The sequence below is a fragment of the Nitrospira sp. genome (assembly GCA_029194665.1).
Classification (GTDB): domain Bacteria; phylum Nitrospirota; class Nitrospiria; order Nitrospirales; family Nitrospiraceae; genus Nitrospira_D.
Genome location: JARFXO010000001.1, coordinates 173,015 through 228,887, shown reverse-complemented (window position 1 = coordinate 228,887; position 55,873 = coordinate 173,015). Strand labels below are relative to the sequence as shown.

The window sequence follows — 55,873 nt, the reverse complement described above, 5'->3', positions numbered from 1 at the left end:
CGATATGATGATGGGCGAGAACGGTGCGTCGGCTGCGATCTTTGCGAGGCCGCCTGTCCTTCGCATTGCATCAAGGTGATCAGTGCCGAGGATCCGGCCCGACCGCTCCAGCGCTACGCCAGTGAATTTTATATCGATATCACTAAATGCGTCTTCTGCGGCTATTGTGTCGAAGCATGTCCGGTGAACGCCTTGGCGATGACCAAGATGTACGAATACTCGACCCACGACAAACGCAGTCTCCTGTTCGACAAGAAGCGGCTCTACGACATCGGCGAACGCCATCTTGATGACGGGAAGAAGTATTTGTATGCGCACAACCAAGAAAAGAACGTCGAGCAAAGCCGCGAGTACCGCTACTATTTTCCGCAGTCGGTACAGAAGTCGACCCAACCGCCTCCCAAACATCTGAGCTGAGCCGCACCCATGACCGGACTGTTTTTTGTTTATTTTGCATTGATCAGTATTGCCGCCGGTGTTATGACGGTGTCCTTGCGTCACCCAGTTCACTGCGCGCTCTCTCTCCTCGTGTTGCTCTTGCACGTCTCTGGCCTATTCATTCTTCTGAATGCGGAGTTTTTGTGGGCCGTGCAGGTCATCGTCTACGTTGGGGCGATTCTGGTGCTGTACCTCTTCGTGTTGATGTTGCTGAATCTCAAGACGGATGAACGTTATTTTCACCCCTCAGCTCCGTATATTCTCGGGCCTGCTGTCTTTGGAGCCGGCTACGTTTTGTACCTCCTCCTGCGGTCTCCATTTTCGGGGGTCAAGGGGGATGCTCCGACCACTGCGGTGCTGCAAGACGGCGATACCTATGCCGTGGGCATCAAGATGTTCAGCGACCATCTCTTGCAGTTTGAGATCGTCGGTATCTTTCTGCTCGGAGCTATTATCGGCGCGATCGTCTTGGCCAAGGCTCCGAAGCCCCTGGATAGGAATCGAGAGCGGTTATGATTCCTCTATCTGCCTATACAGCCGTCAGTGCGGTCCTTTTTATGACGGGGCTCTTGGGTGTGCTTGTCAGACGGAACTTCATCATCGTGCTGATGTCGGTTGAAATCATGATGAATGCGGCCAACATCAATTTGGTCGCGTTCTCACATTATTTGGAATCGATGGCGGGACAACTTGTGGCACTATTCATCATCGCCATCGCGGCTGGTGAAGCGGCCGTTGGTTTGGCCATCATCATCGTCGTGTTCAGAGGCAAGATTTCTACGAATGTGGATGAAATGAACCTCTTGAAGTGGTAGCAGGGTGTGGACGATCGGATCCAACGGTGCCGTCGGTGGCTCGTACCTCTCAACGTATCGTCATGCGTACGTTGTACGTTCAAACTCCGTGCAGCATGGTTGGCAGGCTGAGCATCCGCAGAATGGTGTGATACTGTGTCCCGCTTGACTGACCTCCTCATCAAATTGATTCCCGTTTTCCCGTTGCTCGCGGTTCTCGCGAACGGCCTGCTCGGGCACCGCTACTCCCATGGGATGGCCCATCGATTGGCTTGGGGATCAGTCGGCCTATCGTTTCTCTGTACGATCGCCGTCTTCGCCGATGTCATGCGTACGGGAGCTTCCCATGAGGTGGTTGCCTATCATTGGATTTTCGGGGGCGACCTCGCGATCAATTTGGCGTACCTGGTGGATCCTCTGACCTGTGCTTGGTTGCTGGTCGTCACCGGTGTCGGGTTCCTCATTCACGTCTATTCCGTGGGTTATATGCACGGAGAAACCGGATTTACGCGCTTCTTCACCTACATGAATCTCTTCATGGTCTCCATGTTGCTTCTTGTGATGGGGAACAACTATCTCGTGCTCTTTATCGGTTGGGAAGGTGTCGGGCTCTGTTCCTATCTCTTGATCGGTTATTACTATGACAAGATTTCGGCCGCCAAGGCAGCATCCAAAGCCTTCGTCGTCAACAGGATCGGCGACGCGGGATTTCTCGTCGCGATATTTCTTGTCTTCAGCAACTTTAAGACCCTCGACTATACCAAGGTCTTTGCCCAGGTCGGGCAACTGTCTCCAGATATGGCCACGGCCATCGCTCTGTGCCTCTTCATCGGTGCGGTTGGGAAGTCGGCGCAGCTCCCCCTCCATACATGGCTGCCCGATGCGATGGAAGGTCCCACGCCGGTGAGCGCGTTGATCCATGCGGCGACCATGGTGACGGCCGGTGTCTACATGGTCGTCCGTAATCACGCCATCTTTGATCTCTCACCTGTCGCGATGTCGACGGTGGCGCTGGTCGGCGGAGGCACCGCCCTGTTTGCCGCGACCATCGGACTCGTCCAAACCGACATCAAACGCGTCCTGGCCTATTCGACGGTGAGCCAGCTCGGATATATGTTTCTCGGTTGTGGGATCGGCGCCTATACGGCGTCCGTTTTCCACGTCATGACCCATGCGTTCTTCAAAGCGCTGTTGTTCTTGGCGGCAGGATCGGTCATCCATGCATTATCGGGGGAACAGGACATCCGGAAGATGGGCGGACTGAGCAGCCGAATTCCATGGACTCATCGTCTGTTTCTGGTCGGCACCATTGCGATCGCGGGCCTTCCTCCCTTAGCGGGATTCTGGAGCAAAGACGAAATTATGGCTCATGCCTTCACCACTCATCACTATCTCCTGTACAGCATGGCGGCGTTCGGCGCATTGATGACGTCTTTTTATATGTTCCGGTTGACCTATCTGACGTTCTACGGTTCGTCTCGGATGGATCCTCATACGGCTGAGCATGTGCATGAATCTCCGATGGTGATGGTCGCTCCCCTGATAGCCCTTGCCTTCCTTTCGATCGTGGGTGGGGTGATCTTGGGGTTTCCTCCAGAGCATGGCTGGCTGCATGGATTTTTGGGGCCCGTCGTCGGAGTTGGGAGTGCGCATGAGACAAATGCCGGCATGGTGTTGCTGTTGATGAGCATTGCGATCGCCATAGCCTTGGCGGGATGGGGGCTGGCGCATTTTCTCTACGGCCTGAGCCCGGCGACAGCCGACCGATGGGCGAACAAATTCTCCAAGATGTATCGGCTTCTGCTGAACAAGTACTACGTCGACGAACTGTACGACCTGATCTTCGTGGAGCCGCTCAAACGTCTGGGTGCAATCCTTGACTGGTTTGATCGCACGATCATCGACGGCATCGTGCGGGGCGTTGGATGGCTCGCTGATTGGGGTTCTGCCGGATCCACGTGGATCGAGAAGTATATTATCTACGGCGGCCTGAACGTGATCGGATATAGCAACCACCTCGCGGCTCGCGAAGGTCGGAAGATACAGAGCGGAATGGTGCATCATTATGCCGCCATCATCGTCGCGGGGATCTTCCTGCTCGTTCTTGTCGTTCAATTGTTTGCTCAGATGTAGGTCTTAACCCGACTAGGCTACGTCCATGCTCGAAGAACTCACGGCCGGATTTCCGATTCTGTCCTCCATTCTATTTCTCCCGCTGGTCGGGGCTGCTGTGCTCTGGCTGCTCGACGACGAGGATCTGGTCCGGACCTCAACCCTCACGATTGCCCTAGTGGAGTTTGCACTTTCTGTATTCGTCCTGCTGCGCTTCGTGCCCGAGTCAGCCGCTATGCAGTTCACAGAGCGTGTCCAATGGATTCCTGCGCTAGGCATCAGCTATCACCTGGCCGTCGATGGAATCAGCGTCCTGTTCGTGGGACTCACGGCATTTTTGACGGTCTTGGTCGTGGTCTATTCGTGGGATACGATTCGACATCAAGTCAAGCTGTACATGATGTGCCTGTTGGCGCTCGAGACGACGACGATGGGCATCTTCGTGTCGCTGGATTTGATCCTGTTTTTCGTCTTCTGGGAGTTGATGCTGATACCCAGCTATTTTCTGATCAAGCTGTGGGGAGGGGGAGCCGAACGTCATTACGCCGCGTTGAAGTTCGTCGTATATACGCTCTTGGGCAGCGTGTTCATGCTGGTGGGCATCGCGTTGCTGAACATCAATTTTCATGAATGGGCCTCCCTGCATCACCCCGATCAGACCTATTCGTTCGATCTGCTTGAGCTCATGACGGTACCGGTTCCGGTCTCTCAGCAACTCGTCATTTTTTGGCTGATGTTCCTAGGATTTGCGTTCAAGGCTCCGGTGTTTCCTTTCCATACATGGCTGCCTGATGCACTGTTGGAGGGCCCGATCGGGATGGCCGTGGCCTTGGCGGGATTGAAAGTGGGCACGTTTGGTTTTATGCGGTTCAGCATCCCCTTGCTCCCCGATGCGTCGAAAAGCGAGACGGTTGTCATGGTGATGGTCGTGCTTGGCCTCTGCGCAATTCTCTACGGAGCCTGGATGGCCTTGGTTCAGTCCGATTTCCGTCGCCTGCTGGCCTACAGCAGCATCAGTCACTTGGGCTTTATCGTCGTGGGGTTGTTTGCCCTGAACTATCAAGGTCTGCAAGGCAGCTTGCTCACGATGATCAATCTGGGATTCAGCACTGCTGGACTCTTCTTTATCGCCGGCTTTCTCTACTCTCGGCAGCAGACAACTCAGTTGTCTGCGTTCGGTGGAATGGCAAAACAAGTGCCTCGACTCGCAACATTCTTGCTCATTATCGGACTGGCGTCGATCGGACTGCCCGGTACGAACGGCTTTGTCGGGGAGTTTCTCATTCTCTTGGGAGCATTCGAGGCCAAGTGGTGGTTTGGCGGAATCGCCGTGCTCGGGGTCATTTTTGGTGCCGCGTATTTTCTGTGGTACTACGAACGTTCGATGATGGGTCCGCTCGGCAGTGCGGTGAAAGGTGCGATGAGCGACCTGCAGCTTCGTGAGATGGTCATTGCGGTCTCACTTTCGGTCATGATTTTCTGGATCGGGCTCTATCCCTCGCCGTTTTTACGAATCATGAACGGATCTGTTCAAGCGCTCGTCGATCGCCTCCATCACGAAAATGCGGTAGCCCTGGATGGTAGTCAGGTAAGACAGGGGTATTAGGTCAATGGGAGAGTACGCACTACTGTATGTCCTCTTCGCTCCGTTCGCCGGGGCCTTGGGGTTAATTTTTGTGTCAAATCGACAGCCGCTGCTTGTTCGAAGCATAGCGGCAAGCGCAGCCTTTGTGTCGCTGATCGCGTCGCTCTATATTTTTTATGCGTATGATCCAAGCACAGGCGGATTTCAGTTTGTTCAAAAGTTCGAATGGTCGAGGCAACTCGGCATTGCATTGTATCTTGGCGTCGATGGGGTCGGCACTCCTCTCGTGCTGGCCTCTTCCATTTTGCTGTTTGCCGGCATCTTCGTATCGTGGCACATCAAGGATCGTACGAAAGAGTTCTACATCTGGTTGTTGATCCTGGCGGCTGCCACGATCGGTGTGTTCATGTCCCTAGACTTGTTCTTTCTCTATTTCTTCTATGAGATGTCCGTCATCCCGATGTATTTGCTGTTGGGGATGTGGGGCAGCCACACGAAGAAGTATTTGGAAATGACCGATCCCGAAGGTCTGAAACGGCGGGACTCAGTTGGATTTCTCCTGAACTTCGGATCGAACAGCAAAGAATATGCGGCGATGAAACTCGTGCTCTTCCTGTCCGCCTTTGCCGTCGTCGCGCTCATGGGCATCTTACTCATCTATAAATACTCCGGGCTGAACACCTTCGATATCCTGGTGCTCCGGGAGCAGGCCCATCTCATGAATATTCCGGCGCTCGGCACGACGTTGGACAAGATCATCTGGGTCTTGGTGTTCTTCGGCTTTGCGTCGATCGCTCCGCTGTGGCCGTTGCACTCGTGGTCGCCGGTCGGCCATGCGGCTGCGCCGGCCGCAACCAGCATGCTTCATGCCGGTGTCCTCATGAAGCTGGGACACTTCTCCATTATGCGGGTGGCGTTTGAAATTCTCCCGGAGACGACCAGGGAACTGATGCCGATCGCCGCCGTTCTTTGCATGTTCAGCATCATCTATGGCGGTTTCGTGGCGTTTTATGCCAAAGACACCAAGTACGTGATCGGCTATTCCAGTTCCAGTCACATGGGCTATGTGTTCCTTGGGATGGCAGCCTTGAATTACATCAGCCTAAGCGGCGCGGTCATCTACATGTTCGCCCACGCCATGGCGACCGGCATGCTCTTCGCGATGGCTGGGTGGGTGTACGACCAAACCCATTCACGCGACATCCCGTCGTTGGGCGGCCTGGTGAACAAGATGCCCTTCATCTCTGCCTGTTTCATCGTGGCCTGTATGGCATCGGTCGGAATGCCCGGTACGGTGAATTTTATCGCGGAAATTATGATCATCGTCGGAAGCTGGAATAAGTATCCTCTCCAAGTGATCGTGGCCATGCTGGGCATCGTCTTAACCCTAGCGTATCTGTTCAAAATGATGCGCGGCCTTTTCTATGGTCCGATGAACCAAAAGTACAGCCATGCACACGATGCGATCTCGACGGTCGACCGCCTGCCTCTATTGATTATGATTTCGGTCAGTATCGGCTTTGGAATTTTCCCGATGCATTTATACGATGTCGTTCGTTCTGGAGTGGACCCGTTGGTCGCGAGGATTACGCGCGTGGTTCCGGTCGCGGAAACCAGTGAGGGGTTAGGGGTGAATGGGAAGTCGATGCCACTAGAAAGGACTGCTGCCCCGTTGGCTGCGCACAAGGCCATATCCGATCTACCTCAGGTCTCACGAGAGGAGCGCGAATGACGTTTTCGCTCAACATGGCCTTCTCCGATCTTCTGCTCTTACTGCCGGAGATCTTCCTAACCTCCTGGCTTTGTGTGGTGCTCATCGTCGATTTTTCGTTTCCGCGCTTTCCCAAGGAGCGACTGGCTTATCTCAGTGTCGCAGGCCTTGTGATCACACTCGGCTGTTTGGGGTGGTTTGACCTCAATCATATTTCCGGCACGCTCTTCGGCAATATGTTCGTGCTGGATCGCATGGCGATCTTTTTCAAGATCTTTATCCTGGGAGCCACGATACTCGTCATCCTCGCATCAATCGAGTATGTCAATCGTTTCACTCTTTTCAGAGGAGAGTATTATTGTCTGGTCGTCATGGCGGCACTCGGCATGATGTTCATGGCGTCCGCCAACGATCTGCTGTCCCTCTTCGTTAGCTTGGAATTCGCCACGCTTGGTTTCTATATCTTAGTGTCTTATCTCCGAGATGATTTGGCCTCGAACGAAGGCGGACTCAAATTTTTTATCCTCGGTGTCTTTGCCGCCGGCCTGCTTGCCTATGGGATCAGCCTGGTCTATGGTGAAACCGGTAAGCTGGTCTTTTCGGAAATGGCGTCCGCCCAAGCAACACCCGGCTTGGTCATCGGGTTTCTGCTGATCTTCGCCTCTCTTGGATTTAAGATCGGGGCCGTTCCATTCCACTCATGGATTCCCGATACCTATCATGGTGCTCCTACTCCTGTAACGACCTTTTTGTCGATCGCTCCAAAAGCTGCGGCGTTCGCGATCTTGCTCCGCCTTTTCCTTGTGGCGTTGGCAACGTTCAGGCCTCTATGGGTGACCCTTTTGGTGGCGGTATCCATCCTGTCGATGACCTATGGCAATATCGTGGCAATCGCGCAACGCAACATCAAACGGTTGCTCGCGTATTCGGGAATCGCCCAAGTAGGAAATGTGTTGATCGGCCTTGCGGCTGGCACCAAGATGGGAACCGATGCCATTTTGTTTTATCTTCTGGCGTACCTGTTTGCCAATATCGGCGCCTTCGCCGTCGTGATCGCAGTCAGCCAGGCTATTGGAAGAGATGAAATCGAGGATTACCGAGGCTTAAACAGACGATCGCCGTTTCTCGCGTTCGCGATGCTGCTGTTCCTTCTGTCTCTGGCCGGCGTGCCACCGCTCGCGGGGTTCATCGGCAAGCTCTATATTTTCGTGGCGGCCATCCACGAAGGGCTCTATACCTTGATCGCGGTCGGGCTGATCAACATTGTGATCTCGATGTACTATTACCTCATCATTGTGAAGCAGATGTACATCAATGAGCCGGTGGATCCCTCTCCTATCGGGATTTCTGGTCCGATGAGGGTGGTGATCTATGTCGGTTTAGCCGGGACTTTGGTGATCGGCATTTACCCCCAACCATTCACAGACTGGGTGGTCAGCGCAACCGTCATGTTTGCGACTGTTGTCGGTCCTTCGGCTACTGTGATTCCTCCAGGTTCTGCCCTAGGTGGTTAGTTTTCTGCCTCCGCAGCCCGAGTGTTCGCCTACAATTTGTTTCACAGTTTCACTGGATGGCTTCCGAATGATCATCGAAGCGTTGTGATGCAAGTCGTCCTGATCAATGGCATCACTCTCCAACCGCCCCTCACAGGCTCACCTCTTAGCAACCGGGCGAACTAAGCCCTATTTCAAGAGGGCGGCTTCCGAGCCGCCAAGAGAATGACCTTCGAGGGAGCCGGAACTCGCAAGCTCAGCGTGATTCGATACATCATTACGGAAATGGATGTGCCTGAGCGGCAAGCAGTAGGACGGCGTATAGCTGAATCTGCCCCCGAGACAAGGCACACCATCGTACTCCTCGACATCGGTGCATTGCTGCAGCCGGCCCTGCTGACATAGGTGTACTACCTCACTCTGCATGACATCACGGAACGGCGACGTGTCCCCGGTGAGCTACAGTGTCGAGGAGAGCTCTTGGAGGCCGCAAACAAGGAGCTGGAATCATTCCGCTGTTCTCTCACGACCTACGTGCCCCATTGCGTCACATCGATGGCTATGCCGCACTCCTGCGTCAATCGGTCGAGCCCTCGCTGAACGACAAAGCTGCCCGGTATTTGCAAACGATTGTTGACTCCGCAAAGCAGATGGGACAGCTGATCGATACCCTGCTGGTGCTTTCTCGTATGGGCCGACAAGTCATGCTTCACGCTACCGTCAACCTGGACCGGTGATGAGAAACATCGTCGCCGATCTGCACTTGGGCTTGCAAGGACGAGCTATATCATGGACAATCGCTGCACGACCTGAAGTGTAGGGCGATCCGGTCATGCTCCGACAGACATTCATGAACCTGATCACAAACGTCGTCAATGATCTAAAAATGCCCACAGTGAGCGGGCTCGAAGTCTTGCGTGCCATCAAGGGGGACCTCCATCTTCGTCCACTTCCAGTCGTGATGTTGCCATCATTGCGAGAAGAACTCGACCTAGCCGACGGTTGTGCCTTGGGGTCCAACGCCTACGTCGTCAAGCCCGTCGAGTCTCACAAAGTTTTGTCGGCTGTCAAGGAGCTCGGAACATTGTGTGGCATCATCAATGAACCTCCTCCTGAAAACTGCCGTTCCATCACGTGACCCTGCCATGATGACGGTGTTGCGAGTGCTGCATCTAGAGACCAACCCACAAGATACTGATCGCATCGATGAACTGTTGACTGATGCTGGACTTTCCTGTGTGATACGACGCGTAGAATCTCGCCGCACCTTTACCTCGGCTCTGACCGAAGGCCAGATAGATCTCATCCTGGCCGAGTTCTCCATGCCTGAGTTTGAGGAGGGGGCCGCCTTAGAGTTGGCCCAACAATCGGCTCCTGACGTACCGTTTATCTTTCTCTCCACAACAGCTGCTGAGACCCTGTGCATTGAGCACATGCAGCGCGGTTCGATGGATTGTATTTTCAAGGAAGGATTGGATCGTCTTGTCCCATCGGTGCGACAAGTACTGCGCGAGCGAACAGCACGGGTGGCACGAAGGCAGGCGGAGGAGGCACTTGTTCACAGCGAAATGCAAGTTCGGCAGCTACAAAAGCTTGAGGCGGTCGGCCGTCTGGCAGGAGGACTGGCACACGATTTCAATAACTTGCTGACGGTCATCATGGGCATAGTCAGGTTCTGCTCAATGAGATGGGCTCAGATCATCCGCTAAGCAATCGGGTGGAAGAAATGTAGAAGGCGGGTGATCGCTCGAGGGTTCTCATTCGCCAGGTGCTTACGTTCAGCAGAAAACAGCCTTCGGGAGCGAAGGTTCAGAGGCCGAGCGTGGATGCGCTCACAATCAAAGCCGATCCTGCGTTAGTCGAGCAGATTGCGATGAATCTGGTCGTGAACGCCCGGGATGCGATGCCGACCGGCGGCAAGCTCACGATCGAAATCGCCTCGGTAAAGCTCGACCACCGGCCTAGCTACCACGTCAATCCTATGCCGCCCGGGGAATATGTGAGGCTCTCGGTGTCCGACACCGGCTGGGGAGTGTCCTCGGAGGTCCAGGAACATATTTCCAAGCCCTTCCTTACCACCAAGGAAGAAGGAAAGGGAACGGGGCTTGGGCTGTCGACCCTGTTGGGCATCGTCACGGGAAGCGGCGGTGGATTGGATGTAATCAGCGAGAGTGGAGTGGGGGCACGTTTCGATATCTACCTCCCGCGCGTTGTAAGTGAGATCGAGGAGGTGCCGACAGAAGAGAGCGTACCGTTGCAATCGACAGAGGGTCATGAAACCATTCTTCTGGTAGAGGATGAGGAGGATGTTCGCACCCTCATTCGAGATGAACTGATGAAGCTCGGATATGGCATCGTCGAGGCAAGAAATGGCGTGGAGGCTTGTCTGGTGGCCACTCCCCATATTGGGAAGGTCAAACTGCTGCTCACGGATATCGTGATGCCGTGGATGAGTGGAACTGAGCTGGCAAGGCAGCTTCGTGTGATCAAACCGGAATTGAAGCTTCTCTTTATTTCAGGCTATACAGATGATGTGGGTGTTGAGAGCGGTGACCCGGCCAGTGCCTATCTGCCAAAGCCCTTTACACCTGAGGCTTTGGCAAGTTCCGTGCGTGAGCTGTTGGATGTGAAGCCGACAGATCTGATGAGCGTCATTCAGCAACCGGCGGCGATCGGGCAATTGCGGAGCGTCGAGCCATTCTGAACCATGAGTCGCCCTTACCGGTCTACTCGCTACGACTGAGTGTCTGCAGAGGCCGCCATGAATAGGCTCCAGTGGTTCGCAGAAGCCAAGTCTTCCCTACACGTTCTCCTACAGCTACTGAGCCTGGTGCTGTTGCCTGTTCTGTGCCCAGCTCAGGACGGTTCATGGGAGCGGCTTTCTGCTGGCGTCATGGTTTCGGTGTGGAATCCAGGCGACGCTTGTCCTACCGTGCCGAGCATGCTGGCTGTCGATATCGATCCGGAGCGGACGAAATTCTCCGTTCATCATTACGCCCAGGAAGGGTTTTCAGAACCTCTCAGGATCGACGAATGGCAGAAACGAACCGGCCATCATGTGCTCTTCAATGCGGGGTTGTTCCGTGAAAACTTTACGTATCTAGGTCTTCTCTATAAGGATGGACGCCCGTTGGGTAGCAGGCGCCACAGCTCATGGCAGGGGTTGTTTGTCGCAGAACCGTCCGCCTCTGGGTTAAAGAAGGCACGGATCCTTGATCTGGCTGCAGAGAGTTTTGACGAAGAACAGCCTCACTACCGAGAGGCAGCACAGGCATTGATGCTACTGGATCTGACCGGCAAGATTCGTGTTCGCGAGAGCGGAAAACATGCGTATCAGACGATTATCGCCGAAATGGAGACCGGACACATTCTGCTCCTGAAGAGCCTCGGAGCTGTTCGGCTATACGACATCGGTCGCTGTTTCAAGGATGCGCTTCCTGCAGTCCGTCAAGCCATGGCAATGGACGGAGGGTCCTCCTCAGCTGTCCGCATTTTGGAATCGCTGTGGGATAAAGGCCTACGGGTACAAGAGCACAACTCCTGGAAGAGTCTGTTCGGTGGAAGCACAGGTAGTCATATTCCGTTGCCCACAGTGATCGGAGCCAGTCCAAGGTAATGATCAACTCTTGGCTGAAAGCCACCGCTGCAGCGGCATGCCTAGTGGTTGGAGGCTGTGCCGCTGGCGCAAAGATCGTTCAGGAGCACGACGCGGGTGGGGTCGTGATCTATCCGTTTAAGGACGAACAAGGCCCTATGCTCTCCTCCTTGCGCAAGGATGCCCTTGACCTCATGAAGGAGAAATGCAGCGGCAGGTCCTACCGCATCGTTCGTGAGGGAGAAGCCAAAGGACGCAGGCGAATTGTAAGTCCGCTTGATGACGCGCAAGAACTGGTCGAAGAACGGCGGTGGGGGATTCAGTTCGAGTGCAAGTGAACGGATGAGCAACCCGCAAGCATAGCCTGTTGCACTAGCCCTTCTTCTCCATGCTCATAAGGTCCTGAATCGTTAAGAGACTGATGAGCTGAACTTTTTCTCTTTCCACACGCCCTTTCCCATCCTGCTCTTGACGATCCACAATGACGAATGCATGATCCACTTGAAGTCCGGCCTCCCGTGCGACCGCCATCGCCTTCAGCAACGACCCGCCGCTCGTGAGGACATCATCAACGATCAGTGCTCGATCGCCCGGATGGATGCTGCCTTCGATCAACTTTCCCAGGCCATGGTCCTTGGTCTGCTTGCGAACGACGAAAGTCCGCCAGAGGCGCTGACGCGGGGCAGCGCAGGCGAAATCGGAAATGGTCACGGCAATCGGGATGGCTCCGAGTTCGAGGCCGCCCAGACAATCAAATTCAATGTCGGTGAGCGCCTCATAGGCGAGGTGGCCGACTAGGCGACGCGCTTCTGGATGCGCCATAAGAGCGCGACAATCGACATAGAACGGGCTGATCTCACCGGACGCGAGCTTGAATCCCTTATCACGATCCCATTTGAATGCCTGGGTATCATGGAACGCTTTTGCCAATTGCTCCCGAGCCTTCACGATGACTCCTCCCCGGTTGCAGTGTTCGCTGGGTGTCGGCATTCTACATTGCCTGGGCGATGGCCGACAGATCTTTTTACCGATCCCCTTGCGGAGGTCCAGTGGAGAAGCGACGAATCTGCTCGGCTAACGTGTTGGCGACCAATTCAAGGTCAAAGGGCCAGGCATAACGAAGTATCACATCAGGATGTTTGGGCCGGAGACGGTTGAGAATTTCAGGGATCTCGATTTCCGAATGAGCACCTCCTGGAGTAAACATGGTGGTTGTTACAGTGATCTCCGTGGCCCCTTGTCCAATGAGTTGCTCCACTGCCTCCCCCAGGGTTGGAGCACAGAATTCGTTGTAAGCGAGTGCGAACAAGCTGCCATTTAGTTGGGACTGCAATCGCGCCCCGACTGCTTGAAGGCCGGATTCGTAAGGATCGGTCGACGGCGTCCGCGGCCACCGACGGATCTTCATCTCCAATGCGAGTTCTTCAACGGATGGCGGTTGTTTTACTGCGCGGCGCTGGGCTTCCAGTCGTTTGAGCGTTGTCACTAAATCTGGCGGACAATCCTTTGGGATTCCGCCATGTCCCACCAGAATCACCCCTTGCTTCTTTGTCGCCATGAATCGTCCTACACGCGATTGCGAAGCATCAGCTCTTTCGGACACGGCTCCAGGTACACTTGGTCGCGAAGATAGTCGATCTCGAACCTCCCGACGTAGTGCTTGATCAGCATCAGCGGAACGAATAGTGGGATGAGCCCTCGATGATAACTATCGATCACGTCTAATAGCTTGACCTTTTCGTGCGTCTTCAATCGTGTCTTGAGGTACCGCACAATGTGATGCAGCACATTCATCTGTTTATGGACCGTGGGGTTCACAGCCAAGCATTTCATGAATATCGCACCGTACTTCGCCGTCAACTCCTTCGGTCGATGGTGATCTGCTTGACCGATCAATCGGCCCATCGCTTCATAATGTTGTTGGCTGTGGGACAAGAGCAGATACTTGTGGATCCTGTGGAATCGTCTCAGCGCCTGCCTGGTGAGCTCATTCCCCATCAGATCTTGGAATCGACGATAACAAAATACCCGTTCCACGAAGTTCGCTCTCACCGCCGGGACGCAGAGCCGCCCTTCCTCTTCGACCGGAATCATTGGAAACTGATCCGCAAAGACCTTGGCGAAGATCCCGATTCCATTCTGACGGAACATCCCCTGTTGATCATAAATATGGACTCGTTGGACGCCGCAACTGGGCGAGTTCTGCTTGAAGACATAGCCGGAGAGCTCCAGCTTTTTCAATTCGGCAACCCGATCTTTAGCTATGTTGGCGACAGCCTCCGTGTGGTCGATCTCACTCTGGATCGTGACGAGTCGAGGACGGTGAGGTTCACCGACCAACCGCATGGCTTCACGCGGGGTGCCCAGTCCCGCCTCAACCTCAGGACAGACTGGTACCCATTCCACGTAGCGACCCAGGACATCGGTTAAAAACCGGTCCCTCTTGTGTCCTCCGTCGAAACGAACTTCGTCACCGAGGAGACACCTGCTGATACCCAAGCGGATCGAACAAGCCGTCATTCCGTCAGCTAAGGTTTGTCCATCCCCACAATATTCCTGATAGGCCTGGCGCATGATCCACGATAGTATTGGACAATCAACTTCGACGTGGCAACTATTCCGGTGCGGCTCGTCCGAGGACGTCAGATGTGGCTCATGGATCCGATTCACCACGATCCTGGCGCGCTGTTCCTATCAGGATAGTTTGCAGAGCAGTCTCCAGCGTTGGATACAGAAAGGTGTAGCCTCCCGCCATTGCTTTCGCAGGAATCACACGCTGGCCAGTGGTCATCATTGTCCCCAGCTCGCCGAGTAGCATGGTCAGGGCGACTTCCGGAACGGGAAGCCAGGATGGTCTGTGAATCAGCCGCCCCAGCACCTCACAGAACGTCTTCATCGTCACAGGCTCCGGGGACACCGCATTGATCGGACCGGAAACCGTTGCCGTGGCGAGAGCCCATTCTATCAGCCCGATGTGATCCCGTCTGTGAATCCACGAGACCCATTGGCTTCCCGGCATGATCGGACCGCCTGCAAATAATCGAAAGGGCAACAGCAGCTTGGGCAAAGCCCCGCCGTCTTGTTCGAGTACCATTCCGGTTCGTAAGATGACGACGCGCGCACCAAGCTCTCCAGCCCGAAGGGCCTCCGCTTCCCATGCGAGACAGAGATCGGCCAGGAAGCCCAGACCGCGCGCCGCTCCTTCATCCAGACGACGGTCGTCGCTTGCGCCGTAATACCCGATTCCGGACGCGCTCATGAATGTGAGGGGTTTCGTAGATCGGCGGGACAAGGCTCTGACCAATAAGCGAGTGGTAAGCACTCGACTGTCTGTGATGAGTTGTTTGCGCGAGTCCGTCCAGCGTGCGTCGGCAATGGGGGCACCGGCGAGATTAATGACCGCATCTGCTCCTTCAAATGCCTGCTCCCAGGGTCCCGAGTCTCGTGCGTTCCATTGTAACGACTGCACCTGTACGTCGGGCTGATGCGAAACCTGTCCCGTGTGTCTCGTCAGAATGGTGACTCTGTGGCCTCTTTGGCATAGCGCGGCACACAATGCCCGGCCAACGAATCCTGTTCCTCCGGTTACCACTATGTTCATAGGTCTATTTTTTGAGCCACCGACCTGGCTGGTCCGGCGAGTGCATGTACGGAGCCTTCATTTGACCTGCGTGGAACTCGGCCGGCGATGCGTCTCGGACTATCAAAGGAATGGGGAACTTGTCGAAGCCATCCCTGCGATTCATGGACCGCAAGGTCCGAAAATGATCTCATCTGCGTAATCCGTCAAGTAGGCGTATTGCTCGACGACCATCAGTTCTACACATAACACCGGGCGCCACTCAGTAATCATCCTGCTTGATCGGCCCGCGAACGCACCAAACCGGATAAGTATATAGCTTAGTAAAACTGAGCACGTTGCCGAGGAATGCGTCCACGTACCGTGCATATGATGGTTGATTGGCTTCTGGAACGACCGTCCAGTAGGACGTTGGCTGGATGTTCACGAATGGATGCCCTGGCGGGATATTGGGGATCGGGGAGTCTACTGCCGGCCCCACGAGACTTCGCATTTCAGCCGGCGCCGGTAGCCGCCAGCCTCGCTGACCGCCCGTGGCTCGGGTAAGGCATGTGGCACGCGCTTCGTTCCATGTCACAGATGTTGTTATTGGGGAGAGCTCCCAGATGAGGCTTGTATCCTTATCGAGAACTGCCTCGTTCTTGAAGTCGGCCAAAATGACGAATCGCTGGGCCGCTGGATGCGCTTGTTGCCAATTCTTGATGATGGTGGCGATCACCTCTTCTCTTCCCTGCGTGTGAGACCTGATCTGGGTGTATGCCAGCAAGCAGAACGCACCTATTACAACCAGCGTGACGACGATTGCGCGCGACCTTGCCACCGGAGGTAGTCTCATACTGCTCCCGACCATCAAGTGCATCCTACGCTTCGTGATGGAGGAGGAGCAACCTTTCTAGAGTCGAACTTGTCGCGCCAGGCGAAAACACGTATCAGGTGATGAAAAGTAGAGGAATAGGGGAAATGGTGAGATCTGGTAATTGTAAACCACGGAAAAGACAAAGATTACAGGCTGACGATCGAGTGAGTTATCGATTGGCATTCGCATATCGATTTGAGGTACTATCAAGGAGCGTTCAAAGAGAGAGATTTGGAGAAGTAGGTATCAGATCAACACTGATAAGAGTAGGCGCGCGATTTTTCAATAAGCCTTAAGCTAAAGGGAGGTCACACTATGGCAAGCGATCGAGGGTATGACATTTCGCAGTGGTACGATTCGAAGCCGTGGAAGATCGGGTGGGCGGCGATGCTGATGATGGGCATCTTTTGGGTCCTGTATCAACGGGCGTTTGGGTACTCGCACGGGTTGGATTCGATGACCCCGGAATTCGACTCCGTGTGGATGGGACTGTGGCGGTTTAACATCGTGGCGAACGCCTTGTTCTTTGCGGTGTCGGTGGGATGGATCTGGACCACCCGGGACCGCAATCTGGCCAATCTGGACCCCAAGCTGGAGTTGAAGCGGTATTTTTATTGGATGGGCTGGCTGGCCTGTTACATCTGGGGCGTGTACTACGCGGGCAGCTACACGTTGGAGCAGGATGCGGCGTGGCATCAAGTGATCATCCGAGACACGAGCTTCACGGCGAGCCACATTGTAGCGTTCTACGGGACGTTCCCGCTGTACATCACGTGCGGCGTGTCGAGCTATCTGTATGCGCAGACGCGGCTCCCGTTGTACAACCAGGCGACCTCGTTTGCGCTGGTGGCGGCGGTGGTGGGGCCGATGTTCATTCTGCCGAACGTGGGGTTGAACGAGTGGGGCCATGCGTTCTGGTTCGTGGATGAGCTGTTCTCGGCGCCGTTGCACTGGGGCTTTGTGACGTTGGGTTGGTGCGGGTTGTTTGGGGCGGCCGGTGGGGTGGCGGCGCAGATCGTGAGCCGGATGTCGAATCTGGCGGACGTGATCTGGAACAACGCGCCGAAGAGCATCCTGGATCCGTTCCCCAGCCAGGTGAATCCCAACGCCAAGGGGGCGGGGTACTAAGCTGTATCTGGAGTAGTAGAGTTTCATGGAGCGGCCCGGAACACCATGAACGGGGTTCCGGGCCGAACTATTTTGAAGGAGAAATTTTCACTCGGAGACTGTTCCCTTGCACCAATCAATTCTGCCTGCCCAGAACAGCCAACTATCTGTTCAACGGCATGGATCAAAAGAATTGATACCAGGAAGGAGGAGTCATATGCCCGGCGAACGCACCTGTCCGACTTGCAACTCCGAGAAGGCACAGCAGATCAGCGATATCCTTCGTCAAACGCCGCCTAGGGAGGCCTTGGGGCAGCTGCCGACTTCGTATCACCCTCCCAAGGCCCCCTGGGCTTATCTTCAGGGGTTTTTCCTCGGTATACCGGTGAATGTGGCGGTGATGCTAAGTCTGGCATCCCCGCAGGGGTCGGAATCCGAGATGGCAATAGCAGACTTAGCCTCCTCTATCGCCTTTCTAGGGGTGTGGGTGGGGTATGGAGCCGTGAAGACCAAGAACTATACTCAAAAGCTCAATGAATGGAAGGACACGATCGCGTCGAAGTTTCTGTGCCGGAAATGCAGTCATGCGTTTGAAGGGTAGAGTCCTCGCAGGGGTAAGTGCTCAGATCTGATCTGCTCGTAATGGAGTTAGCTCCTCATCGCGAAACAAGATAGATATCGACGGCCCGCAGCCGCGAGGTGAGGTGGTCTCCTTGATGGTTAGAAATGATGGTGTCCCCAACGGGATTTGAACCCGTGTTACTGCCTTGAAAGGGCAATGTCCTAGGCCAGGCTAGACGATGGGGACGTGATAATTATGGGTAAGAAAGCAGTGCCACTCATACCACACTCGTAACTGGCCTGTCACTAGGATAGGTTGACCCAAAGTGCAAGGTCCGAATCCGGGAGAGCCGATTGTCACGCGTGGACTTCCAGCTTAAGTATGTGGTGAGAGGATGAGAGGAGATGGTCTAGCGCGTACCTCTAAAGAACGGCAACTCTGCGTCCATTGCAGCAAGAGTATGATGTGTTTGGTCTTTTGCTGAGAGTATAGGTTGCCTGACCGGCCAGAGAATTCCCAAAGCCGGATCATTCCACAAGATACCGCGATCATCTTTGGGGGAATAATAGGCGGTGCACTTATATAAGAAGCACGCGCTATCGCTCGTGACGCAAAAGCCATGAGCACATCCGGGAGGAACATACATCTGCTGAAGGCTCTTCCCGGATAGTTCGACTCCATACCATTTACCGAATGTCGGCGACCCTTTGCGGATATCAACGACGACGTCGTAGACAGTCCCCTCAAGGGCCATGACGAGTTTCCCCTGAGCCTGAGGTTCTTGGAAGTGCAGGCCACGCACCGTGTTTCGTATCGATTTCGAAAAATTGTCTTGAACGAAACGCTCAGCGATGCCGGCTTCTCGGTAACGACGGTCATGGTATGTTTCCGCGAAACAGCCTCGATGATCGGACATGACAGAAGGCTCAAGCAAGAGTACGCCAGGGATGTCTATGGTCGTTACTCGCACTGTATTCCCTTTTACGGAGCGGGGTCGGAACCACCGGGAGGTTGATGAGAAGGATCGACGACGTTCGGGCTGTCCGGATATAATTGTCCCAATCGATCGATCAAGGGGAGGGCTTCAGGTGTGCTGTTCATGCGAGGGTCACTCACCGGATGGTCCCACACCAAGGTGGTAATGTTGGCCTCGTGGAGGAGAGATCGGATCGTAGAAGCACAGGCCTCGAGCGTGAGCTCCGTCCCTCCCCGGAGGTCAAGAACCCGTTCTTTAGGGTTCGTAGGTGGTGGCTCGGTATGAATGAGTGCCCAGCAACGATCGAAGATCGTTTGTCGGAGATCTTTGGACACATTGATCGTCGTGAGATCTGCTGTGCAGAGCGCCGACACGAAGAGAACGAACTGGAGGTCGGGCATTCCGGGATTATGAACATCGAGAGTTGGCATGGCCTCCATTATCGGAAGAGATGACCGGTGAGTCAACAGTCGCACAGCCGAGACAGGCAAATCGTTCGTACGCATGAGGAATGACGGAGATGATAACCATCGTTTTGACCGGACAACTGCAAACCGTGGATGGCGAGTGTGATCTGGCCTGCGACATTGATCGATCGATGTCCGTTCGTCAATTGATCCAACGACAAGGCATTCAGCTTCGACATCTGCTGCAACTGTTGAGAGAGAAGAAAGTGCTTGTGACCATCAATAAGAAGATCGCCAGCGAAGACTCGCTCGTTCACGATGGGGACGCGATTCGTCTGATCGGACACGATGGGATGGGGGGGAGCGGACTTGGCCCGTCGGCCCCGTAAATGCCCGGACATGTGAAGAGGGGACGAGATTTCGATGCAATCTCGCCCCCTCTTGTATGTTCTAAATGGAGCGGATGAGTCCACACTGCCATGGATCAGGCGATACGGTGGTGCAGGGGATAGGATTCGCCTTACTTCTTGCCGAGGATTGAGTCCTTGGCAGCTTTAGCGACACGAAACTTGACTACTCGCTTTGCCGGGATCTTGATTTCCTCACCGGTCTGCGGATTGCGGCCGATGCGCGCCTTGCGGTTAGCGAGCTTGAGTTTGCCGATTCCAGGCACCGTGAAAACGTTCTTGGCCTCACGATAGGCCAGGGCTGCCAGATCATCAAGAATCTGTACCGCTCCTTTTTTCGTGATGCCGGCTTTTCCGGCGAGGTAATCTGCGATCTGCGATTTCGTCATTGATTTGGCCATTCGTGAACCTCCTTGAGGGTAAGGGATTATAATAAGTCGATATGCGACGTGACGCGCCTGGTTGAAACACATCCCGGCTAGTGGGCCGCCCATGCGCGCGCTTCTACCCACATCGTGAAAACCCGCGAGAGTGTAGCCAAGAGTCCGAAGACTGTCAACGAGAAAAACGCGCGTCTGTCATGGAGAAATGCACACACAGCCTCTTGCGGTTCAAGCAAATGGAAGGGTAGAGTAGAGCAGGATGGACCTTCCGAAGAGACGCAAACGGCTCTTGACGTTGGTGAGTTCACGTGGCTAAAGAGCTACCGATATTACCCGTAGGTGTAGCCAACCAAGCGTCCGAACAGGATGAAAGCTTCCTCTATTCGCGCGTGTTCTGCCAAAAGGAGAATTCTCCTCCTCTCCGACTGGTAATCGATTTCCTAAAGTCCCGCGGGGAAAGTCCTACCGTGCCTCCCAATCTGGAGGAAGGAGCGCTCGAGGATTGGGCTTGGGTTCAAGTGACATTGGGCTACCATCAAGAACGCAAGCCGATCCACCTCTTTTGTGTGCGTGATCGTGGCAGCTATCGAGATGTCTATGATCAAGAGCGGAAGCTTTTTCTGAACCTCCTCACTGCTCACTCCGACATCGAAGCGCAGCTCGCGATGGAATATGTGACCCGTTGTCGGTTTATTTTGACCACGCGCATGGCGGAGAATGATGTGACCGACGAGGGTTACGATTTCAATGGCTGGATCCTCGAGTTCTATCAGGAGCAGTGCAACGGAATCGTGCAAATCGACAATCAGGGTTTCTATTCTCCCAAAGGTGAACTCATCGTGGACATGTCGGCCTCGGACAAAGACTAGCATGTCAGGGGCACCCCCCATTCCTTCACCGTTGTTTGAAAGGACCGCTCGCTGGTTTGACCGGGGGAATGCCTCTCTCCTCGGGAGCCTTCCTTGTACCAAAGGATGTTCCGGCTGTTGTGTCGGACTCTTTCCCGTGACCATCCTCGACCGGCGTGAAGTTCGGCGTGGTCTCCGCAGCCTATCCGATGAGCACCGGAGCAGGATCGAACAGTCAGCAGCCGCGCAAGTCACCGCGCTAACAGCCGCCGCGCAACAACTGCGCACGGATCGTTTTATCGACCGGTGGCCCGAGCAGGAAATTGACTGCGTTGTTCAACGGTTCGAGAGTTGGCCTTGTCCGGCCTTGGAGCCTGATGGAACCTGTGGCCTCTACGAGTTTCGACCGCTGGTCTGTCGTTCCATGGGTGTTCCTCAGGATGATGGGGTCTTGGTCAGTGGGGCCTGTGCTGTGCAAACGGCCGTTCCACTTATTCGGCCCTCGAAAGCCTTTCGAGAAGAAGAGAATCATCTCGCTGGGATGGAGGCGGTGGAAATCGAGACATTGCGCCATCAACAAGGAATCGAGGGAGAAGAACTGTTCCTGCCCTTTGCTTTCATACCAGATCCCGAAGTGTGAGGGTTGAGGTCTGGATTTTGAAACGATGCATCCACAAGTGCAGTGATACGACACACGCATAATGTGCGCTAGACAGTATATTTCTCGCTATGCTAAGGTGAAGTTCCTTGGTTGCAGGAGCGCCTGTAGCTCAGCTGGATAGAGCATCAGCCTCCGGAGCTGAGGGCCACAGGTTCAAATCCTGTCAGGCGCACCAAACCGGTTCTTGTAATCGACATCGACAATTCAATACCCGGTGGGGCCGTTAGCTCAGTTGGTAGAGCAGCTGACTCTTAATCAGCGGGCCGTAGGTTCGACCCCTACACGGCCCACCAAACCAAGCTTCGCTCGTGCGCTCTCCATTTTTGTAGCGTAATCTATCGCGTGCGGATAGACCGCCTCAGTAGCCCACAGAATTCAGACTCATGAGATAAGTTAAGGGCCTGTAAGGCTCTAGGCGCTCGATACGACCGGCACATGGCGCGGCTGGAGAATCATGCGGATGCCACTTTTCGGTTGCAAGGTCACGAAGAATTCGGCCTCGACAACTTCTTGAGCCGGTTGCAGATCGTAGCGGTGACCGATCAGGGCTAATAGAAGTGGCCCTTCGACTGATGCGAAATGAATCCCCACGCAGGCGCGTGGTCCTGCGCCGAACGGAAGGTAGGCAAATCTGGCAGTCGGCCGCTCGCCATTCAACCATCGCTCCGGCAGAAATCTGTCGGGGTTCGTCCAAAAGGCCGGGTGTCTGTGCAGATTGTATATGCTGACGAAGACGAGCGCGCCTTCCGGTAGTGGTAATCCACCCACAGTAGTATTGATCGCCGCCTTGCGCTGTACGACTGGAGCCGGTGGATACAGCCGGAGTGATTCCTCGAAGATGGCCCGCGTATACGGGAGGTGCTGAAGGTCGTCGGCGTTTGGCGTTCTTCCTTGGAGAACTCGGTCCACTTCCTCATGAAACCGTGCCTTCGCCTCTGGATGGGTTGCGAGAAGATACCAGGTCCAGGCGAGCGCAGTGGCCGTGGTCCCGTGTCCAGCCGCAAAGATGGTGAACGTTTCGTCCCGCAGCTCTTGATCGGTCAGTCCGGCACCGGTCTCTTCATCGCGGGCCTGGAGCAACAGATCAAGGAGATCGCCATGCTGGGATCCGCTGCGACGCCGCTCGGTAAGCAATCCATAGATCAGGCTATCCATAAACTGCATGGCAGAACGGAATTCACGGTTGCGTGAAGTCGGCACCCAGCTGGGGAGACGCAGTGGGTTCTGAACCGAGTCGACTGCATACTGCAGGCTCACACGTAACGCATGACGGATCTGATCGATGTGTTGCGCCATACTGGCGGTGAACATGGTTTGCGAGATTACTTCGAGCGTCAACTGCATCATTTCGTCGCCGATATCGATCGGCTGTCCTTCAAGACTTACCCAACCGACAATCCGCAGCTCGCCCACCTGGGCCATCCGATCTGCCATGGCAGCCATCCGAGAGCGATGAAAAATCGGCTGGATAATGCGCCGATGCCGCTTCCAGACCGCGCCTGAACTGGTCACCAATCCATTACCTAGAACTAGCGAGATGCCGGTCGGCTTCCGAGGGTCATACACTTTCACAAAGCGGTCGGCTTGCTGGACCAGAATCTCTTCAGCGAGATCAGGATGACTGAAGAGATGGAGAGTCTTCGGCCCAAGCCGAAAGCGCAGCGCATCGCCGTACCGGCGCCACCACCCGGACATCGTCTCCAACGGGGCGCGTTTGAACGTCCCCAGGTGGCCAAGCAGCGGCGCGCCGCCTGGCACATCGACCAGCGTGAAGGATTGAACCGACTCCGGCATAAGAGGACGGACGATATCACACTAGGTCGTGGGCATCAAATGAATGAAATACGAGAGCAAGCTTGATTGAGTTCTAACTCCAAGTGCAACACGTCATGCCCGGATGGGCTAGGGTGTTGCCATTGATAGGCTTTCGACAAGAACGTACTTCGACGAGGCATTGCCTACGACCTAAAATCGAGCCAGCGGCTGTTCGACCTTCGCCGCGAGGATGCTTCCGCGAATAGATTCATGCTGTAGGGACTCCACAAACGGCGGGATTCGCGGTAGAGTGTCCAAAGTTTTTCGATACCCTGCTAGGGAAAGCAAGCCTATGAGCCGCTCCACACGCATTTCCCAGTTTGCGAAGCAGGATCTCTGGACGGGGGATCTGGCAAGCATGTCGTTGCTCCAACGGTTGACTGTACAAACGCTTCGGCTGGCTACCGCCGTCGGCATGGAGTTCCGTCATCGCTTGCTCGATGCGCGGACGGCCGGTCTGGTCTATACGACGTTGCTGTCGTTGGTACCGTTTCTCGCCGTGATGTTCTCGGTCCTGAAGGCCTTCGGTGTCCATCACGTGATCGAACCCTTCTTGGCGCAGGCGCTCGTACCTCTAGGTCCTAAGAATCGAGAGGTCACCGCCACCATTATTAATTTCGTAGACAATATCAAGATCGGCGTGCTGGGGGCCGCCGGCATTGCCGGCCTGTTCTATACGACGTATTCGCTGATCGATAAGATCGAGCAGGCGTTGAACGCGATTTGGCAGGTGAAACAGGGACGCACCTGGGACCGGAAGTTTGCCGACTACTTGAGTGCTGTCCTCGTAGGACCGGTCCTGGTCTTTAGCGCGTTCGGCCTGCTGGCTTCGCTCCAAAGCAACACGGTGGTCCAACATCTCATTGCATTGGAGCCGTTTGGGACGCTGCTCGTGTGGAGCGGCGAAATGGTTCCCTTCTTGATGTTCTGTGGCGTCTTCACGTTCTTGTATAAGATGATCCCCAATACCCAGGTCGAACTCCGTTCAGCAGCGATCGGTGGCGTCTCGGCGGCTATTCTCTGGATCATCGCCGGTGAAGCCTTTGCCAAATTCGTGGCTGCCTCCGCCAATTACAGCGCCATTTATTCGAGTTTTGCCGTGCTCATGCTGTTCCTCCTGTGGCTCTACACCGGCTGGATGATCGTGCTGATTGGGGCGCAGTTTTCCTTTTTCCACCAGTATCCGACGGCCTATTTGTCGCGCTTGCTCTGGGAGCAGGGCACACACGTCTTCCGTGAACAACTGGCTCTCAAGGTATTGCGAGTTCTGGGGAATCATTACCTCAAAGGGGACCGCCCGTTGAAGCTGCCGGAGTTGTCGAGCGAACTGAACATTCCCTTGTCCCTGGTGGAGGAAGAAGTCGAACGTCTCATTGAAAATGGGTTTGTGGGCCGCCTTCAGGAACCGGAAGGGGTAAGCCTCATCAAGTCGCCGGACCTGATCTTGGTGAAAGAGGTCCTGGATTCGGTTCGCAACGGAACCCCGCCGTGGATACTGCCCCATCTCGATAGCAGCGATCCTGTGTCCGCTCTCTTGCGGCATCGAGATAAGGCGGTGGAGCGGGCGTTGGTGGGTGAAACCGTGCAATCGCTTCTACATGATCAATCACCGTCCCAATCCCCCAAGCCTTGATGGTATGGGGGGTGAGTCTGGTGACTGTCGTCGATTTCTCGGCGTGCCCTTCTCTCTGTCTCCAGCTCAAGGGAGCAAACAGACAGATCCCTTTACGGCAGTCCTTCCGCTTGTGATTTGTCTTGGCCGTTGCCGAACGATCGCACATAAAGCAAGACTTGCCACGCTTCCTCTTCGGTCAAGACCAATGGAATGAACTTCGCCATCGCCGTGCCTTTGCTGCCGTTCTTCAAGATCCAGAGGAGTTCACCGTCGGTCCGGGTGGCCTGCCATTCTTGGTCGGTGAAATCGCGCGGCAAGGGACCCTTAAGCGTACCCGGCTCAATATCACCTCCCAATCCCTTGCCGTCTCGTCCGTGGCAGGTTACACAGAAGGCCTTCCCGTGAAAAAGTTGCTTCCCCTTTTCAATTGTTTCGACGGTTGCGGGAAATGGACTCTTCCATGTTCTCGCTTCCTGAAGTTGATCAATCGGGACCCGTGGTCTGAGGACGGCTTCATCGGATCCAAAGACGGAGACATCCCATGAGGCAAGCGCTATTGCCGTAAAGACCAGAGACTGGCAAAGCGCTCTTCCTCTCATATCGCTACTCTTCTCATAACTGAGGTCATGACCATAGCCGTGTCTGGTCTACTGGCAGAAGGTCTGCCTAGAGTCTCCCACTCAGTTTATTTGTCAAAATAGCCAGGGAACTTGTGTCCGAGGGATTGCGGGAAACTCACGGTGCCGTCGGGAAATTCCTGACCATGCTGCCATAGCTGATAGATCACACCATCTGTTCCGGCCGCGGCTTCCGCCACCTTAGCAGCCTGATCGGGAGGCAGGTCGAGGACTTGGACTCGCCCTGTCCCTATTTCTACCTTATGATCGTGGAAGTGCCGGTGCCACTGAATGGCGGGAAGCTTTCGGGTGAGGTCCTTGGCGATGAAATATTCGACCCCGACCAAGGGTGCCTTTGGATCAGTGGATTCGAAGAGGAGACATTGAAGGATCTTGTCGGAAATGCCTTTGCAGTAATGGTGGAATGGGCCACCCGGTGTCCCATCCGGCATCATATGTGGTGCTTGGACATGAATTTCGTATCCAAGGGCTGGGCTTGTCGGTTCCCCGGCCGCCGCTTTTGGGGTTGCACCTCCACTCCATCCGACTACAGTGATCGCCAGAGCGACCAATAGACCTTTTCTCATCACAACAAACCTCCTGGGGCTGAGGAGTCATCACCTAGCCTATCTAGGGAGAGAACTGCCTCCACATTCAACTTGTTGTTAGAGATGGTGGATTGAGAAAAGATTCGAGTCTTTTAGGTCAGAGTGTACAAAACATGAGCTCGCGCGGTGGATGATCTAATAGGGCAGGGTTGGGGAGGAAGGAGAATTGGGCTTGGTCGGGGTGATAAGTTGGTCAGATTGCGGAGCGATCTTACCGTGAGTGTCCATCATCTCAAACATCAAACAGCACTTCAACCTTCCACACACACCCAACAAACGAGGGTCCTCGATCGGCAGTGCGAGCTTTTTCGCCTGCTTGGCCGAGATAGGCTGCATATCGGTCAGAAAACTCGCGCAGCATAGTACGAGGCCACAGGTATCGATGCCACCAAGCCGCCTCGCTTCTTCGCGTACCCCAACTTGACGCATTTCGATGCGTCCGCCAAATCGACGCGCCAGGTCTCGGACCAGTTCACGAAAATCGATCCGGTCCTCTGCCGTGTAGACAAAGGTGAGCTGGCGGCGATCCATGACCCCATAGACTTCGACCAGCTTGAGAGGGATGTTCAGTTCTGCTGCTTTGGCTCGGCAATAGGCGGCAGCCTCACGAGAGAGCTGCTCGAGCCTGTTGATCAGAGCCGTTTCTTCGGAATCCGGCTTTCGCAAGATGGATTTCATCACGCGCATGGGAGGAATAAAGGGCGTCGAGTAGGGCTCCATGTAGACGATTCCATAGGTGACTTCATTTTCCACCTCGATCAAGACCGGGTCGCCGTTGCGCAATGACACACCGGCTGAGTCTAACTTCCTGACTTCCCCACGGTTCCTAACCTTCACACCGACCAGGCGAACTGAGGTGGGATAGGCGTGCGCGAGTTGTGCAACAAGCGTAGATTCCATAGGCCGATCATACACAAATTTCGTCGGCGTGGGAACCGCTAAGAGAGCGGTAGTGACGAAAAGTAGCCAGAGCGATTCATCGGAGGGAAACGTTGCAAGTCATTGACGTATAAAGATAAAATTGCCAACACTCTCGCTACCTGGTTATGGTAGGCTAAGTCAACGATGGCGGGGAGCTCGAGCAAGTTATGGGGACGATGGTCAGCGAACGAAAGAAGATGTTACGTATTCCCAATAGGGTTGTCCTGCCGTTCGGCTACCGGATTGCGGTTCGACAGTTATCCGATGCGGAAATGGACAAGCGCGATGCGAATGCCGATGGCATTTGGGATGACGATACCAAAACGATCTATGTTCGGAAGCGACTTCCTGTGACCCGCCGCCGGTATATCCTTGCACACGAGCTGGGCCACGCTTGGCTGGACTGGCAACATCGGTACATGGACGATGGAAAGGCCAGCACATAGGGTACGGAACGATTCAGTCCTCAGCCGACTTTATGATATGCCTCCATTCGAGCGGAGTAACCGGCTGAACCGAAAGCCGTGACCCTTTCCGCAACAAGACCATTGTCTTGAGGGTGGTTTCGCTCCGCAGTTCATCCAACGTCACGGACCTCGTAAATCTCCGAATATACTTAATGTCGACCATATCCCATCTGGGCGTGGATGGTTTGCTCCTAGGGTCGTAGTGCTTGTCCTTTTTGTTGAATTGTGTCGGATCAGGGTAGGCGGTTTTGACGACCTCTGCGATGCCTACGACCGCCGGTGGATCGGCGTTGCTGTGGTAAAAGAGGACTCGATCGCCGACTGCCATGCTGCGCATGAAATTCCTCGCTTGATAGTTGCGTACTCCGTCCCAACAGGTTGTCTGGTGAGGAGATCGCATCAAGTCATCAATCGAGAAGGTTGAGGGTTCTGATTTCATCAACCAATACCTTTTGGGCTCCATTCCGTCCTCTTCTTTCTGAATTCTCTTGTGCGAGGAAATGCTCCGAACAGCGGACATGTGGCAATCGTGCATTACGGGGGTGCGAGGTGATAGACACTACCTTTATGATTCAGGCCATAGAGCTCGCGAGCTGAATCTCTACATTCCTGCGGGGCTGGACAGAATCCGGCCACTAGACACATATTCACCGATGATCGCATCCAGGGAAGCATGGGTTTAGTTGCTTTCTTGTGAACGAGACTCAATAAACTCGATCAGGGCTTGATAGGTCAGCTCCCTCGTTTGCGCCTTAGTCATGCTCCGACCATCAAGGTTTCCCTCCAGCCAGATGTGATCAGCGATCGGCTGAACTGCTTCGTTACAGAGACTCCATAGCTCATGGAGGAGAGATTCCGACAAGCCTACTTGGATGCCTTCCGATTCGATGCGATCATCCAGAAGGGCGAGGAGGTCTGACAGGGCCTGATCGGGACGATACGGCAGGGGCGTAAAGCCGAACTGTGCTTGGGCATGCTGCTCTTGCATGGCCTGATCGACAAGGTCCCGCATGTACTCTTTGAGGAGACCAATGATATGGCCCGAAAAGACGATCGGCTCTCCCATGCGCTATTATCGAGCTTCTTTGTGAAAGGAGCAAGATCGAGAGAACCTATTGAGTGGATCATGCAACGTTGGGTGGGTGACGATCGTTCAGTGTGGGAAGGAATGTGAGAGGTGGTGATTGAGCGGGGGTACACCTCGCTGACTCGGTATGAGTGACGACCTCTCCCTGGCTATCTCATGTTCGGCAGGGTAGGTGTACCCGCGCACGAGCAAATCTACGCCTTTTGATGAAACGCGCAAGACCCAAAGATGGCCTTATGTGGGAGTCCATTTGGGGTAGGGCCAAAGGACCGGTAGGATCTGTTGATGACGGTGCTCCACATAGATCAAGAAGAAACCATTGCCACGCGATATGAGCCGGACGATCAAATCGACATGCACCTTGCCAAAGCATCGGATCCTTGTCAGCGAGGCTCTTGATTCATCGTGCAACGGCATATTAGTTTCGATCCGCTCGCAAGGGAACACCAATGGGTCTCCATGCTCGTCGCAAAGATTAGCCGCCACATAACCAGAGCAACGGTGCCCTGATTAACCAGGAGGAGAGATTACATGCAGAAGCCAGTGGTGGTGTGTTTGGATCTGGAAGGGGTGCTCGTGCCGGAGATCTGGATCAATGTGGCACTGAAGACGGGTCTCGATGAGTTGAAAATCACCACCCGTGAGATGCCCGATTACGACAAGCTCATGCGGCAGCGATTAGACATACTCGATCGACAGGCCTTGAAGATTGGGGATATTCAGGATGTGATCGCTAAAATGCGTCCTTTAGATGGGGCGAGTGACTTCCTTGCTTGGCTGCGAGAGCGTTGTCAGGTCATTATTTTGTCGGACACGTTCTATCAGTTCGCCCAACCACTTATGCGGCAGCTTGGTTTCCCGACTCTCCTCTGCAATCAGCTGGAAATCGACGGAAACGGCCGCATCAGGAACTACCACATGAGAATGCAGGACCCCAAGAAGCACGCGGTGGCTGCCCTCAAGGCACTGAACTTCTTTACGATGGCTGCCGGTGATTCGTACAATGACACCGCGATGCTGGCTGAAGCCGATGCGGGGTTTTTCTTTCGGCCACCGGACCATTTGCCGCAAGAATTTCCTCGGTTTCCTGTGACGCAGCAATACGGCGAACTTCAGGAGAGACTTGCGCAGACCGGTCAGTTCAGAGCCTTGTGAAGCCCCTTACGAAGATCTGCGAGGATGCCCCGCTCGGAAGAGCGGGGAGGAATGGCAGCTCGTAGCGAAGCGGAGATGAATTCCCTCTTGGTTTACAAAAGCCCCGCCCGGCAGGGCGGGGTTCTTTACTGGAGAAGCCTGTCTAGGGTGTTGCGGTGGGTAAAGCATACGGCAGCCTAGAAGTTGATCCAGAGCTGGGCGTAAGCCCAATCTTGCCCGGCTGCAGTTCGCCCGAGGTTTTGCGAAATATATGAACCAGGCCACAGATGACCATAGCCCCCTTGAAAGGCGACCATGCCATCCATGATGAAATGGGTCCAGACGACATCAATCTCGTCGCCGATATCGGTCTTGGTGTTGCCCGGCTGTGAGAAGACATAGACACCCTGGCTTCCGCGGTACCAATTGTCTCGGGCATTGGCCAGGTGCAGGTTTGTGTACCACACCTCGATGTGATCGTTCACGCTGGGTCGGGCTTGTATGTTGGCGGAGAAGCTGATCATGTTTTTCCACGCTTGGACGTCCATATATCCCATATGTATGTGATTCGTCGGGAAGAAGTTTTCAAATGTGTTGGCCGTCTTACAAGGACCATAGGCTGCATTTAACGTGCAGTTCGCACCGCTGTCTCCAGAGGCATAGTCGAAATTGAAGGCTACTCGAGGTTTCCAGGGCCAGTTGAATGCTGTATACCCGATCCAGTTCCTGGTCGCCAATGCACTGATATGGAGACACTTGCCCTCACCTCCGGGATCACCGCACAGGCTGCTTGCGCTGACAGCGGTGTCCCCCATCTGTCCGAACTGATAGACCACTTCGCTGGAGAGATCGAAGTACCCTTTCTTCATGGCTACCCTGGCTCCGAGGGTATGACGATTCTGATCGCCGTGCTTCGGGGTACCCAACCCTTGAGAGGAAATGGCGCCTCCACCAATGTTGTTGTTGTAGTAGATGTAGTACGGTTCGATAAGAAATCCTGGTACAGTCTTGATCTGATTGTAAAATATGATGAGGTCGGCATCACCGTGGGCATTGTCGACGATGTTTGCTTGACCACTGCCGACGGCTGCCCCTTGGAGGAGGTCCGTTTCTGCCGTTCGAAACCAGCCGACATGAGAATCCAGTATGCTGTTACTGTATTGCATCATGACTCCATCAAACGAGAAGCCGGTGTTGGACCAATCAAAGTGACCGAACAAACTCTGATCGCCGAAGACCAGATACTGCCGGCCAGCCTTGAGACCCAGACCCTGTATACCGACAAAGTTACGAATCAACATGTAGCCGGCTCGCACTCCGAGTGTGCAGACCGGCCTCTGGCCAGGATCAGGCGTGGCCCCACAGGTTTGGATCGAAGGGTCTCCGTTGTTCCCAGCCCCACCGGGGCCAACCGGCGTGCCGTTTCCGCCCCAGGTGCGTGAATCAATGAGTTCCAGGTAAAAGTTGACGTTGGGTGACAGATCATAGCCGATGCCCAACCGGATCATCTGCTGGACAAATTGATCAGTTGCGCTACCCGGCAGGTTATTTGGAGTGGTACCAGGGGCGTTACATTGTCCGCTGGCGCCGATACCACCGCCAAAACAGACGTTGTTACGGAATTCAGGTCGTACGCGCAGATCCGCGCGGAGCCAGAGGTTTCTAATATCGAAGTTTCTGCCGATCTGTGGATCGAACAGTTCGTACGCTTCCTTTTGAGGTATGCCACGCCCGATGACGATAGGATTGGTAATCTTCTCGCCTTCAGGCAATTCGAAGGCGCCCTCGACTGAACCACAGGCGATAAATAGTCCGACCGCCCCCGTTATCGCCGCGAGGAGGACCGTACTCCAGGATGGCCAAACTATCGGTTTCGGAATCGTTCTTACGGTACCCATGCCCTGAACAAGAGATGGTCGCCTCGCGCAGACCCTTCAGCACGTTGAAAAAGAATGGGTAACGAGATGCCCGTATATATGATTATCTATATAACGTCAATGGGAGGGTTCGATGAGGGTCGAAAAATAGAGGGGAAGCTATGTCCGTGTCCGCTTCGTGAAGCCAGCGCACTGATCATTCTCGGTTACATAGGACCAGATTTGCTCACAGACGCCGAGGCCTCTTCGGGTGGTTTCCCGGCAGCGGTGATCTCGTCGTCGGCTTCCTTCATGGAGGCTTGAAAGTCCTGTTCAACCATTTTGACTTCTTGCTGGATCATGTTCAACTCCGGTTCCACCGACTTGCGAAGATCCTCAGCCGTATCTTTAAAACCCCTGATGGCTTTCCCAACTTGGCGTCCGACTTCAGGAAGCTGTTTCGGGCCAAATAAGAGGAAGGCAATCACCAGAATAATTAAGATCTCGCTGGCTCCCAATCCAAACATGATTCAGATTAGTAATGGTAATGCCGTTAATCTCCCCGCGTCCAGTCGTCACAGCCCACTCAGGCCTTCTACCCTTGTTTCACCTGATCCGGTTGCGCCGATTGGGGGGCTGCCGCTTGTGTGGCTTCTGATCGGGCATTGACGTGACTTGAGGAGGCGGAATGAGTCTGAGGCTGCTCAGATTGTTCGGCCGGTGTCACGTCAATGGCATCGGCCTCGTGTACGGACTTCTTGAAGCCTTTGATGGCTTTACCAAGCCCTTCTCCCAATTGGGGAAGCTTACCGGCGCCGAAAATGATCAAGACAATGATCAAAATCAGCAGTAATTCCATCCAGCCAAATGAACCGAACATCGAAACCTCTCGTGAATACGGTAAGTATGGCCTTCGACCGGTTAGGTCACCGAAATAGAGGCACCTCTCATCCACTTCATTTGTCTCGAAGGCTATAGGAAGATTACGGGACAAGTCAAGAAGAAGAACGGAGCAGGGGCGTTAGAACGGTTGAATAATTCCACCGCCGAGGACCTGATCTCTGTCATAGAAGACCGCGGATTGGCCTGGGCTTAAGGCCCGTTGAGGCTTCTGGAACTGAAGGCGCATGCTCGATGAGGTCAATGGTGACAGAATGGCAGGCGTCGGTGGTGTCGCGTAGCGGACTTTGACGTGAACTTCCGTTGGTCTCTCCAATAGATGAGGCACAAAGATATTGAGGTCGCTCACCGTACATTCTTGCCTGAGCAGGGATTCCTCCGAGCCGAGCACGACGATATTCATCGCCGGGCGGACCTCTTGAACATAGAGCCGTTGTCCTGTGGCAATGCCAAGGCCGCGGCGTTGGCCCGGTGTGTAGAACGCAATGCCGTCGTGTCTGCCCAAGGGCTGCCCGGTTTCATCGATGAAGAGGCCTGGTGTCTTGGCTTCGGGAACCTCTTTTTCGATGAATCTACGGTAGTCTCCTTGAGTGACAAAGCAGATCTCCTGACTTTCTTTCAGCTCGTCTGCCGGGAGGCCTAGCGCCTCGGCTTCCCTCCAAACGTCAGATTTGACCAAGCTGCCGAGAGGAAAACGGAGTCTGGGCAGCCAGGAAGGGTCGAGGCGGTAGAGAAAGTAGGTTTGATCCTTGCGATCATCGGTGGCCCGTGCGAGGACCGGAGTTCCCTGGTGTTTCCGAAGACGAGCGTAATGACCTGTCGCGACATAAGTGAAGTCCCGCGAGGCGGCGAGATCCATGAGTCCCCGAATCTTCACCCTCTCGTTACAGCGGATACAGGGATTGGGTGTCGTGCCGGTGGTATAGCCGTGGAGAAAATCGTCAATGACTCCCTTCCGAAACATATCCCGGGCATCGATCACTTCATGGGAGATGCTCAGCAGTCTGGCGACGTGCTTGGCAATGCCGACCTTACAACATCCACGCTCCTGCCATTTCTTGGATGGTGATACGGCTTCGTCTTCGTGTTCCCATACCTGAAGCGTAATCCCGTGCACCTCGTAGCCTTCGCGGACGAGTAATGCTGCTGCGACAGAGCTATCAACTCCGCCGCTCATACCGAGAAGGACGGTCGGGCGATTCATTGGCACAGCATTGTACTGGGAGGAGTCACTAAAGGGCTAGAGGTCTACCGCCTGCGCTTTGGCTCGATGGGATGCCAAATCGTGAACGTTCTTGAGGGATGATGGGTGTTCATCGGTCCACTTGTTGGCCCCCATGTCACACATGCCATGGAAATGAGCGCCATCCTCAATGGAAATGCCCGGTGTGCGAAGATCGCCAATGAGAATGCCTGGTTTAAGAATTTGAATTTTGTCGGTCGCTGTCACCGTGCCGTTGATCTTTCCGCTGGTCATCAGGGTGCCTACCGAAAGAATTCCTTTAATAACCGCTTGTTCTCCGATAATGAGAGTCCCGGTGGTGTGGACCTCGCCTTCAACGCGGCCGTCGATGCGGATGGTCCCATCAAAATTGAGAACGCCTTTGAAATCGACTCCTTTCCCAAGAAACGTAAAATTATCGGTGTTGCTCGATTCTTGAACACCTTTATCGCCTAGAGCCCACATCAACTTTCTTCGCTCCTTGTGACGCTAACCGACGAGTGCACTGCCCTCAAATGAGGTCTGACAGGAGAGGAAATTCGTTCGGTGAGATGGTGCATCCTCTCTTTGTCGTCTTGTTGCCGAGTGTACCACATGATTAGGCGGAGACCCTCCGGATGGCTGGCTCAGCTGAAAGGCCGATGGAGTGAAGGGGGGTGGCTTCACGTTGGTATTGAGGAGCGGCTTGTCCCATCTCTAAAGTGCCATTAAAGTGGACCCCTTCTTCGATGGAGAGAACGGGTGTGGTGACTCCGCCGTCGATGATCGCGGGAGCTCGCAACTTCATCTTGTCTTTGGCATGAATATCCCCTGTAATCTTCCCCTTACAGACGATGGTGCCGGCCGTAACTTTTGCCGTAATGACAGCCTCTTCGCCAACCAACAGGATGCCATCGGTGTGGATTTCCCCCTCGAGCGTCCCATCGATCCGCACGGTCCCGTTGTAGGTGATGGTCCCCTTAAACACCACACCTTTCCCGACAAAAGCACTGACATCTTGCCCAGTGTCCTGTCGCGTCGACTCCAGACCTGACCCATTGCTCTCGCTTTCGACGTCATCGGCACGCCTACCGTCTTGTTTGTCCTTCCACATGCTCGCCCCTCCTCTCACATGTTTGGGAGACCCCGGCCCTACTGAACCGCGGAGCCCTTATCCTTAGGGAACATATCGGTCGGTTCCGCTGAGATATTTAGCGTCCATATTCTGAAAAGGCAACAAGATCAGCTTTTTCGGCGAGCCCGCGTCACCGAGGCCAAGACGAGGGTTAACTCAGGAGGGTCTCCATAACTCCATCGAGTTCGTTGGGGGAAAAATAATGAATGACGACTTTGCCTCCTTGCTTGTGGGAGTGGATCGTCACTTTCGTGCCGAGGCGTTTCTGTAGTCTGGCTTCGAGATCAGCCCAGGGGGAACTGCGGGGACTCTTTGGCTGCCGATGCTTTCCTGCAAGGGAAAGTTCCACGAGCTTTTCTGTTTCTCTGACAGAAAGAGTGCCTGCGGCCACCATTTTGCCGACTCTGAGCTGCTCATCCGTGGATTGGAGGCCGAGCAGTGCTTTCGCATGCCCGGTTGTCAGTGTTCCCCCTTCCACGAGCTCCTGCACTTCAGGGTGAAGATGGACCAGTCGAACGAAGTTTGCGACAGAGGAACGATCGCGTCCGACTTTTACGGCAATCGCGTCTTGCGTAAGACCGAATTCGTTCATCATGCGACAATACGCCCGCGCGGTCTCCATCGGATTCAAGTCTTCTCGTTGGATATTCTCAACTAACGCCAGGAAGAGGGATTCTTGATCACCGCAATTGCGAATGACGACGGGGATGGTCTCAAGACCGGCCTCCTTCGACGCTCGCCATCGGCGTTCTCCCGCGATCAATTCGTAAATGCCGTCACCCTTGCGGCGAACGATAATCGGCTGAAGAACCCCGCTCTCTTTGATGGACGCCGCCAGTTCAGCAAGTTCTTCCTGGGGAAAGGTGTGCCGCGGTTGATAGCGGTTTGGCACAATGTTCTCGATCCGGACTCGCTGGACATCGGTTGGTTCCGTTGGCTGGGTCGTTTTGGAGGATGGGAGGAGGGCGCCGAGTCCTTTACCGAGAGCTTTTTTTTCCATGGCCTACAAACTCCTTAGCTAGATATACGTATGCTTGTGAGCCGGCGGATGCCACGTTGTACAAAACTCCAGGCCGACCGTAACTCGGAGCTTCTGCGAGTGAGACATTGCGCGGGATGACGGCTTGATAGACCTTATCGACGAAGTGGGATCGAATTTGTTCGACAACTTGTCTGGATAAGGTATTGCGCGAATCAAACATCGTCAGAACAATGCCCTCCAGGTCGAGGTTTGAATTAAACGATTGGCGGACAAGTTCGATGCTCCCGATGAGTCTAGTGAGACCTTCCATCGCGTAATATTCGCACTGGACTGGAATGAGCACCGAATCCGCGGCGGTAAGGGCGTTGATGGTGAGAATTCCAAGAGCTGGAGGGCAATCTAGAAAGACAAAGTCGTACGTCTCCTTGATCTCGCTGATGATGTTTCTGAGATGACCCTCACGCCCTTCAGTATTAACGAGCTCAACTTCAGCTCCCGCAAGATCCGAGTTTGTCGGCAAGATAAACAGTCCAGGAACCGATGTCTGAGTTGAAGATTCTTGAATTGTACTGTGTTTAACAAGGCAACTGTAAGTTGTGTTCTTCAAGGACTCGTGGTCAATGCCTAACCCACTCGTCGCGTTTCCTTGTGGGTCCATATCGATAAGCAATACGGATTTTCCTTCTAACGCAATGGCGGACGAAAGATTTATAGCCGTAGTGGTCTTGCCGACACCGCCTTTTTGATTCGCGACCGCAACCACCTTTCCCATCGAAGAACTCCTACACCAGACTTGTTCCACGTGGAACATTACGAACGGTTGATTTGGGATGAGGGTGTAACAATGGAAATCACCCTTTGTCCATATCCTCTCTGAAGTTGGAACGTGTATTCGCTTTCCAATAACCAGCTGGAAGAAAAGTACGAACGATCAATCGGTTGTGACGAATAGAGAATGGCCTTTCCACCCTGGCGAAGAAGTTTTGTGCCATTTCGTAAAATCAATTCATGTTTCAACGCGCGGGTTGTCAGGTAATCAAACGATCCATGGGACAGATGTTCGTTAAGGAATCTGTCTAGGGTTCCGTCGAATATGTCGACGTTTTCAAGCCGAAGGCGACCTACGATGAAGTGAAGGAAGGAGGACTTCTTCCTCGTCGGCTCAACAAGGGTAATAGCCAGATCAAGTCTCGCAATCTTTAAAGGAATTCCTGGAAATCCAGCGCCCGTACCGATATCGAGCAGTTTGGCTCCAACCCCAATATTGTCGGCTTTCAGTGCGACAAGAGAATCCACAAAGTGCTTGACGATGATCTCATCGTCTAGGGTAAGGCCTGTGAGATTGAATGATTGATTCCAAAGTCGAAGCTGGTCAAGATACACCATAAACTGCTGCACCTGCTTAGCGCTAAGTGAAACGCCCATTTCGTTCGAGCTTGTCTGCAGCAGCAAGGAAGGTGAACTCGTTTGTTCCACGTGGAACAATTACGCTGATGTGGGAGTGAGGTCAATAGGGAAGGTTGGGTCCAATAAAATATTACGACACTATTTGTCTGGCAGAATGAAGCTGCCGACGACTCCTTTCTATTGCAACTACTAGCAAAGATATGGCAGCAGGAGTCACGCCTGATATTCTCGATGCCTGGCCTACCGTCTCAGGTCTTACTCTATTGAACTTCTCACGAACTTCCCTGGAAAACCCTGAAACCATGTTGTAATTGAACGTGTGAGGAATTAATCTTTGCTCAAGTTTCTTAAATTTATCAACTTGTTGGATTTGTCGACGTACATAACCCTCATACTTGATCTGGAGTTCTACCTCTTCGGCAATTTCATTTTCCTGAATGAACGGCATGCCGAAAACACTTAAAAGTTCTCGATAGCTTGATTCCTGCCGACGAAGAAGCTGTGCCATGGTCATGGCAGGCGAGACGTTGTCAAGATACGTGTCTTTTGTCTGTAGCCGGATCTCCTCTGTGACCAGCGGCCTGGCTGTATTCAGATGTTCGATCTCTTTCTCGATCAGATGTTTTTTTTGCAAAACTCTCTGGTGCGCTTCGTCAGAAATCAGACCAACGTCATATCCAAGCTGCATCAGTCGAAGGTCTGCGTTGTTGTGACGGAGGAGCAGTCGATACTCTGCCCTTGATGTAAACATTCTATAAGGTTCGTAGGCATCTTTTGTAATGAGATCGTCGATGAGTACCCCGATATAGGCTTGAGATCGGTCGAGAATGAGAGGCGGTCTCCCTTGCAACTTCAGAACGACATTGATACCAGCAACTAAACCCTGCGCCCCAGCCTCTTCATACCCGGAGGTCCCATTGATCTGTCCGGCGTGATAGAGGCCCGCAACATGTTTTGTTTCGAGGGTTCGGTAGAGTTGACGAGGAGGAAAATAATCGTACTCAATGGCATAGCCAGGCTTGAGTATTTTGGCATGTTCTAATCCAGGAATTGTCTTGAGCATAGCCGTCTGAACGTCAACCGGCAGGCTGGTTGAAATGCCGTTCGGATAAAATTCAATCGAGTCGATGCCCTCAGGTTCGATAAAAACCTGGTGTCGCTCCCTCTCGGCAAAACGTACGACCTTATCCTCGATGGAAGGGCAGTACCGAGGTCCGGTAGATTCGATGACGCCGCTGTACAGCGGCGAGCGGTCAAGATTTCTCTGGATGATCTCGTGCGTCTCTCGATTCGTATAGGTCAGGTGACAGAGAACTTGTCTCGTGGTGATGCGTTGGGTGCGATACGAAAAAGAAGGAGGAGGAGTATCTCCTGGTTGAGGAATCATCACGGAAAAATCAATCGTAGCCTTGTCCAATCGGGGAGGAGTTCCCGTCTTGAGTCGCCCGATCTCAAATCCCAGGTCTCGCATGCAGTCCGAAAGGTGTTCAGCCGAAGCTTCTCCCGCGCGACCGGCCGGAAAATGGTTCAGCCCTATATGGATAAGGCCCTTAAGGAATGTACCTGATGTTAATATGACTCCTTTCGCATCGATCCGTTCACCCGAGCCGGTCACGATCCCGGTTACCGCACCTCCCCTTACGAGCAGTCGATCCACCACCCCTTCTGCCAGGGTAAGGTGCTCCTGCAAGGCGAGAGTTTGCTGCATGGCAGTGCGATACATCGCTTTGTCGCATTGCGCGCGCAACGCCCGCACCGCTGGTCCTTTGCTTGTGTTGATGAATCTAAATTGAATCCCGGCGCGATCAGTATTTCGCCCCATCTCACCGCCGAGCGCATCAATCTCCTTCACGAGGTGCCCTTTGGCGATCCCCCCGACCGCAGGATTGCATGACATCTGCGCGATTCGATCTAGCTCCATCGTCAAAAGCATAGTCTTTGCACCCATTCGCGCCGCAGCCAGCGCTGCTTCACAGCCGGCATGCCCACCTCCAACGACGATGACGTCAAACGCAGTGGCCATCAGTTCCTCTATTTACCGATACAAAATTCAGAAAAGATGCGGTCCAGAACTTCATCAGAGGTAATTGCCCCGACAATTTCGCCCAGCGCGTCAGCTGCACCCCGGAGATCGACCGCCACAAACTCTGGCTCTAAGCCCCGTTCGATCGAGACCAGTGACTCTTGCAGTGATGTCTCGGCCTGCTCAAGCGCTACCCGATGCCGAACATGAGTGACGACGACACCATCGCTCGCTTCGAAGGACGGCTTCACAAACTGCCCGCGAACAGCGGTCTTCAACGCCTCCAATCCCTCGCCCGTGCGAACGGAGATGGGAAGAACCTTGCATCCTGTTCGAGCTCGAAGTACGTCACACAGCGATTGTACGGAGGCATCGTCGATCAAATCGATTTTATTGACGATGAATAAACGTTCCTGACCTGATGACGGAGAACAGACATTCGTGAGCTCCAGCTTTTCTACAAGTTGGGAGCCATCCAAGACATGCAGGATGCTATCCGCCTGATCCTGAGCTTCCTTGGACCGACGGATGCCGGCCAGTTCGACAAGGTCAGCTGTATCACGCAACCCGGCAGTGTCGATCAGGGTCACTCGCAGACCGTTCCAGACGATCGATTCTTCGATCGTGTCTCGAGTCGTGCCGGGGATGTCGGTCACAATAGCTCGGTCTTCACGGAGCAAACTGTTCAGTAAACTTGATTTGCCGACGTTCGGCTCCCCGGTGATCACCACTCGGACTCCGTCACGCAGTACGCGTCCACTCTCGGCGGTCGCCAACATTCGCCGAACCTGAGCCAGGGTCTCTCGGAGAGAGGCCGCCATCTCATCACGTCCAACGAAGGCAATATCCTCCTCGGCAAAGTCGATTCCTGCTTCTAGGTGAGCCAGCAGGCCCAGAAGCCCGGTGCGCAGTCTATGGACTTCCTGTGCGAGCTCGCCGCGGAGCTGGCGCTGTGCCAATCTGAGCCCGAGTTCGGACTTGGCCCTGATGGTGTCCAGCACTGCCTCAGCTTGGGACAAATCTAGGCGACCCTTCAAGAAGGCCCGTTTGGTAAACTCTCCTGCCTGTGCGAGACGAGCGCCCGCAGCCACGCAGGCCTCACAGACTCGTTGCAGGACTAATCCACTTCCATGGCAATGAATCTCAACCACGTCCTCCGTAGTAAACGACCGAGGTGCCTTCATATAGACTACAAGGCCTTCGTCCAGTATCTCCTCGGTTAACGAACCGGCCTTGGAAAATGATCGGTTGTCGATTGAAGAAACAAGCCGTAAGACAATATCGGCAAGGTGCAGTTGGTGAGAAGCGACCGAAAGAAGCGATCTCTTGGAGCGCAGCCGAACAACATGTCCGGCTATATCAACGGCATGTGGCCCGCTTATCCGAACGATACCGATACCTCCCTCCCCGACAGGAGTGGCGATGGCACAAATCGTATCCTCGGGCGTTTCAACGGCCGGCATGTTCCCACAGGTTCGGGAGGGTCAGTCACATCAAGCTCAACCGACTGAGCATCATGGTTTGCCGCCTTGTTCGTCCGTAGCAGGAACTATGACAGGCGTTCGAAAGAAAAACCGATCCGTGACGAACTGTTGCACGATGGTGAGCAGGTTATTGGTCAACCAATACAGCACGAGGCCGGCAGGAAAATTGATGAATAGGAACGTCATGAGGGCCGGAAGCATCAGCATGATTCTCGCCTGAGTCGGGTCCATGGTAGTCGGTTGGATCTTTTGCATGACCACCATGCTGATGCCCATGATGATAGGCAAAATATAGTAGGGATCCTGAACCGACAGATCGCTAATCCACAATCCTAACGGCGCTTGGCGTAAATCGATCGTCATATACAGAATATTGAACAAGGATACGAACACCGGCATCTGCAATATCATAGGGAGACAGCCACCGACAGGATTAACCTTGTGGTCTCGGTACAGTTTGATCAGCTCCTTGTTCAACCGTTCACGATCGTCTTTGAATTTTTCCTGGACAGCCGCCACCCGTGGCTGAATGCCCTGCATCTGTTTCATCGATTTGTAGCTCTTGTATTGCAGGGGAACAAACAACAGCTTAATGATGACTGTCAGGAGGATGATCGTGAGTCCATAATTATGAGTATAATCATTGATATATCGCAGCACATAGAAGATGGGCTTGGCCACGGCCCGTACCATGTCCCAGCTCCCGAACAGAAACCATCCAAAGTCGATGGTATCTTCGAGCCGAATTTGCAAATTTTGAAGCGTGTCAAACTCCTTGGGACCGGCGAACAGCTGGAGTGCGAGAGGCGCGCCTGATGAATCCGCAGGCAATCGAAGCGCCGTGGAAACAAGCTTGTCCCCTTGTTTCCTGGGCAAAGCGGACGCAGTCGTCTTGGGAATAAGCGCGGAAATGAAATATTTATCTTGTAGCGAGACCCATTTCACGGAGCCCTTGCGCTCAGTCTCGGATTCCGGCGCGTCGGTTTCAATCTTGTCGTCGATAAGCGAGGCCGTTCCGACCGATCCAATGAACCCCTCTCCCCAATCCACAATTCCAAAATTGGTCCCCAAACCGACAGTCACCGTTCCTGCAAGACCACTGGATTTCAACGCGATATCCACGACATACCTACCAGCATGAAAGGTCAGCTGTTTTTCTAGGCGTACGCCGGTCGCTGGATTATCGTAATGAAAGGTCATATGACCTGTGGGATGGTCCTGGTCCAAAGTCGTAAAGTCCTTTTCCACTCTGTAGATCCCGTCGCTCAATTCCTTTGAATGAGAGGCATCCGCTGTTGACACCGTCAGGGGCTCGGCAAACTTGCCTCCTTGTCGAACGAGTTGCACCGCGGGCTTTCCATCAGAACTGCTGTGATAGCGTTTGAGTTCCCAGCTAATGAGCGCGGCACCGCGGCTCGTGAACTTAGCTCGATACAGATCCGTTTCCACCTCGATAAAGTCACTTGCGACAGGTTCACCACGAGCCTCCTGAGCTCCCACGTCCCCACCAGCTGATTTTGCAGATGATTTTTCCGGGGCTGCCTCCTTAGTCACAGGCACCCCTGACGCTGGAGCTCCGTGACCAGTCCTCCCAGGGGATGACGTATCGTTCGTGGAAGGCTCGCCCGGTTCCGAAATGGTCGGTTCAGGGATGAGACCCAACTCTTTGAGCAGGTACTCGTACCCAAAGATGATCGCAAGGGAGAGTACCAAAAACACGATGACTCGCTTTTCCATGAGGACGCTATGCTTTCTCTAAAAGAAGTAATAGTCGCTACTTGACCGGGTCTTCTCCGCCGGGGTGGAAGGGGTGACATTTCATAAGCCTGAGGATGGCTAATCCAACACCCGGTAACACTCCGTATTTGGTGATGGCATCGGAGGCATATTGCGAACAACTGGGTTCGAATCGGCATGTGCGACCATACAAAGGGGAAATCACCATGCGGTATCCCCGAAGAAGCCACAAACACAACGATTGCATCTCAATATGCCCTCGGTCGAAGAAGGTGGAGACGATCAAGCGCGGTTCTCCATGCTTGGACCAATCCCTCCCGAGATTGCAGTAATGCGTCCCGCTTTGGAAACACGAGAAGTCCCCGCCCCGGAGCCAAGTCCGGATGTGATTGCCTCACCAGTTCACGAAAGACTCGTTTGGCACGATTGCGTCGGACCGCATTTCCAAATCGCTTCCCGACGATAATCCCCACGCGACTCGGGGCTTCATCCATCCTGCAGGCCAAGAGATTGAAGAGGGCGGTCGAAGTTCGCCGACCATGCTGCTTGACGATTTGAATGTCCCGATCCCTACGCAAAAAAATGACATCTCGTCCCTGCTCTTTCGCCGGCATTGGTAAACGGGGTGTATCTTCGCAGCAACCAATCCGTCCCTGATCCCGGAGAAGGCTCTAGCTGGTAGGTGAACGCACGCTCAAGAGCAACCCGACCGAGTGGTGCGCGCCTCGAAGAACACTTGCTCATTCGAATGATGGGTCTAGACAGTCAACCGAGCCCGTCCCTTAGCCCTGCGGCGGGCCAGCACCCTACGCCCGTTCTTGGTGCTCATGCGCTTCCTAAATCCATGCTCACGCTTCTTCTTCAAGTTGGACGGTTGTTGAAATGTGAAAGACATGATCCCCTCTCGATTCCTATACCTTGGATTGTCGGTTGAAATGAACAGCGAATTATAGGGAAGGCACTTGTGTCTGTCAATTTCATGTTCCTGCCCCCTTGGCCTTCGGATCCTTGTGGGATCAATAGACTTCAGACCCTGATGTCCGCAATGTTGAGGCGCTTTTGCTTCCTGCCACCAGAGTGCCACAACACCTCCTGTCTAGAGAGGATCACCCTCAACATAAGCATGTGGACTAGAATGAATCTTTGTCCAACAACGACGATCGTCGATGGCACCGAGCTTGCTGCATATTTTCTACGTGCTGGTATGCCTGAAGGTCTAAGTCTGCTATGCTGGCGCATCAGCCTCAAAATGCTCTTCATCGTTTATGAATCGGTTATGAACAGTAGCACCGGCTGCAAATCGTGGACTGCCGCATGTTAATCAATAACAGGCAGCAAGAACTGAATTACCCACAGCTCTGGGCAGAATCTGTAAGGAGGGTTCTTCATATGCTGAGACAAGCATCCATTGTCGCTCTTGCCGTAACTCTCATTGGCATCGCTGGATGTGCGGAACCTCCAACCCAGCAGATTCAGGAAGCGGAAAAAGCTCTCAAAGATGCACAGGAAAGCGGCGCCGCCACCTATAGCGCCGAAGAGTATGCCAAGCTTGAAGGTACCCTTGCGGCATTGCGGAAAGAAGTCGCCGATCAGGACGACAAGTTCACCCTCTTTCGAGACTACGGCAAGACCCAACAACTGTCTACCTCGGCCAAAGCCGATAGTGAACGGATCAAGGCGGCCTCAGCGCAAAAGAAGGAGGAAGCCAGGGCCGCAGCCTTGCAAGCTCAACAGGTCGCTGAGGAGGCGGTGAAAGCGACGCAAGACTTGGTCGCCAAGGCGCCCGTCGGAAAAGATCGGGCTGCGGTGGAGGCCATCAAGAATGACGTGGAAGGGTTAAAGTCATTACTGAAGCAGGTTCAGGCCTCGATTGACAAAGAAGATTATCCGGCTGCGCAAACCCAGGCGAAGGCTATTCACGACATGAGCCAAGGTGTCTCCACTGAAATACAGAACGCCCTCGCAAAGGTGGGAAAAGGCAAACCCGCAAGAAAAAGTACCACACGGCATGGCGCTTGATCACACACATAAGGCACTTGCCGCGATTCTCTGGGTCCTCTATCTGACCGGTTGCGTTCAGGCCGTTCCGCCGGACCTCATTGCAGCCCTTGAAACCATTGATCAGGATTTAATCGCAATGCGGGCTCCGGAGTCCGCGCCTGAGGAGTACGGGCAGTTCGTTCACCAATGGGTCACTCTGAAAACGCGCGTCCAATTGGACGATGATCTGATCCAATGGCCCTGGGAATCGAGCGATCTTGAGACTGAACTTCGGCAGTTGTACATCTTGGGCGAGCGTACGGTCTCCCGGCTGCACGAGAGGCAGGCCTCGCAGCATCGCGCGGCACAGGACAAGGTGATTCGTCTCGAGGAGCAGCTTCATACGATTACATCAAGGGTCGAATCCATCGATGGGCGCATCCTCCTAGGAGAAAAAGTCGTTCAAACGGATCTCCTCGTTAAACAGGCCCGTTCCTTCTTCGAGCAACAAGACTTCCAACGAGCCATGCAAGCGGCAGAGAAGGCCGATCATGCTCTCAAGGCACAGGCTTCATTACTCAGCCAAGAATTGGGGCGATACGCCGACGAGAGCCGCATCGCTTTTTGGCAGACCTTGGCCAAACAGACCATCGCCTGGTCGAGAACCCACCAATCAACGGCAATCTTGGTGAGCAAGGCCGACCGAGAATTGACGCTCTACAAGAACGGCCGGAAGGTGTTATCATACGCAGTCCGTTTGGGGTTTAATGGCATGCTGGAGAAACAGTTCCAGGGGGACGGTGCGACACCGGAAGGTCGCTATCGTGTGACCGACAAGCGAGGCCAAGGGCAGACGCAATTCTACCGAGCCCTGGCTCTGGATTATCCCAATGCCGAAGATCGTCGGCGATTCGCCCTTGCGAAGAGGGCGGGAACGATCAGTCCTACCAAAGGCATTGGAGGCCAAATCGAAATTCATGGAGCCGATAATGAACTCTTGGCCCAGACCCTTGGGTGTATCATGCTCGACAATCAGAATATGGCTGTTCTCTACGAGGGCGTCTCCATCGGGACACCGGTGACGATCGTCGGGGCCTTGACGAAAGAGAACGCGGTGGCCATGGCCCTATCTGAACTCGCCCAGCGTAGAGGCGAAACCTGAGTGGAGCCTGATGGGCCGACTTCTTCTTCCAACTTCAGCGGCGGTCTTACTGCTACTCTTACTGCTACTACTGGTCGTGATTGCTCGGACCCCCAGTCTCGTAGCACACAAAGCTCCCCAAGCCGTTCACCAGCCGGCTGTCCGGGACAACACCGGTCTTCGTACAATGCAAGCCCGGTATAAGGCGCTCTCCAAGCAGCTGTCCCAACTCATGCCGAACCAGCCATACATCTTAGTCGACACGGCCCGCAACCGACTCTATGTCAAGCACCAAGGGCAAGTCGTCCTCGATGCGATTGCTTCGACCGGTAGCGGGACCATTCTTGACAAGCCCGGTGAAGGTAACAACCAGTGGGTCTTCGATACGCCCCGAGGAGAATTTCTCGTCAAGTCGAGACTGACCAATCCCACCTGGATCAAGCCCGATTGGGCATTCATCGAAGAAGGACTCGCGGTGCCACGAAATGCCGCCGACCGTGCCGAGCAGGGGGTCCTCGGCGAATATGCCTTGGGATTCGGCCAAGGCTATTTCATCCATGGGACCTTGTATACCCGTTTGTTGGGAAAAAACGTGACGCACGGATGCATCCGGCTCAATGACAACGACCTTAAAGGTGTCTACAAGCTCGCTCGAGTAGGGACACCGATCATGATCTTTTGATCCCTCAAGAGTGCGCAGATACTACCAATGAACCTCTGCGCCATTTTTCTCCTGCTCGCTTTCACCGTGCCAAGTTGGGCAAAGGATATCGAAACCTTTCCCGACTTGAATCTCAAGAACCCCGACGAGCTGAAGGAGGCAACACGCGTCCTTGAGGAAGAGCTAAAGCTGGCTGCTCGTCCTCAAACCTATCTCTTGATCGATCTGGGCGGGAGCACGATTCACATCAAAGGTCGTGGCATCGGCCTTCACCAAATTCCCATCATTGCATGGTCCACAACCTCACGAGAGGGTCTCAAGGGAATCCACCGATTGGTTGCACGGCCCCCGGTCGTCAGACGCAAGATCGAACCGGGTGTCGGAGTCGAACAGGAGCCTATTTCTCTCGTCGATATGCCGACCGACTTTGTGTTGGCCTTCAATCCCTCATTGAGCGTCAGGGTCGTTCCGTCCATTGCCGGCGAGGGCCTCCTTCAAAGCGCTGTCCTCATGGGAAAAGCTGGGTGGCGAAATGTGAGGGACTGGACGAGTAGCCTCATAACGGACCGCTCGTCGGTGCCCACCCCTCATCTTCGACTGACCTTATCAGTCGACCATGCACAATCCTTCGCCTGGTCTCTGGTCGATGGCATGGCTCTGGTCATTCGTCGCCCAACCGATAAGTAGGAATACAGAGCGTAGCGCTCCTATTGTCTTTTCTGAACCGGCCCAATAAGATACAAGCAGATTTTCGCCGGGGCTCTTATCGTTGAGGTACCTATGTCGAGACGGTTGAGTGACGACCTTCCTGCTTCGTTCCAGTCCGTAGTCCATCTGGCCGTCGATGTGCTGAGTCACGAACAGGTCATTAAGCGTCTGTGGTCGGATGACCATCGACTCTGGAAGCCGCATGCCAAAGAAATCGTCGACCGTCTGGGCTGGTTAGCTAGCCGCTAAAATGTCCGTCACCCCGGAAATCCATGTTTCGCACGACGTTCAGGAATGCGTGCAGAAAGCAGCCGCCTTCATCCTTACCGTCAGTGAGCGAGCGATTCGATCCACCGGTCGATGTCTGATCGCACTCTCGGGAGGATCTACACCGAGAAGTCTCTACCGAACCTTACGCGAACCTGACTGGAGCGTACGTTTCAACTGGTCGAGAATCTTTTTCTTATTTGGAGACGAACGGTGCACCCCACCTGAACACCCCGAGAGCAATTTTGGCATGGCTCAGACGGAGCTGTTTCAGCCGTTGAATATTCGGGCCGATCATATTTCTCGCATGAAGGGTGAGTATGAGGACCCCATGGCCGCGGCTCAGGAATACGAGGAAACGATTCGAAGACTTATCCAATGTCCTGTTCCAGATCTCCCCCGCCTAGACTTGATCCTACTCGGCCTCGGCGAAGACGGCCATACGGCATCGCTCTTTCCCGGTACCGTTGCCCTCCGAGAACAATCCAAGATCGTCACGGTCGGCCATGCCCCCGCAGGCATCAGGTCCCGCCTCACGTTCACCCTAGGTGTTCTGAATCGAGCTGCTGTGATACTGTTTCTGGTGACCGGCTCAGGTAAAGCAGAGATGGCCCGTCGGGTCATCGAATCTGAATCCGAGAGGGATCGCTCCTTGCCGGCGGCGAAGGTATCGCCGGAATCCGGTCGACTCGTGTGGATGCTCGATCAAGCCGCTGCGCAACAGCTCACGCAGGAGCGATCACAGAGAGAGGTGACATGATTCTTGCTGGAGACATTGGGGCAACAAAAACAAACTTGGCCCTTTATGAGTGGACCAACGCACGGGCGGAACCCCTGCGTATGGAGAGGTTTACAAGTGGTGAGTACAAATCGCTCGAGGATATTCTCGTCGAGTTCCTAACACCACCGAACCAGCCATCTCCTGAAACCTCGCTAGAAATCGAAGACATACACCAACGCGAAAAGCCCCCTATCCCACCTGCTAAGCCGGTGCAGCTGAGAGCGGCCTGTTTTGGAGTCGCGGGACCGGTTATCGACAATCGTTGCCAAACGACGAATCTCCCCTGGGCTATCGACGGCCTGACCATCGCCAAGCAGTTCGGTATTCCGCGCGTGCAGTTACTCAATGATCTGGAAGCAACCGCCTATGGACTTCTATGGCTGCGTCCAGACGAGCTTGAGGTGCTGAATCCCGGCAATCCTCCGAACAAACGCCAGGCATTGGCACTCATTGCCGCGGGCACAGGACTGGGTGAAGGCATCTTATTCTGGGACGGCAAAACATACCATCCCATGCCGTCTGAAGGAGGTCATTCGGATTTTGCTCCAAACAATGATCAAGAAATCGAACTGCTTCGATACCTGCGGAGCCAGTATCTCCACGTCAGCTATGAGCGGATTCTCTCCGGCCCCGGAGTCCACGCGATTTATGAGTTCTTGCGCGACACGAAGAAGAACGAACCGACATGGCTTGCACAAAAGATTAACGTCGGCGATCCAGCCGCCGAGATTGCCCAAGCCGGGTTGCAAGGACAAGCCGAGATTGCCACCCAGGCATTGGATCTCTTTGCCTCGATCTATGGGGCAGAAGCCGGCAATCTCGCCTTGAAGGCGCTCTCCCTTGACGGTGTGTATATTGGTGGCGGGATTGCTCCGAAGCTCATCACCAAGCTTCAAGACGGCACATTCATGAAAGCCTTTACCAATAAGGGTCGCTACAAGCGACTCATGACTCAGATACCAGTGAAAATCATCATGAACCAGCAAACGGCCTTGATCGGTGCGGCGTCCGTCGCAGGGGCGCTCTCCCTCACCTCCGCGCCATGACCTCCGGCGATCTCGACAGCCTCAAAAGAGCTGCTGCTCTAAAGGCCATTGAATTTGTTCGAGACGGGATGGTTGTCGGACTAGGGACAGGATCGACGGCAAAGCATATGCTCGTCGCCCTCGGCGAACGAGTCCGTAGCGGCATGAAACTACGAGGCGTCGCAACGTCGCAAGAAACCGCCATGCTCGCCAGAGAGTCCGGTATTCCTCTCATCGACTCAGAAGATCGGTGGGAGATCGATGTTGCCATCGACGGAGCCGATCAGGTCGATCCCGACTTCAATCTGATCAAGGGTGGCGGCGGAGCGCTCTTAAAAGAAAAAATCGTGGCGGGGTCGGCGCAACAATTCATTGTGATGGTCGACCACACCAAGCAAGTACCGGTGCTCGGAGGGTCCTTCCCGCTGCCTATCGAGGTCATTCCCTTTGGGTGGGGCAGCACTGCGCGCGAAATTGAAGCGCTCACCAAGAGTCGCGTCGTGTTACGAGAGTGCAACGGGTTCCCATTTAAGACCGAGGCCGGTCATCTTATCGTTGATGCTCATATCGCCCGCATCGATCGGCCTGGTGAATTGGAAACAGCACTGAATCTGATCCCCGGTGTCGTGGAAACGGGACTCTTTGTCGGTCGGACGAACGTCTTGATCGTTGGTACGCCGGAAGGCGTTCACACCCTCCATGCTCCAAGGAAATGAGTACTCGTTCACCAGACGAAAGATGCTATTGGAGTTCGGCCGATGGGTCTGCTTTCTTCTGAGCGGCTCGGCAGCATATACACTCATACCATCGTCCGAATCCGCAGACGCCGCAACCACCACCAGACCACAAGGTGAAGACATGTGTCCAGATGATGTTCCAGGCAGCGACGACCCCTATCGGCTTCCGCGACATGTGATCCCAACACGCTACGACCTACGGTTTGAACCTGATCTCGCGGCCGCAACATTCACGGGCCGGGCGACGATCACGATCACGGTCAAACAGCTCACGCAGACCATCCTGTTGAACGCCGTCGATCTTGTGCTTCAATCAGCGCTGGTCGAGGACGCGAATCGGCGGCATGTGGGAGCACGCCTCGAGTTAGACGAAAAATCACAACGCGCCAGGCTCTCTTTTCAAGAAGCCCTCCCGCCCGGCGAGTGGCGTCTGCACCTTTCCTTTCATGGGCAACTGAACGATCAGCTTCGGGGCTTCTATCGCAGTACCTACAAAGATGCTTCAGGAGCGCTGCAGACGTTGGCCGCCACGCAGTTCGAAGCCACCGACGCGCGCCGAGCCTTTCCTTGTTGGGACGAGCCGGATTTTAAGGCGGTCTTCGCGACGACGCTCGTGATCGATCCTGATCTCACAGCCATCTCAAATACGTCGGTCACATCGGAGCACGTTGAAGCCGACAAGAAACTGGTCCGCTTTGCGGACACCATCAAGATGTCGACCTATCTCGTGGCCTTCGTGGTCGGTCGTATGGAGGCAACGGAGTCGGTATGCGTCGGTAAGACACCTCTTCGGCTGTGGACGGTCCCAGGGAAACAACCACTCACGCCGTTCGGACATGAGATTGCCGTAGCGTCTCTGAATTTTTTTGAGGGCTACTATGGCATTCCGTACCCTGGAGACAAACTGGATCTTGTCGCGATTCCGGACTTTGCTTCCGGGGCGATGGAGAACCTCGGTGCCATCACGTTCCGTGAGACCGCATTACTCGTCGATCAACAGACTGCAGCCCATGCTGAGCTGGAACGGGTGGCCGACGTGGTAGCCCATGAGAACGCCCATATGTGGTTCGGCGACCTAGTCACCATGTCCTGGTGGAACGGACTCTGGCTGAACGAGGCCTTCGCGACGTTCATGGAAATGTTGGCCGTGGACGCCTGGAAACCGGAATGGAAACGATGGGAGAGTTTCAGCGTCGCACGAGCCGCTGCGTTCTCGGTCGATGGGCTGGTGAGCACCAGACCGATCGAATACCCCGTTCACGCACCCAAGGATGCCGATGCCATGTTCGATATCCTGACTTATGAAAAAGGGGCGTCGGTTCTTCGGATGCTGGAGCAACATATCGGCCCCACGGTGTTCCGGGACGGTGTGCGACAGTACCTTCGTACCCATGCCTATGCCAACGCCGATACGAAGGATTTGTGGACGGCCCTCGGCACGGTCGCCAAGCAACCGGTGCCGGACCTGATGAACGGCTGGATCTTTCAACCAGGCTTCCCGTTGGTAACAGCTGAGGTACATGACAACGAGCTGCGGCTCTCGCAGCAGCGATTCACCTATCTGGAGCCAGAGTCGGTGTCAAAGCAGCTGTGGCAGGTTCCGGTCCAGCTTCGTCTGATGGTCGGAGATCGGCTGGAACATCGCCGGCTGCTGTTGACAGAACGGGAGACGACCATAGAGATTCCGGCTGGAACTACCTCCGTATTTGTTAATGAAGGAGGGCATGGGTTTTATCGCGTCCGTCATCGGAGGCCGCTCTTGCAGAACCTCCTCGATCAGGGTCTCAATCGGCTGGCGGCCATAGAACGGTTCGCCCTGGTTAGTGATACATGGGCTACGACCGTTGCGGGGATGACGCCGCTCTCGGAGTATCTCCAACTCACCGCCCATTTCAAGAATGAACGAGATAAGAATGTATGGGCAGTGTTGCTCGACTCGTTCTCATTCTTGAACAGGACCATCGCACCGGAGGATCGAGCCACGCTCGAAGCCCTGGTGCGTGATCGGGTCAAGCCGGCGGTCACGGATCTCGGATGGGAGCCGCGGCCGGCAGAATCGGATCTCGTTCGGCAATTACGCGGCGACTTGCTTGGTGCCCTTGGAAGGCTCGGCAATGATCCTGGGACACAACACGAGACAACGGAACGCTACCAACGATACCGTACGGATGCGACTACCGTGGATCCGAACATCGTACCTGCTCTCGTGGCCATACTGGCCCATACCGGAGATGAGGCACGTTACGATGAATTCCTAGAGCTCTATCGAACGGCCTCTACCCCTCAGGAAGAACGGCGGTACCTTTTTTCGTTGGCTGCCTTTCAGCCCAAGGAATTACTCAAGCGCACGCTGGCCCGCACGATCAACGGCGAAATCAGAACCCAAGATGCCCCGTTCATCGTCGGAGCCATGCTCATGAGTGTGTATAGCTGTGAGATCACGTGGCATTTTGTAAAAGCCAACTGGGTTCACATGGATCGACTGTTTCCGAAACAGGGCCTCAGACGCATGTGCGGGGCAATCGCCGGTCTCACTACTTCGGACCTCGAACAAGATGTACGCGAATTCTTTACCTCCCGCAAGATCGACCTGGGCGGGAAAACCCTCGACCAGTATTTGGAACAACTTCGTATTGCCGTCTCGTTCCGCGAACGAGAAGGACGTACAATTCGAGCTGCGCTTGCCAGCTCGGTGGGCGCTTGAAACGCAGCGGATCCCTTCCAACCGATTGGTAGATGCCCAGGGGCCGGGATTCAGAATGCAAAGAGATTGAAGCAGGCTGATGAATACGTATCAACTACTACGCATATTAGCTCCGTTGTCGCAACCGCTGCACCTCGCTACAATCAATCAATACAACTCTATGTAGAACGTCCGATGTCCGACCTCCATTGTCCGGCCTGCGGGGCGAGCAAAATCAGGCTCGCTCACAGAAGATCTCTTTCTGATATTCTGCTGGGCGGTCTGACGATTTACCCGTTTCGGTGCCAGCTCTGCGCCGACCGCTTCCGCACATTCCTCGGGCGTCGCACGCCCAATCCTCGTCGCAGCTTCGAGCGCGTCGCGGTCTCCTTCCCGGTCTGGTTCAAGCCTCGCCGATCCTCAGCCTACTCCGAAGTGGGATATGAGGGCGTGATTGACAATCTGTCGATTCGTGGATGCCGAATTCGTTCCACCGCTCCGATTAGGGTCGGCTCACGGCTCGAAATGGAATTCCAGCATTCCAACGATTCCTTCCCGATTACGATCGATGAAGCAGTAGTGCGATCGTTATCCAATGGGGCGATCGGCCTGCGCTTCACCCGCCTCCGTCGAAGCGATGAGCGGCGCATTCGCCAGCTTATCGATGTGTGGCTGTCCGAACTCTTGCCGTCCAACCCGTAGTGTTCACTCTCCCGGTGTCCGTGGGGGTTTAGGGCTATTCCTGGCGAAGCACCGCCAACGGTGGCTGGCCGAGTAGCCGGTAGGTGCTGAGAAACCCGACCAGCATGGTGAGTATGGTCGTGGCTGTGAAGCCCATGGCCAGCACCGTTGGTTCAAGGCTCCAAGAGAGGTCGAACACTAGCGATAACACAGCCCAGGACAGAGCGCTGGCCAATGCACATCCCAGAAACCCACCCAGCGCTCCCAAGAGCGCGTATTCGGCAGCAAACGAGCGTACAATCAGGCCGCGAGTCGCCCCCAGGGCTTTTAGGATGACTGATTCGTACAACCGACGATAGCGCGTCGCCGCCAGGGCCGCTGCCATCACCAGACCTCCTGACAGCACACAGAACAAGGCCACGGCACGGATAGCGAGAGACAATCGATCAAGTACCAGGGCAAAACTGTCGAGGACGTCGCCCATATTGATCGCGGTTACGTTGGGAAAGGATGCGACGACCGCTTGCTGTAACGCCAGTTCTTCGGATGGCGCCACGTGAACGGTGGCTACAAAGGTATGTGGGGCTCCATCGAGGGCGCCCGGCGAAACAATCATGTAGAAGTTCGTGGAAAAATTCCCCCACTCCACTTGTCGAATGCTGCTGATCGCTCCGGTGATGGGTACCCCCTGGATGTCGAGCTCGACAGTGTCTCCAATTGTAAGGCCCAGTTGCTTCGCCGCATCCTCCTCGATCGAGATCAGCGGTTTGGTGAAGATCTGTCCCAGCTTCCACCACTCGCCTTCTACGACCTTATTGTCTTTCGGGAGATCCTGGAGGAACGTCAGGACGTATTCGCGTGTCAGGTACCACTTCTTCCGCCGTTCTTCCTTCTGGGACTTTTTCTCCTTCCGCTCTTCTTCCTCGGACGTCGCTTCAAACTTCACTGGTTCGCCCTTGACGGCTGATAGCCGTGATCGCACCAGAGGTATCAACTGAGGGTTTGGATCACTGGACCGTTGGCGCAGGAGCGCAGCCATCCCGTCTTCCTGGTCAGGTTGGATATCGATGAAAAAAAACGTTGGGGCGTCGGTCGGCCGATTGTCGGCCACTTGTGTGAGGAGCGAACGCTCGACGAGCGACACGGTCGTCACGACCATGACGGCGATGCCGATCGCAATCGTGATGCTCACTGCCTGGCTACCTGGACGTACGACATTGCCAAACGCTTGACGAAGGACGAGGGGCCCGAAACGTGGCCATTTCTTCAGGCCCATGAGTACCCCACGTGCCGACCCACCCAACAGCAGGACCGCAGCCGCGAAGGCCAGGACGAAGAGCAGCCCGACCTTCCAAGACCCCGCTTGCCATACTGACAAGAGCGCCAATCCTGAGCCAATCCCGACCGACACCAAGATCTTTACCCTGTCGAGTTTGCGCCAAGCAGCCCACCATGCAGCCGTTGGAGGGTTTGTCGTCGGCGTCAGTGGAGCAATCTCACGGCGGAAGATCCAAGCAGGCTTGACATCGCGGATGGTCAACAGCGGCCACAGTGTAAAGAGCAGTGTGGACAGCATGCCCAGTGCCAACCCCTTTACAAGAGGAGCGAGGGCAAGCTCCATCCCATTCGCGGCGAATCCCAATTGGTCAAGAAGATCCGATGCCATCAGGGCCGCAATCATCCATGGACCTCCTTGGTGGAGCAGCACACCAAGCATCAGCCCGACCATGCTTCCGATCATCCCAAGAATCATTGCCTGTAATCCATAGGTCCAAATGATCGTAGGTGACTCTGCGCCGACCGTCTTCAAAATGGCGATCGTATTCAACTTTTCCCGCACAAAGGCATGCACCGACGTGGCGACCCCCAGGCCTCCTACAAACAGCGCCGTCAATCCGATTAGGCCCAAATAACGCGTCAGCTGCTCCAAAGACTGCTTTAACTGTGGTTGTGCCTCTCGGTAAGTCGATACGCGAACCGAGTCCGCCGCAAGGCGTTCTCTCAGTTCGTAGAGCAGCAGCTCGGGCGCCATAGTGTTTGGGATTTTCAGTAGATATCGCTCACGAATCCTGCTGCCCATTTTGATCAGGTCGGCTGCGGCAAGCCCCTCTCGCGAGATCAAGACTCGAGGTCCAAGGCTGAAGGCGCTAGCCATGCGATCCGGTTCCGTCCTGACCAGCCCGGTGATGATGAACAGACCTTGTCCGATCCTAAGCTGATCTCCCATCGCGAGCCCCATCCGGATCAGGAGAGACTCCTGCACGACCACTCCAAAACAGGTCCGGTGTGGGCACCGTCCGGTTTGCCGGGCAAGAAGGTCCACTAAGTTGCCCTGTGGTTCCAGTCGAAGCGTGCCATACAGAGGATACCCAGGCTCGACGGATTTCAGCTCAATGATCTGAGTCAGCTGCCCAGTCCCGGATGATCCGGCTCTCGCGGCCATCGCGATGAGCTCGCTGACGTGGGTAAGAGCGACTCCACGATCGCTCAACGAATCAAGAACTTCCTGGCCTTTGGGACTGATCAGGTGAGAGAGCCGGATTTCAAGGTCTCCTCCAAGTAAGCCGTGCGCTTCTTTGGTCACGGCTCGTTCTACCTGCGCTCCGAAAAGAGAGACCCCGGTCACCGCTCCCACACCGATTGCAATACAGACCAAGAAATAGAGAAAGTGTCGCCATGTCGCGCGTGACTCTCGCCATGCCATG

At 54.6% G+C, this 55,873-nt stretch carries 62 protein-coding genes and 3 tRNA genes (1 of these 65 only partly in view); 34 read left to right on the top strand and 31 right to left on the bottom strand.

What is annotated here, in order from left to right; genetic code table 11:
- From nuoI to P0119_01015, 14 genes are all read left to right on the top strand, one after another.
- On the top strand, window positions 1–417 hold the 3' portion of the coding sequence (gene nuoI / locus P0119_01080) for an NADH-quinone oxidoreductase subunit NuoI (GenBank protein MDF0664643.1). The gene continues 171 nt to the left of window position 1, outside the view; 417 of the gene's 588 nt are visible here — the last part of the coding sequence; the start codon falls outside the window, past its left edge; the stop codon is at window positions 415–417.
- A gap of 9 nt (window positions 418–426) precedes the next feature.
- Window positions 427–954 carry an NADH-quinone oxidoreductase subunit J gene (locus P0119_01075; protein ID MDF0664642.1) on the top strand — a complete coding sequence of 176 codons (528 nt, stop codon included), beginning with the start codon at window positions 427–429 and terminating at the stop codon, window positions 952–954.
- Window positions 951–1,253, top strand: a complete 303-nt coding sequence (gene nuoK / locus P0119_01070) for an NADH-quinone oxidoreductase subunit NuoK (protein ID MDF0664641.1) — start codon at window positions 951–953, stop codon at window positions 1,251–1,253. The genes P0119_01075 and nuoK overlap by 4 nt, the downstream gene beginning before the upstream one ends.
- A 135-nt stretch (window positions 1,254–1,388) precedes the next feature.
- Window positions 1,389–3,365, top strand: coding sequence for an NADH-quinone oxidoreductase subunit L (gene nuoL / locus P0119_01065; GenBank protein ID MDF0664640.1), 1,977 nt, complete (start codon window positions 1,389–1,391; stop codon window positions 3,363–3,365).
- A 25-nt stretch (window positions 3,366–3,390) separates the two neighbouring features.
- On the top strand, window positions 3,391–4,950 hold the full coding sequence (locus tag P0119_01060; protein MDF0664639.1) for an NADH-quinone oxidoreductase subunit M: 1,560 nt from the start codon (window positions 3,391–3,393) through the stop codon (window positions 4,948–4,950).
- A gap of 4 nt (window positions 4,951–4,954) precedes the next feature.
- The gene (locus tag P0119_01055) at window positions 4,955–6,661 is read left to right on the top strand and encodes an NADH-quinone oxidoreductase subunit M (protein MDF0664638.1); all 1,707 of its coding nucleotides are present in this window, start codon (window positions 4,955–4,957) and stop codon (window positions 6,659–6,661) included.
- A complete protein-coding gene (locus tag P0119_01050; protein ID MDF0664637.1) occupies window positions 6,658–8,154 on the top strand; it encodes an NADH-quinone oxidoreductase subunit N in 1,497 nt (498 codons plus the stop codon). The genes P0119_01055 and P0119_01050 overlap by 4 nt, the downstream gene beginning before the upstream one ends.
- A gap of 204 nt (window positions 8,155–8,358) precedes the next feature.
- Window positions 8,359–8,538 carry a hypothetical protein gene (locus tag P0119_01045; GenBank protein MDF0664636.1) on the top strand — a complete coding sequence of 60 codons (180 nt, stop codon included), beginning with the start codon at window positions 8,359–8,361 and terminating at the stop codon, window positions 8,536–8,538.
- A 59-nt stretch (window positions 8,539–8,597) separates the two neighbouring features.
- Window positions 8,598–8,870 carry a histidine kinase dimerization/phospho-acceptor domain-containing protein gene (locus P0119_01040; protein MDF0664635.1) on the top strand — a complete coding sequence of 91 codons (273 nt, stop codon included), beginning with the start codon at window positions 8,598–8,600 and terminating at the stop codon, window positions 8,868–8,870.
- A gap of 113 nt (window positions 8,871–8,983) precedes the next feature.
- Window positions 8,984–9,271 (top strand): response regulator, encoded by a 288-nt coding sequence (locus P0119_01035; protein ID MDF0664634.1) that lies wholly within the window; start codon window positions 8,984–8,986, stop codon window positions 9,269–9,271.
- A 7-nt stretch (window positions 9,272–9,278) separates the two neighbouring features.
- Window positions 9,279–9,842 (top strand): response regulator, encoded by a 564-nt coding sequence (locus P0119_01030; protein ID MDF0664633.1) that lies wholly within the window; start codon window positions 9,279–9,281, stop codon window positions 9,840–9,842.
- Between the two features lie 113 nt (window positions 9,843–9,955).
- Window positions 9,956–10,837 (top strand): response regulator, encoded by an 882-nt coding sequence (locus P0119_01025; GenBank protein ID MDF0664632.1) that lies wholly within the window; start codon window positions 9,956–9,958, stop codon window positions 10,835–10,837.
- A gap of 57 nt (window positions 10,838–10,894) precedes the next feature.
- Window positions 10,895–11,749 (top strand): hypothetical protein, encoded by an 855-nt coding sequence (locus tag P0119_01020; GenBank protein MDF0664631.1) that lies wholly within the window; start codon window positions 10,895–10,897, stop codon window positions 11,747–11,749.
- Window positions 11,749–12,066: a hypothetical protein gene (locus tag P0119_01015; protein ID MDF0664630.1), complete on the top strand. Its 318-nt coding sequence runs from the start codon at window positions 11,749–11,751 to the stop codon at window positions 12,064–12,066. The genes P0119_01020 and P0119_01015 overlap by 1 nt, the downstream gene beginning before the upstream one ends.
- A gap of 34 nt (window positions 12,067–12,100) precedes the next feature.
- Here P0119_01015 and pyrE read toward each other — a convergent pair whose 3' ends face one another.
- The 5 genes from pyrE to P0119_00990 all read right to left on the bottom strand — a co-directional run bounded on the left by pyrE (window position 12,101) and on the right by P0119_00990 (window position 16,143).
- Entirely contained in the window at window positions 12,101–12,676 is a 576-nt protein-coding gene (gene pyrE / locus P0119_01010; GenBank protein MDF0664629.1) for an orotate phosphoribosyltransferase, read from the bottom strand.
- Between the two features lie 76 nt (window positions 12,677–12,752).
- Entirely contained in the window at window positions 12,753–13,286 is a 534-nt protein-coding gene (locus tag P0119_01005) for a CbiX/SirB N-terminal domain-containing protein (protein MDF0664628.1), read from the bottom strand.
- An 8-nt stretch (window positions 13,287–13,294) separates the two neighbouring features.
- Window positions 13,295–14,302: a DUF523 and DUF1722 domain-containing protein gene (locus P0119_01000; GenBank protein MDF0664627.1), complete on the bottom strand. Its 1,008-nt coding sequence runs from the start codon at window positions 14,300–14,302 to the stop codon at window positions 13,295–13,297.
- Between the two features lie 79 nt (window positions 14,303–14,381).
- Window positions 14,382–15,329: a TIGR01777 family oxidoreductase gene (locus tag P0119_00995; GenBank protein ID MDF0664626.1), complete on the bottom strand. Its 948-nt coding sequence runs from the start codon at window positions 15,327–15,329 to the stop codon at window positions 14,382–14,384.
- A 241-nt stretch (window positions 15,330–15,570) separates the two neighbouring features.
- A complete protein-coding gene (locus tag P0119_00990; GenBank protein ID MDF0664625.1) occupies window positions 15,571–16,143 on the bottom strand; it encodes a DUF1566 domain-containing protein in 573 nt (190 codons plus the stop codon).
- 336 nt (window positions 16,144–16,479) lie between these two features.
- Here P0119_00990 and P0119_00985 point away from each other — a divergent pair, with 336 nt between their 5' ends.
- Window positions 16,480–17,292, top strand: a complete 813-nt coding sequence (locus tag P0119_00985; protein ID MDF0664624.1) for a methane monooxygenase/ammonia monooxygenase subunit C — start codon at window positions 16,480–16,482, stop codon at window positions 17,290–17,292.
- A gap of 196 nt (window positions 17,293–17,488) precedes the next feature.
- The gene (locus P0119_00980; GenBank protein ID MDF0664623.1) at window positions 17,489–17,872 is read left to right on the top strand and encodes a hypothetical protein; all 384 of its coding nucleotides are present in this window, start codon (window positions 17,489–17,491) and stop codon (window positions 17,870–17,872) included.
- A 129-nt stretch (window positions 17,873–18,001) separates the two neighbouring features.
- Here P0119_00980 and P0119_00975 read toward each other — a convergent pair.
- The 3 genes from P0119_00975 to P0119_00965 form a co-directional block, all read right to left on the bottom strand.
- A tRNA-Glu gene (locus P0119_00975) sits at window positions 18,002–18,079 on the bottom strand.
- A 163-nt stretch (window positions 18,080–18,242) separates the two neighbouring features.
- On the bottom strand, window positions 18,243–18,803 hold the full coding sequence (gene rfbC / locus P0119_00970) for a dTDP-4-dehydrorhamnose 3,5-epimerase (protein MDF0664622.1): 561 nt from the start codon (window positions 18,801–18,803) through the stop codon (window positions 18,243–18,245).
- Window positions 18,804–18,814: 11 nt separating this feature from the next.
- Window positions 18,815–19,240 carry a hypothetical protein gene (locus tag P0119_00965; protein MDF0664621.1) on the bottom strand — a complete coding sequence of 142 codons (426 nt, stop codon included), beginning with the start codon at window positions 19,238–19,240 and terminating at the stop codon, window positions 18,815–18,817.
- Window positions 19,241–19,329: 89 nt separating this feature from the next.
- Between P0119_00965 and P0119_00960 the strand changes: the two genes are divergently transcribed.
- Window positions 19,330–19,605 carry a hypothetical protein gene (locus P0119_00960; GenBank protein MDF0664620.1) on the top strand — a complete coding sequence of 92 codons (276 nt, stop codon included), beginning with the start codon at window positions 19,330–19,332 and terminating at the stop codon, window positions 19,603–19,605.
- 131 nt (window positions 19,606–19,736) lie between these two features.
- Here P0119_00960 and P0119_00955 read toward each other — a convergent pair whose 3' ends face one another.
- On the bottom strand, window positions 19,737–20,024 hold the full coding sequence (locus P0119_00955) for an HU family DNA-binding protein (protein ID MDF0664619.1): 288 nt from the start codon (window positions 20,022–20,024) through the stop codon (window positions 19,737–19,739).
- A 290-nt stretch (window positions 20,025–20,314) separates the two neighbouring features.
- Here P0119_00955 and P0119_00950 point away from each other — a divergent pair, with 290 nt between their 5' ends.
- From P0119_00950 to P0119_00935, 4 genes are all read left to right on the top strand, one after another.
- A complete protein-coding gene (locus P0119_00950) occupies window positions 20,315–20,875 on the top strand; it encodes a hypothetical protein (protein MDF0664618.1) in 561 nt (186 codons plus the stop codon).
- Window position 20,876: 1 nt separating this feature from the next.
- Window positions 20,877–21,494: a YkgJ family cysteine cluster protein gene (locus tag P0119_00945; protein MDF0664617.1), complete on the top strand. Its 618-nt coding sequence runs from the start codon at window positions 20,877–20,879 to the stop codon at window positions 21,492–21,494.
- A gap of 119 nt (window positions 21,495–21,613) precedes the next feature.
- Window positions 21,614–21,690, top strand: a tRNA-Arg gene (locus P0119_00940).
- Window positions 21,691–21,732: 42 nt separating this feature from the next.
- Window positions 21,733–21,808: transfer RNA gene (locus tag P0119_00935), tRNA-Lys, on the top strand.
- Between the two features lie 118 nt (window positions 21,809–21,926).
- Here P0119_00935 and P0119_00930 read toward each other — a convergent pair.
- Window positions 21,927–23,309, bottom strand: a complete 1,383-nt coding sequence (locus P0119_00930; protein ID MDF0664616.1) for a cytochrome P450 — start codon at window positions 23,307–23,309, stop codon at window positions 21,927–21,929.
- A 313-nt stretch (window positions 23,310–23,622) separates the two neighbouring features.
- Between P0119_00930 and P0119_00925 the strand changes: the two genes are divergently transcribed.
- Complete coding sequence (locus tag P0119_00925; GenBank protein ID MDF0664615.1) at window positions 23,623–24,963, top strand: YihY/virulence factor BrkB family protein; 1,341 nt, start codon at window positions 23,623–23,625, stop codon at window positions 24,961–24,963.
- A gap of 92 nt (window positions 24,964–25,055) precedes the next feature.
- Here P0119_00925 and P0119_00920 read toward each other — a convergent pair whose 3' ends face one another.
- The 3 genes from P0119_00920 to ricT form a co-directional block, all read right to left on the bottom strand.
- Window positions 25,056–25,544, bottom strand: coding sequence for a c-type cytochrome (locus P0119_00920; protein ID MDF0664614.1), 489 nt, complete (start codon window positions 25,542–25,544; stop codon window positions 25,056–25,058).
- A gap of 86 nt (window positions 25,545–25,630) precedes the next feature.
- Window positions 25,631–26,149: a DUF1264 domain-containing protein gene (locus tag P0119_00915; protein ID MDF0664613.1), complete on the bottom strand. Its 519-nt coding sequence runs from the start codon at window positions 26,147–26,149 to the stop codon at window positions 25,631–25,633.
- 156 nt (window positions 26,150–26,305) lie between these two features.
- A complete protein-coding gene (gene ricT / locus P0119_00910) occupies window positions 26,306–27,070 on the bottom strand; it encodes a regulatory iron-sulfur-containing complex subunit RicT (GenBank protein MDF0664612.1) in 765 nt (254 codons plus the stop codon).
- Between the two features lie 188 nt (window positions 27,071–27,258).
- Between ricT and P0119_00905 the strand changes: the two genes are divergently transcribed.
- The gene (locus tag P0119_00905) at window positions 27,259–27,537 is read left to right on the top strand and encodes an ImmA/IrrE family metallo-endopeptidase (GenBank protein ID MDF0664611.1); all 279 of its coding nucleotides are present in this window, start codon (window positions 27,259–27,261) and stop codon (window positions 27,535–27,537) included.
- Between the two features lie 13 nt (window positions 27,538–27,550).
- Here the strand turns inward: P0119_00905 and P0119_00900 are convergent, their stop codons facing one another.
- Together P0119_00900 and P0119_00895 are read right to left on the bottom strand one after the other, a co-directional pair.
- Window positions 27,551–27,997, bottom strand: coding sequence for an EVE domain-containing protein (locus tag P0119_00900; protein ID MDF0664610.1), 447 nt, complete (start codon window positions 27,995–27,997; stop codon window positions 27,551–27,553).
- A 240-nt stretch (window positions 27,998–28,237) separates the two neighbouring features.
- Window positions 28,238–28,624, bottom strand: coding sequence for a hypothetical protein (locus tag P0119_00895; protein ID MDF0664609.1), 387 nt, complete (start codon window positions 28,622–28,624; stop codon window positions 28,238–28,240).
- A 552-nt stretch (window positions 28,625–29,176) separates the two neighbouring features.
- On the opposite strand from P0119_00895, the gene thrH reads away from it, so the two are divergent.
- Window positions 29,177–29,800, top strand: a complete 624-nt coding sequence (gene thrH / locus P0119_00890) for a bifunctional phosphoserine phosphatase/homoserine phosphotransferase ThrH (protein ID MDF0664608.1) — start codon at window positions 29,177–29,179, stop codon at window positions 29,798–29,800.
- A gap of 176 nt (window positions 29,801–29,976) precedes the next feature.
- On the opposite strand, the gene P0119_00885 is transcribed toward thrH, so the two are convergent.
- The 15 genes from P0119_00885 to rpmH all read right to left on the bottom strand — a co-directional run bounded on the left by P0119_00885 (window position 29,977) and on the right by rpmH (window position 43,399).
- Entirely contained in the window at window positions 29,977–31,677 is a 1,701-nt protein-coding gene (locus tag P0119_00885) for an alginate export family protein (GenBank protein ID MDF0664607.1), read from the bottom strand.
- 185 nt (window positions 31,678–31,862) lie between these two features.
- Window positions 31,863–32,162, bottom strand: coding sequence for a twin-arginine translocase TatA/TatE family subunit (locus P0119_00880; protein ID MDF0664606.1), 300 nt, complete (start codon window positions 32,160–32,162; stop codon window positions 31,863–31,865).
- A gap of 68 nt (window positions 32,163–32,230) precedes the next feature.
- Window positions 32,231–32,515 (bottom strand): twin-arginine translocase TatA/TatE family subunit, encoded by a 285-nt coding sequence (gene tatA / locus P0119_00875; protein ID MDF0664605.1) that lies wholly within the window; start codon window positions 32,513–32,515, stop codon window positions 32,231–32,233.
- Window positions 32,516–32,656: 141 nt separating this feature from the next.
- The gene (gene mnmA / locus P0119_00870) at window positions 32,657–33,739 is read right to left on the bottom strand and encodes a tRNA 2-thiouridine(34) synthase MnmA (protein MDF0664604.1); all 1,083 of its coding nucleotides are present in this window, start codon (window positions 33,737–33,739) and stop codon (window positions 32,657–32,659) included.
- 36 nt (window positions 33,740–33,775) lie between these two features.
- Window positions 33,776–34,222 carry a polymer-forming cytoskeletal protein gene (locus P0119_00865; protein MDF0664603.1) on the bottom strand — a complete coding sequence of 149 codons (447 nt, stop codon included), beginning with the start codon at window positions 34,220–34,222 and terminating at the stop codon, window positions 33,776–33,778.
- Between the two features lie 133 nt (window positions 34,223–34,355).
- The gene (locus P0119_00860) at window positions 34,356–34,850 is read right to left on the bottom strand and encodes a polymer-forming cytoskeletal protein (GenBank protein MDF0664602.1); all 495 of its coding nucleotides are present in this window, start codon (window positions 34,848–34,850) and stop codon (window positions 34,356–34,358) included.
- Between the two features lie 172 nt (window positions 34,851–35,022).
- A complete protein-coding gene (locus P0119_00855; protein MDF0664601.1) occupies window positions 35,023–35,871 on the bottom strand; it encodes a ParB/RepB/Spo0J family partition protein in 849 nt (282 codons plus the stop codon).
- Complete coding sequence (locus P0119_00850) at window positions 35,849–36,625, bottom strand: AAA family ATPase (GenBank protein MDF0664600.1); 777 nt, start codon at window positions 36,623–36,625, stop codon at window positions 35,849–35,851. Before P0119_00850 ends, P0119_00855 begins: the two co-directional genes overlap by 23 nt.
- Window positions 36,626–36,663: 38 nt before the next feature.
- A complete protein-coding gene (gene rsmG / locus P0119_00845; GenBank protein MDF0664599.1) occupies window positions 36,664–37,305 on the bottom strand; it encodes a 16S rRNA (guanine(527)-N(7))-methyltransferase RsmG in 642 nt (213 codons plus the stop codon).
- 85 nt (window positions 37,306–37,390) lie between these two features.
- Window positions 37,391–39,283 (bottom strand): tRNA uridine-5-carboxymethylaminomethyl(34) synthesis enzyme MnmG, encoded by a 1,893-nt coding sequence (gene mnmG, locus P0119_00840; GenBank protein MDF0664598.1) that lies wholly within the window; start codon window positions 39,281–39,283, stop codon window positions 37,391–37,393.
- An 8-nt stretch (window positions 39,284–39,291) separates the two neighbouring features.
- Window positions 39,292–40,746 carry a tRNA uridine-5-carboxymethylaminomethyl(34) synthesis GTPase MnmE gene (gene mnmE, locus P0119_00835; protein ID MDF0664597.1) on the bottom strand — a complete coding sequence of 485 codons (1,455 nt, stop codon included), beginning with the start codon at window positions 40,744–40,746 and terminating at the stop codon, window positions 39,292–39,294.
- Between the two features lie 51 nt (window positions 40,747–40,797).
- Window positions 40,798–42,504: a membrane protein insertase YidC gene (gene yidC / locus P0119_00830; protein ID MDF0664596.1), complete on the bottom strand. Its 1,707-nt coding sequence runs from the start codon at window positions 42,502–42,504 to the stop codon at window positions 40,798–40,800.
- Between the two features lie 37 nt (window positions 42,505–42,541).
- A complete protein-coding gene (yidD, locus tag P0119_00825) occupies window positions 42,542–42,751 on the bottom strand; it encodes a membrane protein insertion efficiency factor YidD (GenBank protein ID MDF0664595.1) in 210 nt (69 codons plus the stop codon).
- 1 nt (window position 42,752) lies between these two features.
- Window positions 42,753–43,118, bottom strand: a complete 366-nt coding sequence (rnpA, locus tag P0119_00820; protein ID MDF0664594.1) for a ribonuclease P protein component — start codon at window positions 43,116–43,118, stop codon at window positions 42,753–42,755.
- Window positions 43,119–43,261: 143 nt separating this feature from the next.
- On the bottom strand, window positions 43,262–43,399 hold the full coding sequence (rpmH, locus tag P0119_00815; protein MDF0664593.1) for a 50S ribosomal protein L34: 138 nt from the start codon (window positions 43,397–43,399) through the stop codon (window positions 43,262–43,264).
- Between the two features lie 494 nt (window positions 43,400–43,893).
- Between rpmH and P0119_00810 the strand changes: the two genes are divergently transcribed.
- The 10 genes from P0119_00810 (at window position 43,894) to P0119_00765 (ending at window position 53,189) form a co-directional block, all read left to right on the top strand.
- Window positions 43,894–44,523 (top strand): hypothetical protein, encoded by a 630-nt coding sequence (locus P0119_00810; GenBank protein ID MDF0664592.1) that lies wholly within the window; start codon window positions 43,894–43,896, stop codon window positions 44,521–44,523.
- Window positions 44,513–45,646: a L,D-transpeptidase gene (locus tag P0119_00805; GenBank protein ID MDF0664591.1), complete on the top strand. Its 1,134-nt coding sequence runs from the start codon at window positions 44,513–44,515 to the stop codon at window positions 45,644–45,646. The genes P0119_00810 and P0119_00805 overlap by 11 nt, the downstream gene beginning before the upstream one ends.
- A gap of 10 nt (window positions 45,647–45,656) precedes the next feature.
- Window positions 45,657–46,307 (top strand): L,D-transpeptidase, encoded by a 651-nt coding sequence (locus P0119_00800; GenBank protein MDF0664590.1) that lies wholly within the window; start codon window positions 45,657–45,659, stop codon window positions 46,305–46,307.
- A gap of 27 nt (window positions 46,308–46,334) precedes the next feature.
- Window positions 46,335–46,973 (top strand): hypothetical protein, encoded by a 639-nt coding sequence (locus tag P0119_00795; GenBank protein MDF0664589.1) that lies wholly within the window; start codon window positions 46,335–46,337, stop codon window positions 46,971–46,973.
- 93 nt (window positions 46,974–47,066) lie between these two features.
- A complete protein-coding gene (locus tag P0119_00790) occupies window positions 47,067–47,243 on the top strand; it encodes a hypothetical protein (GenBank protein ID MDF0664588.1) in 177 nt (58 codons plus the stop codon).
- Window position 47,244: 1 nt separating this feature from the next.
- Complete coding sequence (gene pgl / locus P0119_00785; protein MDF0664587.1) at window positions 47,245–48,021, top strand: 6-phosphogluconolactonase; 777 nt, start codon at window positions 47,245–47,247, stop codon at window positions 48,019–48,021.
- A complete protein-coding gene (glk, locus tag P0119_00780) occupies window positions 48,018–49,088 on the top strand; it encodes a glucokinase (GenBank protein MDF0664586.1) in 1,071 nt (356 codons plus the stop codon). The genes pgl and glk overlap by 4 nt, the downstream gene beginning before the upstream one ends.
- Window positions 49,085–49,783, top strand: coding sequence for a ribose-5-phosphate isomerase RpiA (rpiA, locus tag P0119_00775; GenBank protein ID MDF0664585.1), 699 nt, complete (start codon window positions 49,085–49,087; stop codon window positions 49,781–49,783). Before glk ends, rpiA begins: the two co-directional genes overlap by 4 nt.
- A gap of 142 nt (window positions 49,784–49,925) precedes the next feature.
- A complete protein-coding gene (locus P0119_00770; protein MDF0664584.1) occupies window positions 49,926–52,508 on the top strand; it encodes a M1 family metallopeptidase in 2,583 nt (860 codons plus the stop codon).
- Window positions 52,509–52,682: 174 nt separating this feature from the next.
- The gene (locus P0119_00765) at window positions 52,683–53,189 is read left to right on the top strand and encodes a PilZ domain-containing protein (GenBank protein MDF0664583.1); all 507 of its coding nucleotides are present in this window, start codon (window positions 52,683–52,685) and stop codon (window positions 53,187–53,189) included.
- A gap of 34 nt (window positions 53,190–53,223) precedes the next feature.
- On the opposite strand, the gene P0119_00760 is transcribed toward P0119_00765, so the two are convergent.
- On the bottom strand, window positions 53,224–55,872 hold the full coding sequence (locus P0119_00760; protein ID MDF0664582.1) for an ABC transporter permease: 2,649 nt from the start codon (window positions 55,870–55,872) through the stop codon (window positions 53,224–53,226).
- Window position 55,873: the final 1 nt, after the last annotated feature.

Coding starts and splice junctions, on each gene's coding strand:
- P0119_00765 (MDF0664583.1), top strand. CDS start 52,683: ATGTCCGACCTCCATTGTCCGGCCTGCGGGGCGAGCAAAATCAGGCTC.
- P0119_00810 (MDF0664592.1), top strand. CDS start 43,894: ATGCTGAGACAAGCATCCATTGTCGCTCTTGCCGTAACTCTCATTGGC.
- P0119_00980 (MDF0664623.1), top strand. CDS start 17,489: ATGCCCGGCGAACGCACCTGTCCGACTTGCAACTCCGAGAAGGCACAG.
- P0119_00800 (MDF0664590.1), top strand. CDS start 45,657: ATGGGCCGACTTCTTCTTCCAACTTCAGCGGCGGTCTTACTGCTACTC.
- P0119_00795 (MDF0664589.1), top strand. CDS start 46,335: ATGAACCTCTGCGCCATTTTTCTCCTGCTCGCTTTCACCGTGCCAAGT.
- P0119_00920 (MDF0664614.1), bottom strand. CDS start 25,544: ATGAGAGGAAGAGCGCTTTGCCAGTCTCTGGTCTTTACGGCAATAGCG.
- P0119_00855 (MDF0664601.1), bottom strand. CDS start 35,871: ATGGAAAAAAAAGCTCTCGGTAAAGGACTCGGCGCCCTCCTCCCATCC.
- glk (MDF0664586.1), top strand. CDS start 48,018: ATGATTCTTGCTGGAGACATTGGGGCAACAAAAACAAACTTGGCCCTT.
- P0119_00860 (MDF0664602.1), bottom strand. CDS start 34,850: ATGTGGAAGGACAAACAAGACGGTAGGCGTGCCGATGACGTCGAAAGC.
- P0119_00985 (MDF0664624.1), top strand. CDS start 16,480: ATGGCAAGCGATCGAGGGTATGACATTTCGCAGTGGTACGATTCGAAG.
- rpiA (MDF0664585.1), top strand. CDS start 49,085: ATGACCTCCGGCGATCTCGACAGCCTCAAAAGAGCTGCTGCTCTAAAG.
- P0119_00865 (MDF0664603.1), bottom strand. CDS start 34,222: ATGTGGGCTCTAGGCGATAAAGGTGTTCAAGAATCGAGCAACACCGAT.
- P0119_01000 (MDF0664627.1), bottom strand. CDS start 14,302: ATGCGCCAGGCCTATCAGGAATATTGTGGGGATGGACAAACCTTAGCT.
- P0119_00805 (MDF0664591.1), top strand. CDS start 44,513: ATGGCGCTTGATCACACACATAAGGCACTTGCCGCGATTCTCTGGGTC.
- P0119_01030 (MDF0664633.1), top strand. CDS start 9,279: ATGATGACGGTGTTGCGAGTGCTGCATCTAGAGACCAACCCACAAGAT.
- P0119_00850 (MDF0664600.1), bottom strand. CDS start 36,625: ATGGGAAAGGTGGTTGCGGTCGCGAATCAAAAAGGCGGTGTCGGCAAG.
- P0119_00960 (MDF0664620.1), top strand. CDS start 19,330: ATGATAACCATCGTTTTGACCGGACAACTGCAAACCGTGGATGGCGAG.
- P0119_01035 (MDF0664634.1), top strand. CDS start 8,984: ATGAACCTGATCACAAACGTCGTCAATGATCTAAAAATGCCCACAGTG.
- nuoK (MDF0664641.1), top strand. CDS start 951: ATGATTCCTCTATCTGCCTATACAGCCGTCAGTGCGGTCCTTTTTATG.
- mnmG (MDF0664598.1), bottom strand. CDS start 39,283: ATGGCCACTGCGTTTGACGTCATCGTCGTTGGAGGTGGGCATGCCGGC.
- P0119_00930 (MDF0664616.1), bottom strand. CDS start 23,309: ATGCCGGAGTCGGTTCAATCCTTCACGCTGGTCGATGTGCCAGGCGGC.
- P0119_00925 (MDF0664615.1), top strand. CDS start 23,623: ATGAGCCGCTCCACACGCATTTCCCAGTTTGCGAAGCAGGATCTCTGG.
- P0119_01060 (MDF0664639.1), top strand. CDS start 3,391: ATGCTCGAAGAACTCACGGCCGGATTTCCGATTCTGTCCTCCATTCTA.
- P0119_00945 (MDF0664617.1), top strand. CDS start 20,877: ATGTCAGGGGCACCCCCCATTCCTTCACCGTTGTTTGAAAGGACCGCT.
- P0119_01045 (MDF0664636.1), top strand. CDS start 8,359: ATGACCTTCGAGGGAGCCGGAACTCGCAAGCTCAGCGTGATTCGATAC.
- P0119_01050 (MDF0664637.1), top strand. CDS start 6,658: ATGACGTTTTCGCTCAACATGGCCTTCTCCGATCTTCTGCTCTTACTG.
- mnmE (MDF0664597.1), bottom strand. CDS start 40,746: ATGCCGGCCGTTGAAACGCCCGAGGATACGATTTGTGCCATCGCCACT.
- P0119_00905 (MDF0664611.1), top strand. CDS start 27,259: ATGGGGACGATGGTCAGCGAACGAAAGAAGATGTTACGTATTCCCAAT.
- P0119_00790 (MDF0664588.1), top strand. CDS start 47,067: ATGTCGAGACGGTTGAGTGACGACCTTCCTGCTTCGTTCCAGTCCGTA.
- P0119_01075 (MDF0664642.1), top strand. CDS start 427: ATGACCGGACTGTTTTTTGTTTATTTTGCATTGATCAGTATTGCCGCC.
- mnmA (MDF0664604.1), bottom strand. CDS start 33,739: ATGAATCGCCCGACCGTCCTTCTCGGTATGAGCGGCGGAGTTGATAGC.
- P0119_01055 (MDF0664638.1), top strand. CDS start 4,955: ATGGGAGAGTACGCACTACTGTATGTCCTCTTCGCTCCGTTCGCCGGG.
- tatA (MDF0664605.1), bottom strand. CDS start 32,515: ATGTTCGGTTCATTTGGCTGGATGGAATTACTGCTGATTTTGATCATT.
- yidC (MDF0664596.1), bottom strand. CDS start 42,504: ATGGAAAAGCGAGTCATCGTGTTTTTGGTACTCTCCCTTGCGATCATC.
- P0119_00900 (MDF0664610.1), bottom strand. CDS start 27,997: ATGAAATCAGAACCCTCAACCTTCTCGATTGATGACTTGATGCGATCT.
- ricT (MDF0664612.1), bottom strand. CDS start 27,070: ATGGAATCTACGCTTGTTGCACAACTCGCGCACGCCTATCCCACCTCA.
- P0119_00965 (MDF0664621.1), bottom strand. CDS start 19,240: ATGCCAACTCTCGATGTTCATAATCCCGGAATGCCCGACCTCCAGTTC.
- P0119_00990 (MDF0664625.1), bottom strand. CDS start 16,143: ATGAGACTACCTCCGGTGGCAAGGTCGCGCGCAATCGTCGTCACGCTG.
- yidD (MDF0664595.1), bottom strand. CDS start 42,751: ATGCAATCGTTGTGTTTGTGGCTTCTTCGGGGATACCGCATGGTGATT.
- rpmH (MDF0664593.1), bottom strand. CDS start 43,399: ATGTCTTTCACATTTCAACAACCGTCCAACTTGAAGAAGAAGCGTGAG.
- P0119_00895 (MDF0664609.1), bottom strand. CDS start 28,624: ATGGGAGAGCCGATCGTCTTTTCGGGCCATATCATTGGTCTCCTCAAA.
- rnpA (MDF0664594.1), bottom strand. CDS start 43,118: ATGCCGGCGAAAGAGCAGGGACGAGATGTCATTTTTTTGCGTAGGGAT.
- P0119_00995 (MDF0664626.1), bottom strand. CDS start 15,329: ATGAACATAGTGGTAACCGGAGGAACAGGATTCGTTGGCCGGGCATTG.
- P0119_00880 (MDF0664606.1), bottom strand. CDS start 32,162: ATGTTTGGATTGGGAGCCAGCGAGATCTTAATTATTCTGGTGATTGCC.
- P0119_00885 (MDF0664607.1), bottom strand. CDS start 31,677: ATGGGTACCGTAAGAACGATTCCGAAACCGATAGTTTGGCCATCCTGG.
- P0119_01015 (MDF0664630.1), top strand. CDS start 11,749: ATGATCAACTCTTGGCTGAAAGCCACCGCTGCAGCGGCATGCCTAGTG.
- P0119_01005 (MDF0664628.1), bottom strand. CDS start 13,286: ATGGCGACAAAGAAGCAAGGGGTGATTCTGGTGGGACATGGCGGAATC.
- thrH (MDF0664608.1), top strand. CDS start 29,177: ATGCAGAAGCCAGTGGTGGTGTGTTTGGATCTGGAAGGGGTGCTCGTG.
- P0119_01020 (MDF0664631.1), top strand. CDS start 10,895: ATGAATAGGCTCCAGTGGTTCGCAGAAGCCAAGTCTTCCCTACACGTT.
- P0119_00770 (MDF0664584.1), top strand. CDS start 49,926: ATGTGTCCAGATGATGTTCCAGGCAGCGACGACCCCTATCGGCTTCCG.
- P0119_00955 (MDF0664619.1), bottom strand. CDS start 20,024: ATGGCCAAATCAATGACGAAATCGCAGATCGCAGATTACCTCGCCGGA.
- pgl (MDF0664587.1), top strand. CDS start 47,245: ATGTCCGTCACCCCGGAAATCCATGTTTCGCACGACGTTCAGGAATGC.
- P0119_00760 (MDF0664582.1), bottom strand. CDS start 55,872: ATGGCATGGCGAGAGTCACGCGCGACATGGCGACACTTTCTCTATTTC.
- P0119_00915 (MDF0664613.1), bottom strand. CDS start 26,149: ATGAGAAAAGGTCTATTGGTCGCTCTGGCGATCACTGTAGTCGGATGG.